We start from the raw sequence: 57671 nt of genomic DNA on the forward strand, positions 1-57671 counted from the left end.
TTCCTTTGGACATCCTGGGAAGAATGTCCTGGAGTATTTTGAAGATGTGGGTATTCCTGTTTACAGAAATGATCTACACGGAGCCATCACCATTTACTCTACTGGGAAGAAAATAAATAAAGTGGAGACAGTTATTAAATAGGATGGCAATAAGACCTGGAAATGAAATATGTATACTCAATACCTTGATTTTATCAATTCTATAAGCATGCCTATATTTTGGCGCACTAGCCTCTAGAAACAATAGGTAAAAATTATATTTAGTTAACCTTCGGTGGATAATATATATTAATAGATTAGATTTCTCCCATTTAGAAAGGGGATTAGGATGAATCTAGAATTTATTAAGAATAAAGCAGTACCAATTTTAAAACGGCATGGAATTAAAAAAGCTTCTGTATTTGGCTCCTTTGCTAGAGGAGAAGAAAAACATAATAGTGATATTTATATTTTAATAGAATACTTGCCGGAAACTAAAAAGTCTTTATTTAAGCGAATTGAATTGAAATATGATTTACAAGATGTCCTTAATGCTGATGTGGATTTAGTCACAGAAAATGCATTATCACCTTATATAAAGGATAAGGTGTTAAAAAAAAGAGGGACATTCTGTGAGCAAAGATGATACTGTTTATCTAAAACACATAATAGAGAGTATCTTGCAAATTAAAAAATATATCAGGGTATATCCAAGGAAGAATTTAAAGATGATATCAAAAGCCAAGATGCTGTTATAAGAAGATTTGAAATCATAGGAGAAGCTACCAAAAATATTTCTTCCGATGTAAAAAACAATTATCCTGATATTCCCTGGAAGCTTATGGCTGGGATGAGAGATGTTTTAATTCACGAGTATTTTGGGGTAGATCTGGATGAATTGTGGGACACTGCAGTTACTGATTTGCCATCTAAGGTAGAGTATTGGCTCCCAAAATTTTTTCAATTTCCTCCTTAGAATACCCCCGGTGTTTTAAACTCCTGAGTAATTTTAGGAAACTTTGAAGCATTATTCAAATCAATGGGCATGATCCCCCTGCCGTCAAAATCAGATCCCAGCCCCACATGATCAATACCTGCAAGATTCACCACGTAATCTATATGGTCTACTATAGTTCCAGCTTTTACATTATTCACCTCATCAGCTAGAAAAAGGCCATGAAATAGAATATGGACCACACCTCCTGTGGCAGCTACTGCAAGAACTTGTTCATCTGTTAGATTGCGGGGGTGGTATAATATAGGGCGTTTATGAGCGCTAATGTGTGGTCGAGAGTAAGCCCCGGAAAATACCTCTCTGGGGCCCAGATAGCAAAATATTTGACGTCTATATTTTTCCTCCAGATAAACTAGACGAGTCCCCTTAAAAAAGCATACTATATATGGATACTACCAAAGGATGCTTATCTAATGAGTTTCTTAAATTTTTTGATGGTATTAAAAGACTTTTGGCCTATGTTCCATAATCTATAAGCCGGCGATTTAAAGACCAGGTCATATTCTCCAACAAACTCTACTGCTGATCCACCAAGATGACTTTTGAATATCTTTAGACCACCAAGAGGATGATGCTCATCAGCTTCCGGAGCTATTCCTCCCATGTCATAAAACTTATAGCCGTTATGGATGGCCCAAGTAATTACCTCCCAGTTCAGCAGATAAGAGGCCCCTAAACCCCTGCTTGAAGCAGAATTTCCTGTGCAGATTCCCCATACTCCTTGGCCAAAACCCACAACTAGAATTGCAGAAACGGGCTGACCTTCATGGAAGGCTAAAACCATTTTTGGGGAGAGAGGAGCTAACTTAGTCCAAAGGTCATGATAATAACTTGAGCTTCTAAGCAGAAAATTACTGCGGTTAGAGGTTTCTTTTAACAGCCTGTAAAGTATAGGTATATCCTTGGCGGTGCCCTCTTTTATCTCAACTTTGTTTTTCAAAGCTTTATTTATCCATTTTCTTCCACTTTGTTTTAAGAGCTTCCATTGGTGATCTGGGGTATCGGATAAGGTTATACGCCAGACCCACTTAGGTTGTATGCCCCCAAATGGATTATTGACAGGTACCAAGCTGAAGCCAGCATTAGTCAGCAGCTCAGCGTATTTTGTACCAATAAGTTCTGGGTCAATTCGCCAAAAGACAGCTTTTTCTTTGTGGGACAGGTCGGTCACTCCCCTGCAGCAGTGTGAAATAATTTCAGCCTGATTATCGTAATCAAGTACAGGACCCCGGGGAGAATACAGCATGGTCATGCCGGCGTTTTTACGCTTGAGGAGGGTAACAGCACAGAAAATTTGTCCATTTTTCTCAACTATTAAACGTATGGGATGCCAGCCGGAACTCTTCTTAAGTTCACCCCATTCATAGGTTTGAAAAATATTCCCGGCGCTGCACGACTTCAAAAAGTCATTAAATTGTTTTTTTTTCCAAAGAGATATCTGCTGAACGTTGTACAATTTTTGTTCCTCCTCACATGACTACCTTCGAGTAAAGGTTTAATTCACCGTTTACAGGAGAGTTTTGGTCACTTAAAATTGGAACGTCTGTTACATCTATCGGTTCTTGGTAGAGCTTTTGGGCTTTTTCTACATAGCCTGGTATAGATACTTTGGTCTGACTAAGTATCTGCGCACGTTTAAATATGTCTTCAGGAGTCATATCCATGTCTTTTTGCAAGGCAAAGATGAAAATGTTTTGCATTACTTCTGGAGTGCTTTTTTTTGCAGCAAAAAGATATAGCCTGGGAAATACAAATGCTAAAGTTTGATACAGCGACCTAAAAAGATAGCTGTTAGATCCAGTTAATGCTCCATAGATATTAATTCCTAGCAGACCGTTTGGGTTTAAGCATCCATTTACCTCCTGATAGAATTCAATAGTAAAAAGATGGTAGGGTACAGTAGTTGCAAAAAAAGCATCTAATAATATTAAATCAAAAGTTTCTTTAGTCCTTTGAATGTATTTACGGCCATCACCTACTAATATTCTATGGCGAGAACTTTGTTTTAAGTGGAAATACTGATGAGCAACCTTTACCACTTCAGAATCGACTTCAATTGAAATAAACCGCATTTCTGGATAATCATTCAAGAAACGTTTGGGAACTATACCTCCACCAAGACCAACCATTAGGACTGTAATTATCTGGGGATTAAATATCAAAGCTAGTTGGAAATAATCTGCATAAGTCGCATTTGTATTTAATGGGTCGTTGATCACCATATAGCTTTGATAGGTGACTTCTGGTCTTTGCCTGTACATAGGCTGATTGGGGTCTTTGAACACCAGATAGCGTATACCGTTTTTATCAATAACTTCTATTAAATTATATGGTGTTATAGCTCTATAAATTACTTTTCCTCGCTCTAAATAACCTTTTAATATATATATGGGCTGTTTGAGGAAGCTCGGGATGTGCTTCCATATCCTCTTAACAAGCATTAATCGCATCCCCCCGACTGCATATAGCTGTAATAAAGACAAAGTTAACTATTAACATTATATACATATGTGAATTAAAGTGTGTGTAACAACTTTTTAACTACTTCACAATCGTTAAAGGGAATAACCTTATCGTGTAGTATTTGGGAAGTTTCATGACCCTTACCCGCTATAATGACAACATCGCCTGGATCTGCAAGTTTTAAGGCAGTTTGAATGGCTCCATGACGATCCAGTATTATTTGATACTGGGATATGTCCATACCACCCCCGAGCACGCCTTCTTCAACTTCCTTTGCTATTTCCAAAGGGTCCTCACGGTATACGTTATCAGTAGAGATTATGCAGTAATCTGAATGTATGGCTGCAATTTCACCCATCAGCTTGCGTTTTCCCTGATCTTTACCTCCTTCGCATCCAAAGACCAGTATTTTCTTAGCCCCAGAATTAGGATATGGAATGGTAGATAAAATTTGAAGTAATCCATCAGGATTGTGAGCAAAATCAACCATAATCACGAATTGTTGTCCACACTTGATAAATTCACATCTACCTGGTATTCCTTTAAAGCTGCTTAAAGCTTCTTGAATGACTTTTATGTCAATGTTAAAACAATGTCCTACAGCTATGGCTGCTATTGCATTATATATGTTATGCAGTCCGGGTAAAGGCAGAAGAAGGTGTAGTTCCGATTGTTAAGCTTTATTTTAATGAGACTTTCGTTAAGTCTAAGTTCGTAACCTACTACTCGCACATCGGCATTAGCATTAATTCCATAAGTAAGAATATTAGGAGCTTGAGCAATCTGCGAAATGTATCTGCCATGAGGGTCATCCAGATTGACTACTGCGTAACAGTCTTTATAAGGATCTTTACGCCATCGACGCTGGTTAGCGAACAGTTTTGACTTACATTGAAGATAATTCTCCATTGTTCCATGAAAATCAAAGTGGTCTCTGGTAAGATTAGTAAAGACTGTAACATCAAAATCACAACCTGTTACTCTATGGAGTTCTAAAGCATGTGAAGAGACCTCCATGACCGTTGCCTGTACTTTCTTTTCGACCAATTGCTGAAACATTTTTCCTAATTCTATGGTATCAGGGGTAGTAAGTCCTGCAGGCCAAACTTTCTCACCTATCTTGTAATTAACTGTTCCAATTAGCCCAGTCAGATACCCAGCCATTTGTAAGATTGCTTCAGTCAAAAATGCCACAGTTGTTTTTCCATTAGTACCTGTAATACCAACAAGTTTAAACTTAGATGTCGGATAATTATAAAAATGCTGGATACCTATAGCTTGAGCTAATCGAGAGTTTTCTACAATTAGCTGAACAATGGGGATATTGAGTCTTTTCTCTGATACCACAGCTACTGCTCCCCGTTTCACAGCGTCATTAACATATAAATGTCCATCTCGCTTGTAACCGGATATGCAAAAAAATAAACAATCTCGTTTTACATTTTTAGAGTTGTTTGCAATGTTTAGGATTTCCAAGTCCTGTCTGCCATCAATTGGTAAAGGTTTAATGACCTTTACCAACTCACTTAAAAGCATTCTTTCCACCACCATATAATCTGTTATATAAGCGTCTGGCGACCGTTTACATTATGTTATGAAATAGTTTTCCATAAAGTTCCTTTATTACTTAACTTGTAATTTGATAATGATTTCAGGTTTTGTAGTTTCTTGTTATTTTTGTATATTAATGGGGGGTTTAGAGGATTTGCTTGTTAATTGATATGGCATGCCCTTGCCGTGGAGGCCGTTATGCTGCGGATTTGGCATTCCCCAGAGTACTAGGGATGCATTTGATTTCTTGAGTGAAAATAAGGTTATAGATGAACTGCTTGCAGAAAGACTGAAAGGTATGGTAGGATTTCGCAACATTGCTATTCATGATTACCGAAAGATAAATCTGGAAATCGTGCAAAAGGTCATTGAGTATCAAGAGTTTATCTAGCCAAGGTGGTTATTCAATAGTTGAGCCTGTCTATTATCAATAGGCAGGCTCTGGATTTCAAGGAAAGTTTTGATGCCCCATAAGAGATATTCGTGTAAGAGCTTTTGTATTTTTGGTTATCTGGCCTGTCCCGAGGACTACACAATCCTCCGGATCAGGTGGAACTGTTACAGATAGCTCAACCTTGGAAGCTATATATTGATCAAGACTTTTTAAATTCGCACTACCCCCTGTCAAGACAATTCCTTTTTCAATTATATCGGATGCCAGCTGGGGAGGAGTGCTTTCAAAGACTTGACGAATCGCTAATATTAAATCCTTTAAGGTATCTTGTATTACTTTATTGATTTCTACTATAGATATTTCTTTTGCAATAGGTAAGCCTGTTTTCATATTAATACCACGTATATACGCTATATCATCTGGCGCGTTAAAGGCATCAGCATATTTAATTTTAAAGTTTTCTGCTGTTATTAAGCCTATTTCAATCCGATAGATTTTCTTTAAATGGTTATAAATTGCCATGTCAAGGGCATCCCCTGCCACCTTAAGGGATACGGCTGTTACTATCCCACCAAGAGAAATGACAGCAATTTCACTAGTCCCAGCACCAATGTTGACAATCATATGCCCTGAAGGTTCTTCTACGGATAACCCAGCGCCAATGGCCGCTGCTAGAGGTTCTTCAATCAGTAAGGTTTTTTTCGCACCTGACTGCTGAGCAGCTTCAATTACAGCCCTTTTTTCAATGTCTGTGATGCCATAGGGTATACTAATAATTACCCAAGGACTTCTAATGGAAAATTTGTTTAATACAGACCTCAGAAAATGTTTTATCATGGTACGTGTTATATCAAAGTCAGCTATTACACCATTACGAAGAGGCCGAATTACCCTGATATTTCCGGGGGTTTTCCCAACCATTGCTTTAGCTTCAGTACCTATTGCTACTAAAGAACCATTATTAGTATCAATTGAAACTACTGATGGCTCACGTAGAACTATTCCCTTATTATGTACGTATATAAGAGTATTGGCTGATCCCAAGTCTATTCCAACAGTGTTAACTCCACCAGTAACCATATAAAATTCACCTCACAGCTATTATTTCTTAATAGAACCTTTTAGATACTGGTAAGCTAGACCAAAAACCACTATAATAAAAAGATAAGCAATTTTTTCTTATAGCAATTTAAAATATAAATTGAAAGGCGGCATAACATGTGGCAGATCTTAATAGTGCCGTGAAAGAAGTAAAAAAAGGAAATGTTTTTCCTATCTATCTCTTGACAGGAGACAATGACTTCTTAAAGGACATTCTTATTGGAAACTTTAAAGAAGCTTTGCTACAGGGGGAGAATGGCGAATTTAATTTTCAAAAATATGACCACGTTGACACATTAAAGGCTATTATTGATGTTGCAAATTCTCTGCCTTTTTTTTCTAAATGGAGACTAATTGTGGTTAAGGATGAAAGTGTATTTAAGCCTGGTTCTTTTTCAGACAATGATTACAAATATGTTACTGAATATCTAACTAATCCAAACCCCACAACATGCTTAATATTTTTAGCAAGGAGTGATGTTGATAAAAGAGGCAAGCTATATAAAAAACTCTCTGAGAAAGGGAAAGTTTTAAATTGTGAAACTCCTAAAGGTGTCAGCATCATAAACTGGATAAATAGAGAGTTTTCAACTTACGAAAAGAACCCTGATAATGCTTTAGTAAATATATTAGCATCAGTTGCAAAGGGAGACTTATACTTTCTCACAAATGAGATAAAGAAAATTTGTTCTTATGTGGGCAATAAGCAGGCGATATATTATGAAGAAGTTCGAGAAGTCCTTGCAAAAACAATAGATACAGGTATATTTCAAATGATAGATCATCTTGCAGAAAAGGATCTTAATAAGGCACTTAAAGAATTAAACGATCTACTCGAACTTGGGGAAGCGCCAATTCTAATAAACAATATGCTTGCAAGGCATTATAGGCTTTTGTTACATTATTTGGTATATAAGAAAAAGGGTTATTCGGAAAAGCAATTAAGTCAAAAACTAGGTGTTCGCTTCTTTGTGGTTTCTAAGCTAAGCAGTCAATCAAAACACTATAATCAAAGAAAACTGATTGACACTTTGAATATTCTATATGAAAATGACTTAAAAATTAAGACTACATCTTCTGATAATAGAAGAATGCTAGAACTGACTTTAATTGAACTAGCTAATTAATAAAATAAAAAACTTGGCTGGCATTTCTGATATGCAACAAGAGACCTACTGTAATAATAAATTAGTAGGTCTCTTGTTTTATCTGAATTTACTTTTGTTGAGGTTGCATTTCCTTGGCTACTTCATAATTATCTTGATTGGGATATTGCTTTTCACGTTTTTTTGCCTTTTTGTTTTCAACTTTTTTAGCTGCCAAGTGTAAATTAACCTCCTTTCATAAAACATATGATTATTTTATCCCAAATAGAAATTATTATACAAAAATAATAAAGACCTCATTGAGGTCTTTTAGCTCATCATATCCTTTAAATTTTTACTAAGTCTGGATTTCTTTCTTGCAGCAGTATTTTTATGCAAAAACCCTTTAGAAACTGCCTTATCTAGTGTTTTTACTGTACTTTTGTATGCAGTTTGGGCTTGTTCATTTTCACCATTTGCTAAAGCATTCTCAAATCTTTTAACTGAAGTTTTGATTGCAGATTTAGCAGCAGTATTTCTTAAATTTTGACGAGAAGAAATACCAAGTCTCTTTTTCGCTGATTTAATATTAGGCACTATGTACACCTCCTTATTAGCCGATCCATATTGCTTAAATAATTTATACTATAACACGGAATATTTTATCATGTATATAAACAAAATGCAAGAAAACAAAATAGTCTAAAAGAATTGTGTAGAACAATTGTGCCAAAGAATAAAATGATTTAATATTTCAAGAGAAAGTGAGAATTTCAATGGAAATAAAAGAAAATCATATCTTTTTATGAAAATAACCGTTATAATAAAAATATATGGTAGTTCTTGACGAAATCTAAAACAAATGATTTTAGTATTAAGGCAAGGATTGAGTATAACGCCAGCAGATCATTTGATGGATCTAAATGATGACCCAGGTAGCCCTACAAAAAATCATACTGCAATTATGATGAAAGACTACCAATGCTAGTCTTTTTTGTAATTATTGTGGTGAAACTATCTATTAGTAAATAATAACATACAAGAGATTGCAAACAGAAAGGATATTCAAGAAATGAGAATGCTGAGAATTCCTGAATATAGAGATAGTACAAGAGTTATACCAGAAAATGAACGTTTAGAAAGTGCACCATTATTATATTTTGAATGGCCAGTATCTGTTCCTAAACCATTTGTTGGTCTGGTTAAATCAGAACGAGGGAATGACGCATATTGGCCAAAATTTGAACGGTTTCTTAATACTAACAAGATCCATTATAAAGAACTTGATATAAAAGCATCAAATTTTATATCTGAGTGTAAGAATTTGGACATCATTGTTTGGAGGACTTTATCAAATTATGTTGACCAGTGGGAGGCAGCTGATAAAGTTGAGTTTATCCAAGACAGCCTTGGAAAATTGATTTTACCACCGAGACAAGCCCTGTGGATGGATGAAGATAAAATTAGAGCACAATGGTTGTTTGAGTTAAACCATCTTCCTGTTATTAATACCTTTGTATCCTATTCAAAAGAGGAGACAAAAAAGCATATTGAAACTTGCCAATATCCTTTTATATCAAAAGATAAAACCTGCTCCAGGTCAAAAGGTGTTCATTTGATAGAAAATAAGAAGCAAGCAAGAACACTAATGGAAAAAGTATTTGATGGTGGACTGAAACTTAATAATTCATATGTTAAACAGAAAAATTATGTATATTTTCAGAAATTTGTACTGAATAAAGGTTTTGATCTTCGAGTCATTATGATAGGCAATTCATACTTCGGTTATTACAGGTTTCCTAAAAAGGGTGATTATAGAGCCTCCGGTTCTGGGATAGTTGCGAAAAAGGATATACCATTAGAGGTGTTGCTATTAGCTAAAAAAGTTCGTGATTGCTTACCAAAGTCATATTTATTAGCAGTTGATTTTTTACAGGCCACGCATGATGATAAGTATTTTATTATAGAGGCATCAATTTTCATTACTATGGAATCATGTGAACAACTAGTTGTAAACGGTGTAGCTGGACGATATCTTGAGCAAGATGACAAATTCACATTTGAGCCAGGTCGTTTTTGGATTCAAGAGCTTATGATGGAAGAGTTAATGAAAGATTGGGTTTTAAAAAATTCATAAACAAGAAGAGGGAAATAATGAAATCTATGGGATTCTTAATGAGTACCAAAGAAAATGAAAAACGAAGAGCTTTGCTGCCAGAACAAATAAGTGGAATTAAAAACAAGAACTATCTGTTTTTTGAAAGAGGTTATGGTAAAGCATTAGGATATACAGATGCTGAATATATTAAGCAAGGTGCTAATGTATCATCAAAAGAGGAGGTCATAACAAAAGATATAATTTGCGATCCCAAGATAGGAGATGCAGACTATCTTCTAGAGTTAAGAGAAAATCAAGCTATCTTTGGTTATGTACATGCAGTCCACAATAGAAATATCACAGATATAATAGTAGAAAAATCTTTAACCGCAATTGCATGGGAGGAAATGGCTGATAGTGGAAGAAACGTTTTTTGGAGAAACAATGAACTTGCAGGAGAAGCCGCTATCATGCATGCGTTCACAATATATGGCAAAATGCCTTATGAATGTAAAGTTGCAATAATAGGAAGGGGAAATATTGCACGTGGAGCATATAGGATACTATCTTCATTAGGTGCTGATATAGTAGTTTATGATAGGAAAATGGAAAGTTTATTAAGGAAAGAAATTGCTGATTATGATGTTATTGTAAATGGTGTTTTATGGAACACCAATGGGCAAGAGCACGTGATTTATCGTGAGGATCTAAAACGAATGAAAAAAAGTTCAATAATTATTGACATTAGCTGTGATAAGGCTGGTTTTGTTGAAACTAGTGTCCCGACAACCATTGAAGATCCAGTATATATTTCTGGAGGTATCTTACATTATGTGGTTGATCATACGCCAGCTATAATATTTCATACAGCATCAAGAGTATTTGGCAATGTACTTGTTAAATATATTGATGATATTATAGAGGACAATATTGAAAGCAACGATACAATAAAAAATGCAGTTATTATTAAGAATGGTATTATCATTGATAAGCAAATACTAAATCACCTCTAAAGTATAAAAACACTTATTTACGGGAATGAATAATTATAAATTCATGAAGAGGAGGTGAAGTAATGATTGGTTTTGTTATTAGATTTATTGTATCAGCTCTAGTACTTATGTTAGTAAGTTGGTTGTTGCCAGGAATACAAGTTGCAGGCTTCGTAGGTGCGATAATTGCAGCACTTGTAATAGCAGCTTTAGGCTATTTAGTAGAAAACTTTATAGGCGGAAAGAAAATATCTCCCCAAAACAGAGGCATTGTTGGATTTCTAACGGCTGCTATTGTTATTTATTTAGCAAGTTTTATTATACCTGCTTATCTAGATGTTACACTAATTGGTGCATTGTTAGCAGCGTTTGTTATTGGAATAATAGATGCTTTTGTTCCTACAGAATTACGCTAGTAATTTGTAACCTGCCCAGATCCATGGAGCTTTCCATGGATCTTTTTTTTATCCAATTCAGTTTTTAGTGGTAATATTTTTGAAGATAGAAGCATAAGCATTTATAGTCAGTCATTTGTGTATCTGTTTATAAGATTTATTTTGCTGTAGGTGGGGGGATTTTATGAGAAATTATAATAGGAGAAAAACACATTATCTATCATGGATAATTGCTACTTTTTTAGTAATAGGCTTCTTTGTGCTAGGAGTAGTTATTGGCCTTGGTAATGGTAGCACTAAACAAAGTGAAGACGTTGCATATTTTTCAAACTCCATTAACATTATGGGTGTTTTCACAGATTCACACAGAGGCATTTTAAATTTGGCAATACCCCTGCTTGGACTCCAAACTGGATATTCCCAAAATATTTATGGTTCAGGAGATAAATTAGTCCAAAAGGTGGTATCTAGTATTACTAGTATTACCAATCCTAAAAGCTTTCTAGGTTCAGAAATAGCCTTTATGAAGACTTCTGAAATGGAGGATGAAGATGCTATCATTAGTGAATCGCCTGTCATAACTGAAGAAGAGAAACAGTTTTTTGAAGAATTAGAAAGAAGAAGTCGAGAAGCTTATCTAAGCAATCCTGGAGAAGAAAGCTTAGCAAGTGGCGATAAACCTTTAGTTCTGATATATAATACACATAATTCCGAAACCTATAAACCTACAGATGGTGTGGATAAAATTGAAGGAAAAAATGCTGGAATAGAAAAGGTGGCAGCACATTTAGAGAAGATTCTTTTAGAAAAGCATGGTATAAATTCAGTACGATCCACAAATATTCATGACTATCCAAATTGGGAAAGCTCCTATGTTAACTCTGAAAAGACAGTAAAAGCTCTATTAAGAGAAAATCCTTCAGTTCAAATTGTACTGGATATTCATCGTGATGCTGGTTTACCTGAAAAAGGAGTTATTGCAACAACAACTGGTCAAAATATGGCAAAGTTACTATTAGTAGTTGGCAGCGATAATCGTTTATCCCACCCTAATTGGCAGCAAAATTGGCAGTTTTCTAAAATGATAGGATATAAAATGGATAAATTATATCCGGGTCTTTTAAAATCTGTAAGAGTACAAAGTGGAAGATATAATCAGCATTTACATGAAAGATCAATATTAGTGGAAGTTGGCTGTACTCAGAATACTTTAAAAGAGGCATTAATGTCTGCAGAAGCCTTAGCAGATGTCATAAAAGATGTTTTGATCGATTTAAGACAAGAAAATACTTTTTAACAACCGGTCATACCGGTATTTTTTTTTGAGTAAAAGGCAATTGTAGTATTAATAGAACTTATTGAGTAGGTGTTTTAATGATTATTAAGACCAGACATTTTTTATTGGTGATATTTTTATCTTTGTTTTTACTATTTGCTGGTATAAATAAGGTCTCATTTGAATTATATCAAGCATTAGACATTGATAAGAGATTAGCTTTTGAAGTAGTTTATACAGGGGGAAATATAGAAATGTATTTTTTAGATGATATTAAGATAATAGATCTTACATATATTGCTGAGGTTTCCCGAGAAAGACTACAAAACCTCTTATCGTGGAAGAATTAGAAAAGAATGTAGTTTTTGTTTAATAATAGAGAGGTATTTTATGACACAGGGAAATAGAGTTGCAAAGGCCGCAGGAATCATCATGATCTCAATGATGATTTCCAGGATTTTAGGTTATTTGCGAGATGTAGTAATTTATGCCCAGTTTGGGCAAAACAGAGTTACTGATGCTTACAATGCTGCTTTTTCAATACCAGATTTCTTATATATGATCTTAGTGGGTGGAGCTTTAAGCGCAGCATTCATACCGGTCTTTTCAAGCTATTTGGCCGAGGATAAAGAACAAGAAGCATGGCAAGTAGCAAGTATTCTTTTTAATTCAATAATGCTTTTATTAATTGTAGGGGTTACCTTAGGATTAATATATACTCCTTTTCTGATAAAAATCCTTGTTCCAGGTTTTGATAAAGAAACAACTGAACTCACAGTTATGCTTACTAGAATTATGTTTGCCCAGACATTTTTTATGGTACTTAGTGGAATTTCTATTGGGATTCTAAATTCATATCAGTATTTTTTGGCACCAGCAATAGGCTCTGTGCTATACAATTTATCTATTATTTTAGTTGGTTGGGTCTTGTCATTAAAGTATGGCATAGTGGGATTTTCAATTGGTGTGGTAGTTGGTGCCATGTTGAACTTTGCTGTTCAAGTGCCATTCATTCTAAAAAAGGGTTTTAAATATCATTTTAGCTTTAACTTAAGAAATCCAGGAGTTCAAAAAATTATTATCTTAATACTGCCTGTATTTATTGGGCTTTCTGTAAATCAAATAAATCTTTTTGTAAATCAATTTCTAGCATCTAGCTTAGAAGGTGGTTTAGTTGCAGCCTTAAGAACAGGTCAAAGATTAATGCAAATGCCAATTGCAGTTTTTGCAATTGCTATAGGAGTTGCTGTTTTCCCAACCCTTACCAATTATGCAGCCAAAGGGGATATGATAAACTTTAAAAGGGCTACTTCCATAGGATTACGTGCAGTATTTTTTATCACACTTCCATCGGCAGCAGGACTCATGGCGTTAAAGCTTCCATTGGTAAGATTTTTATTTGAGCAGGGCAAATTTTCATCCGAAGCAACCGTAGCAACAGCAGCAGCTGTTTTCTTTTACTCACTAGGTATATTCGCCTATTCAGGCATTCAAATCTTAAATAGAACATTTTATGCAATACAAGATACAAAAACACCGGTAACAGTAGGAATCTGTACAATAATAATTAATATAGCCCTAAATTTTGGATTAATAGGCCCCATGGGTCACGGAGGTCTTGCCCTTGCCTATTCAATGGCAGGTGGTTTTAATTTATTTCTTCTGATGTTAGTATTAAAATATAAGATTACTGGATATGGTGGTTGGAGAATTGTACATTCCTTCGGAAAAAGCTTAATTGCATCAATTGTAATGGGTATTTCCGTGTATTTTGGAGTAAACTATTTTGAATTCTTTGTAGATATATCTACTAAAACAATGCAGGGCTTACAAGTGATGATAGGTGTACTTCTAGGGACCTGTATATATAGTATCATAGCCTACATTTTTAAGATGGACGAATTGGAGTTAGTGTTAGATATATTGTTAAAGAAAATTCCATCTCGTATAATGAAAAAACACCGCAAAACCTCGAGAAAATAATAAGTAAACATTGCTACCAAGTACATGTCAATGATATAATATACTTTAGTCGGTTTAGCGGTTAAATGAACTTTATTCTTATATTTGCATTTTTAAAACTGACTTCTGCTACACAAGCTTAAACGGGGTGATAGTTTTGGATATACCACAGGAACGAATAAGAAATTTTTGTATTATAGCTCATATAGACCACGGTAAATCTACCCTTGCAGACCGTATACTTCAGTTTACAGGTGCAGTAAGTGAAAGAGATATGTCTGAGCAGCTTCTAGATAAGATGGATTTAGAAAGAGAAAGAGGTATTACAATAAAGCTGCAGGCTGTTAAAATGGTCTACAAAGCTAAAGACGGTAATGATTATTTACTTAATCTTATAGATACACCAGGGCATGTTGATTTCACCTATGAGGTTTCTAGAAGTCTTGCTGCCTGTGAGGGGGCATTACTTGTAGTTGACTCAGCTCAAGGAATAGAAGCACAGACTCTGGCAAATGTGTATTTAGCACTAGAACATGATCTAGAAATTATTCCTGTAATAAATAAAATTGATTTGCCAAGTGCAGAACCTGAAAGGGTTATGGAAGAGATTGAAGAGTTTATTGGCCTTGACACTACAGATGCCATATTAGCGTCTGCAAAAACAGGTCAGGGAACTGAAGAAATCTTAGAAGCAATTGTTAGGAAGATTCCACCACCTAAGGGTAATCTGGATAATCCTCTACAAGCATTAATCTTTGATTCTCTTTATGATTCATATAAAGGTGCAATTCCCTTTATAAGGGTCATGGAAGGGTCAATAAAAAAAGGCATGGAAATAAAAATGATGTATAGTAATAAAAAGTTTGAAGTAACTGAAGTTGGTGTGTTTACACCTCCTATGAGGATAGTTGATCAGTTAGGTCCAGGTGAGGTTGGATTTGTGACTGCAAGCATTAAAAATGTTAAGGATACTCAGGTAGGGGATACTATTACAAGTGCAATTAAACCAGCTCAGAGTCCTCTTCCAGGCTATAGAAAGGTTACAAGTATGGTGTATTGTGGTTTGTACCCTGTTGATAGTGCTGATTATGAAAATCTGAAGGATGCTTTAGATAAACTTCAACTTAATGATGCTTCTTTAAAATTTGAGCCAGAGACTTCCGTTGCCTTGGGATTTGGATTTAGATGTGGGTTTCTAGGATTGCTCCACATGGAGATTATTCAAGAAAGGCTTGAAAGAGAGTTCAATATCAGCCTTATTACAACAGCACCTAGCGTTATTTATGAAGTCCATAAAACAAACAAAACGATGATTACTATAGATAATCCTGCTAACCTTCCTCCGCTTAATGATATTGAAGAAATTAGGGAGCCTTTTGTTAAAGCTACTATACTGGTTCCTAATGATTATGTTGGGGCGGTCATGGAACTGTGTCAGGAAAAACGTGGGGAATATCAGGTCATGGAGTATCTATCGCCTAAGAGGGTTATGCTTACCTATCATCTCCCATTATCAGAGATTATCTATGACTTTTTTGATCAGCTTAAATCAAGGACTAGGGGATATGCTTCTCTAGATTATGAAATGCATTCATATATTCAAACAGATTTAGTAAAAATGGATGTACTAGTTAATGAAGTGATTGTGGACGCTCTTTCCTTCATAGTTCATAGAGATAAATCCTTTAATAGAGGCCAAAATATAGCGAGAAAGCTAAAGGAATTAATTCCAAGGCAGATGTTTGAAGTGCCGATTCAAGCTGCCATTGGTGCTAAAGTTGTGGCCAGGACGAATGTAAAAGCTTTAAGAAAAAATGTTATTGATAAGTGCTATGGTGGGGATATTACAAGAAAAAAGAAGCTTCTTGAAAAACAAAAAGCGGGGAAAAAGCGTATGAAGTCAGTAGGCAATGTTGAAATTCCCCAGGAAGCTTTTATGGCGGTGTTAAGCTTAGATGATGATTAAAGCTTTATATATCCATATACCATTTTGTCTAGCAAAGTGTAAGTACTGTGACTTTAATTCTTACCCACTACCCGTCTTTAAAGGACGGGTAGATGAATATTTAGGGGCTTTAAAAAAAGAATTGCTTATGCTATCCAAAGAAATTCCTTTGGGTGGAATAGAAACCATCTATATGGGTGGTGGCACTCCCACAATTCTTGACACAGGACAGCTACTTAACTTCATGAAGTGCTTAAAGGAAATTGTGGACTTCTCCAATGTTGATGAGATTACCATAGAAGCCAACCCTGGTACTATTACCCAGGAAAAACTGCTTGCTTTAAATAATGTGGGTTTTAATAGGATTTCAATTGGGGTACAGTCTCTTGATGATAATCTACTTAAACATATGGGAAGAGCTCATAATGCAGAAGAAGCTGTAGCAGCAGTTACCCTAGCCAGAGAAACAGGTTGGAGTAATATAAATGTAGACTTAATCTATGGGCTACCAAACCAATCAAATGCTATTTGGATGGATACACTTAAAAAGGTAATAGATTTAGGACCAGACCATATATCTGCTTATGGATTGAAGATTGAAGATAACACTCCATGGAGTAGTGACTACTATAATAACCTACTTGCTCTGCCAGAAGAAGATAGTGTACTGGAAATGTATGAAACTCTCCAAGCTATACTTGGAGACAATGGATATTTTCAATATGAAATTTCTAATTATTGTAAACCAAAGAAAGCAAGTAAGCATAATACTGTTTATTGGCATAATAATTATTATCTAGGAATAGGTAGTGGTGCTGCTTCCTTTTATAATAATCAAAGATTTTACAATATAAAAAATACAGGGCAATATTTAGATTGCCTGTCACAAGGACTTAGACCTATTGGGGAGCTACTAGAGCTCGCTCAAGAAGAACAGATCTCTGAAACCATGTTTATGAACCTCCGGCTTTTATCAGGAATTAAGATAGTGGATTTTAAAAAGAGGTTTGGAATATCACCAATTGATAAATACTATAATGAAATTAAAAAGTTAAGTGAAATGGAATTATTGGATGTTAATGAGGATACTATAAAGTTAACACATAAGGGAATTCCCCTTGCAAACTTAGTGTTTATGGAATTCGTTTAAAAAACTCTTGGGATATTATTCTGGCTTCTGTATTCTGAGTACTTGAGTATTAACTACTTCTGACTCCTGTATTTTTGTATTCCATTATAAAGATTTTGTGGAGATTGTTTTTTGTTCCATTCTATGTCTTGACAAGGATAGGTATTCGGTGGTATTTTTTAGGTATAGTTTAGCACTCATCAATCGAGAGTGCTAACAGAGAGGTGGTAATGATGGGAATGGATGAAAGAAAAAAGAATATACTACATGCAATCATCCAGGACTATGTAGCTACAGCCGAACCTGTGGGATCGCGTACCATTGCTCGAAAATATAGCTTGGGTGTTAGTTCTGCGACTATTAGAAACGAAATGGCGGATCTAGAGGATATGGGCTTTATAGAGCAGCCACATACCTCAAGTGGAAGGATTCCTTCTGATAAAGGCTATAGATTTTATGTTGATTTTTTAATGAAAAAAATAAATATTACACCTCCAGAGGAACAGTTTATTTATGGTCAATTAGTGGCAAATATTCAGCATATGGAAGATCTTTTTAAGAAAACAAGTGATACTCTTTCTCAGCTTACAAACTATATAGCTCTATCTGTAGGACCTCATGTATCAGAGACAAAAGTACAACAAATACAATTGTTACCGATGCAAAGTAACAAGGTTTTATTAATGATCATCTCAGATAAGGGTGTAGTGGATAATGGAATAATTAATTTTTCTGCAGATTTTGATCAAGAATCTCTAAGGGTAGTTTCTGAGATACTTACTTATAAACTACAAGGCTATAAACTAAGAGATATAAGTAAAACTGTTTTACAGGAGATTTATTTTGAACTAGCAGATTATAAGAAACTTGTTTCCCAAGTACTTAATTTTATGGATGATAAATTGAAAGTATCAGATAAATCTAAGGTACACATTGGAGGTATGCTTAATATTCTTAAGCAACCTGAATTCAAGGATGTAGAAACACTACGTAGCATATTAACATTAATGGAAGAACAAACAGTTCTACGACAAGTACTAGAAGAAACTAGGAGTGGATCAGGATTAACTATATCAATTGGTGGAGAGAATAAGTATCAAGGAATTCACAATTGTAGTATTATAACCGCAACATATAAAATGGATGGCAAGGTGATAGGCACAGTAGGTATCTTAGGACCTACAAGAATGGTCTATCCTAAAGCTACTACTATGCTTGAATTTGTGTCAAAATGTCTTTCAGATATTTTTGAAGGCTACAAATAAACATACACTCCAATTTAACAGGAGGAAAAAGAATGAGTATCAAGCAAGTGAGTAAGGATATCGAGGTAGATGAGCGACTAGCGGCTCTTTCTACCAATACCAATGCAATCAAGGCAATTGCCTCGGCAGTTGAAGGCACATTAGGGCCAAAAGGGCTAGACACCATGTTAGTGGATAAATTTGGAGATGTTGTCATTACAAATGATGGGGTAACTATCCTAGAGCTAATGGAAGTAAACCATCCAGCAGCAAGAATGATGATAAATACAGCTAAAGCTCAGCAGGACGAAATAGGAGACGGCACCACCACGGCATCAATTATGGCAGGATCGCTGGTTACAGAGGGCCTTGAACAGATTAACAGAGGTGTCCCAGTAACAAGGGTTATAGAAGGTATCAAAGCAGGTATAAAGATGGCTGTACAATATTTCAAGGATAGTGCAACAGTTATTGAGAGATTAGATGATTCTGTTTTAAAGGAGGTATCTTGGGTAGCAGGTAGAGGTAATGATGATATTGCAGAACTGGTATTTGATGCTGCTAATATGATTGGCAGAGAAAAACTTTTAGATAGTAATTTTAAATTGTCTGATTGTATCTTTGCCCAGCATGGGGCTGACAATCAATTAATTAAGGGATGCATTATTAATAAAGAAAGAGTATCCCAGGATATGCCAAGGGAGCTATCAAGTTGTTCTGTTCTATTTATCGATGATGCCTTAGAACCTGAACAACTAGATGAAGAAGCTTTAAGTAATGAAGCTGGATTTAACAGATTCATAAAGCTCCAGGAAGAATTTCAGGAGAATCTAAAAAAACTACTTAAGCTTAATGTGGGGTTAGTAGTAGTTGACAGAGGTATTCATGATTTGGCAGAAGAGTTTTTTATTGATGCAGGAATCATGGCTGTCCAAAGGGTGAGTCATAAGGAACTAAAAAAGGCAGCTGAGTTCACAGGGGCTAGAATGATTAAAAGAACAGGATTAAAAAAGACGGTAGATGAATTAAGAAATTACCTTGGGAAAACAGAAAAGGCTTATGAGGATGAACATCTTCAACAGATTAGAGTTTTAGATGGGTCTGGAAAACCAATGGCTACAATTTTAGTTGGTGCAGCTACTGAAGAAGTTGTAGGCGAGAGAGAGAGAATTGCCAAGGATGCTGCAGCGGCATTACAAGCTGCAATAAAGGGAGGAATAGTTCCAGGTGGAGGCTCAATAGAGTTAGCTGCTGCCTCTTTCTTGGAAAACAATAGAGAACAGGTAAGGGGTATGGCAGTCTATGGTATCAACTGTGTTGTAGAAGCACTAAAAAAACCTTTTTCACAAATTGTCTTTAATGCAGGTTTTAATCCCCTTGAAAAGCAAGGAGATGTATTAGCACTTCAAAAGCAAAAGGGTAATACCGGATATGCTATTGATTGTGATACTGGTCAGGCTATTGACATGAGAACTATTGGCATAGTAGATCCTGTATTGGTTAAAATTTATGCTCTTAAGGCAGCTGGAGAAATTGCTGAAGCAATACTAAGGATAGATACAATTATTAAAAAAAGAGCCGATAGATCTGCTGACAATAGAGCTAATGAAGAATTTGATTTTTGAAATGGGGTGAGATAGTTGATTATTAAGGAAGACAATTTTGATGACATGGAAAACCAAAATTCAGAAAATGAAAACTTGGGAAATACTAATGAGGATATTAAAGAAATGTCTAACGAGGAATTGTTTCTGGAATATACCAAAACCCAGGAGCTTCTAAAGGAAAAAGAAGAATCTGAAAAACAAATACAAGCCCAATTTCAAAGGCTACAGGCTGACTTTGAAAATTTCCGTAAAAGAACCATCAAGGAAAAAGAAGATATGAGAAGCTTGGCAGCAAGGGGTATTATGGAGGATTTGTTGCCTGTGCTTGATAATATTCATAGAGCTTTAGAAGCTGGGAAACAAAAAGGGGATTTGGAGAATTTTATTCAGGGAATTGAAATGATAAACTCTCAATTCTGGGATGTACTGCAGAGTAAGGGGCTAGAATGTATTGACTGCAAAGGTAAAGAATTTGACCCAGAGATTCATCAAGCAGTAATGCAAAAAGAAGTAACAGATTCAGAGGACAATATAGTTTTAGATGAGGTTCAAAAGGGATATTTACTTAATGGTAAAATGATTAGACCATCCATGGTCTCAGTATCAAAAAAATGTTAGGAGGCATATATTATGAGTAAAGTTATAGGTATTGATTTAGGAACAACAAATTCCTGCTTGGCCGTAATGGAAGGTGGGGAAGCTGTAGTTATACCAAATGCAGAGGGTAATAGAACTACACCATCGGTTGTTGGTATAACAAAGGATGGGGAAAGATTAGTTGGTGAGGTTGCTAAGAGACAAGCAATTACTAGTCCTGATAGGACAGTCCTATCAATTAAAAGACAGATGGGTACAGATTATAAAGTAGATATTGCGGATAAAAAATATACACCACAAGAAATTTCAGCTATGATCTTGCAGAAGCTTAAAACAGATGCAGAAAACTATCTTGGGGAAAAGGTGACTCAAGCAGTTATTACTGTTCCAGCTTATTTCTCAGATAGTCAGCGTCAAGCTACTAAAGATGCAGGTAAAATTGCAGGCCTAGAAGTGTTGAGGATTATCAATGAGCCAACTGCAGCTGCCCTAGCTTATGGCCTTGAAAAGGGTGAAGATCAGACAATACTAGTTTTTGACCTTGGAGGAGGAACTTTTGATGTTTCTATCCTTGAATTAGGAGAAGGAGTATTTGAGGTTAAGGCAACTAGTGGTAATAACCGTCTAGGTGGAGATGACTTTGATGATAAGGTTATTGAATATCTTGTTGCAGAATTTAAAAAGCAAACAGGCATTGACCTAAGCAAAGATAAAATGGCTGTACAGAGACTAAAAGAAGCAGCAGAAAAGGCTAAAAGGGAATTATCTAGTGTAACCCAAAGCAACATTAATCTACCATTTATAACAGCTACAGCTGAAGGACCACAACACCTAGATATCACCTTGACCCGTGCAAAGTTTGATGAGTTAACAGCTGATCTTGTAGAAAAGACTATAGGGCCAACTAAGCAAGCCCTATCTGATGCTGGGCTGTCAGCTAAAGATATTCATAGGGTAATTTTAGTGGGTGGTTCCACGAGGATTCCAGCAGTACAAGAAGCGATTAAAGGCATTCTTGGTAAAGATCCCCATAAGGGTGTTAATCCTGATGAATGTGTAGCATTAGGTGCAGCAATCCAAGCAGGAGTATTAGCAGGAGAGGTCAAGGATGTATTATTGCTAGATGTTACTCCCCTTTCGTTAGGCATAGAGACTTTAGGTGGAGTATTCACCAAGCTAATTGAAAGAAACACTACTATTCCTACTTCTAAGAGTCAAATTTTCTCAACTGCAGCAGATGGCCAGACAAGTGTAGATATTCATGTGCTTCAGGGTGAAAGGGAAATGGCAACATATAATAAAACCATGGGGAGGTTCCAATTGTCTGGAATTCCACCTGCTCCAAGGGGTGTGCCACAAATTGAAGTTAAATTTGACATAGATGCCAATGGAATAGTGCATGTTTCAGCTAAAGATTTAGGTACAGGTAAACAGCAGGAGATAACAATTAAAGCAACTGGCGGCTTGGCTGATGAAGACATTAACCAAATGGTAGAAGATGCAGAAAAACATGCTGAAGAAGATAAGAAATTGAAAGAAAAGGTAGAAGCTAAGAACCAAGCTGATTCTGCAATTTACCAAGCTGAAAAAACAATCAAAGAATCAGAAGGTAAAATTGACAAAGAAGATGTTGATAATATAGAAAAGGCTAAAAATGAGTTGCAAGAAGCAGTTAAATCAGATAATGTAGAAGATATAAAGAGTAAAACAGAAGCATTATCACAAGCCATATATACAGTATCAACAAAAATGTACGAAAAAGCTTCTCAGGAAAACCAGCAGGCAGAAAATCCTGAGGGTACACAAGAAGCAAAAGATGATGTTGTTGATGCAGATTATGAAGTTGTAAATGATGAAGATAAAGAAGATAAGTAAGATAAGAAAGATCAGGATAAGTAATATTTTTGAAAACTGAAACTCTAGGGGGCGCAAGTCTACAGCCCCCTGGATTTATTTCATTTTCAAATAGAAATTGTGCTAAGACAGTTGGTTAAATGTGAGGTAGGTTAGGGGGTTGACTTTAAAAAGTGAGCAAAAGAGACTATTACGAAGTATTGGGGTTATCACGTAATGCTTCAGAAGAGGAAATAAAAAAGGCTTATAGGAAGTTGGCAAGACAATACCATCCTGACGTTAATTCAGGAGATAGTGAAGCAGAAGCTAAATTCAAAGAAGTGTCCGAGGCTTACGAAGTATTAAAGGATTCTCAAGCTAGGGCTAGATATGATCAGTTTGGTCATGCTAGTACCCAAAATGGGGGATTCGGTGGTGGTGCCGGATATGGTGAAGCTGGCGGTTTCGAAGATATATTTGATATGTTCTTTGGTGGAGGCTTTGGGGGTCAAGGTGCAAGAAGAGGTCCACAAAAGGGTTCAGATCTAAGGCTTGATTTGGAGATTACCTTAAAAGAAGCAGCCTTTGGAGTAGAAAAGGAAATTGAGCTTCCAAAATTGCAAACCTGTTCAGAATGTGAAGGTACAGGGTCAGCAGCCGGAACTTTTCCGAGTAGCTGTAAGGTTTGTAAAGGTACAGGTCAAGTGAAATCAACTCAAAAGACCGTTCTTGGACATTTCCAAACTATCAAAACCTGTCATAATTGTCATGGTACTGGTAAGGTCGTAGAAACTCCATGTGATGCATGCTATGGACAAGGAAGGGTTAAACAGAAAAAGAAAATTGGATTAACTATTCCAGCTGGAATTGATACAGGGTCAAGGCTTAGGGTAACTGGTGAAGGAGAACCTGGAGCTAATGGAGGACCAGAAGGGGACTTATACGTATATATAACAGTTAAGCCCCATAAATTATTTGAACGTCAAGGTGATGATATATGGTGTAATTATCCCATTTCAATCATCCAGGCAATGCTTGGGGACGAAGTAAAAATTCCAACCTTGGATGGAGATATTAAGTTAAAAATACCTGAGGGAACTCAAACTGGGACATCATTTAGATTAAAAGGCAAGGGAGTACAAAAGCTAAGGGGCTATGGAAGAGGAGATCAGCATGTTAGGGTAAAGGTTTCAGTACCCAAAAATCTAAATGAAAAGCAAAAAGAGTTAATTAAGGAGTTTTCTAAAACTTTGACAAGTAATAATGATGCTGGTAGAGGTAAAGGTTTTTTTGAAAAGGTTAAAGATGCTTTCATGGGTTAAGTTTTCTTACGAAAAGGGGTATGTAAATGCATTGGCAGGAGATTTCTGTTACTACAACTGAGGTAATGGAGGAATCGGTGACTAATCTGTTTTATGAGGTAGGAGCTGGAGGGGTTGTAATTGAAGACCCAAACTTAATAAACCGATATGTACAAGAAGATATATGGGATGCCCATGAGTTTCCTATGGAGATTGTGGAGGCTGAACATGTGGTTGTCAAAGGTTACCTGCCAGTTGATGAGAAACTCCCCCTTCTTTTAGAACAATTTAATGGAGCATTGGCAGCTCTAAGTGGTTTTTTTGAAGACTTTTATGCCGATGTAAGCCTTAGTAGATTACAAGAAGAGGATTGGGCTAACTCATGGAAGGAATACTATAAGCCTCAAAAGATAAGTGAAAGGATAGTGGTTGTGCCAGGGTGGGAAGATTATACACCTGAAGAGGGGGAAATAATCGTAAAGCTAGACCCTGGCATGGCATTTGGTACAGGTAATCACCCAACTACTATGATGTGTATAAAAACTGTGGAAAAATATCTGCAACCTGGTTGGAGTATAGCGGATATTGGTACTGGTTCAGGAATAATAGCCATTTCAGCAGCAAAATTGGGTGCAGGTAGTGTAAATGCTGTGGATCTTGATACACTAGCAGTAAGGATTGCAAAAATTAATGTAAAAAGGAACCTGGTTCAGGATGTAGTTGAGGTAAGCCAGGGAAATCTACTTCAGACAATTCCTAATAAATTTCAGATGATAGTGGCAAATATAATAGCAGATGTAATAATTGAAATGGCAGAAGATGCTTATGATAAACTTGAAGCCTCCGGAATATTTATTGCTTCAGGTATTATTGAAGATAGGCAGGATGGAGTAATAAATAAGCTCCAAGGAGTAGGTTTTAAGTTAGTTGAAGTTATTACAGACAATGCTTGGAGAGGGATTGTCGCAACTAAAGGGTGATGATTATTTGTACCAGTTTCATATTCCCAAAGTATTAACAAGTGCAACTGATGACTTAAAGAACAATAAAATGGAAATATTAGGGGAAGAAGCTCATCATATTGCTAATGTACTGCGCCTTAAAGAAGGTGCTATTGTAGGTTTATTTGACGGAATTGGCAATAAAGCTACTGGTGTTCTAATTGATGTCGATCATGATAGAATACTGGTAGAATTACATAAAGAAAAAATGGCAAATACAGAACCACCAATAGAAGTCACCCTATATCAGTCTTTACCGAAGAAGGAGAAGCTTGAGCTAATTATCCAAAAAGCTACTGAGTTAGGTGTGAAAAACATTGTTCCTATTATAACCAGAAGAACAATTGTACATATTGATAACCAAAAGGTCAAGAAGAAAGTGGAGCGTTGGAATAAAATTGCCCAGGAGGCTTGCAAACAATCAGGCAGGGCATATATTCCGAAAGTTAGCGAACCGATAAGCTATAAAAGCATATTTTCTCAATTAAACTCACAGCTTATTCTAATACCTTATGAGGCAGAGGAAAAGAGAGGTTTGCGCCAGGTATTGAAGTCTTTCAAGACATCAATACCTAAAAGTGTTGGTTTTTTTATAGGGCCCGAAGGGGGCTGGGACAAAGATGAAATTCAAATGGCTCTGGATAATGGTGTTCATCCGGTTACTTTGGGACCGAGGATACTTAGAACTGAAACTGCCAGCCTTGCAGTTTTGACTATGATACTATATGAACTGGGTGATTTAGGAGGCTAAATTGTGGACAAAAAGGTTGCAGTACATGTTCTTGGGTGTAAGGTAAACCAGTACGAAGTAGAAGGTATTAAAGAATTATTTAAAGAAAAGGGTTATGAAATAGTTGATTTTGCTGAAAAGGCAGATGTTTATTTGATTCACACTTGTACAGTAACCCATCTAGGTGACAGAAAATCGCGACAGTTTATCAGAAAAGCAGTAAAAAATAATCCAAAGGCAATTGTTGCAGTAACAGGTTGTTATGCCCAGGTTTCTCCCAAGGAAGTGGAAGAAATAGAAGGTGTGGATATTGTATTAGGTACTAAAGATAGAAGAAAAATAGTGGAGATAGTAGAAAACGCTCAGAAAGGAAATCAATTAAAGTTCATAGCTGATAGTAACAGTAATAGAGAATTCGAAGAATTACCTATTTTCAAACCATCCAGGGCTAGGGCCTTTTTGAAAATTCAGGAAGGATGTGATAGGTTTTGTACTTATTGCATTGTACCCTATGCTAGGGGGCCAGTAAAAAGCAGAGATTTTAATAATACAATTGCAGAAATTCAGCAACTTGTGGCTAATGGATTTCAAGAAATTGTATTAACAGGAGTACATCTAGGTACTTATGGTAAGGATTTAACAGATAGTAAGAATTTATTTTATTTAATTAATGAACTTGTTAAGATCGATAAGCTAAAGAGGCTTAGAATAAGTTCACTTGATCCTGATGACATTAGTTTAGATTTACTGAACCTGATGACTCAAAATGAAAAGATTTGTTCCCATTACCACATTCCCCTACAGAGTGGAGATGAATTCATACTTAAAAAGATGGGAAGAAGATATACTTTGGATCATTACAGAAAACTAGTGAAAGACATTAGGGCTAAAAGACCAGATGCAGCATTTACAACGGATGTAATAGTGGGTTTTCCTGGAGAGACAGAAGATCATTTTACTAATTCTGCAGAATTTATTAAGGAAATAGGTTTTGCTGATCTGCATGTTTTCAAATATTCTCCTAGAAAAGGCACACCTGCTGCAGATTATTCTAACCAGGTGCCATCAGAGATTAAAACACTAAGAAGTAGCCATCTAATGAAATTATCCTATGAGTTGTGGAAACAATATGCAGGCAAATTTTTGGGTAAAGAAGGCCAAGTTCTAGTTGAAAATTTATCAAATAATAGCTGGGAAGGTCATACTGACAATTACTTAAAGACAAAGTTTGAAAAAAGTTTACAGCAGGATATAACTGGAGAAATTGTAACAGTTAAGCTAGAAAAAATTGGAGAAAACAAAGAAGTATATGCAAAGCTTATTTGAATTGGGTTCTAGAATTCAAACAAAGGGATTCTGCCTTCCGAATTGAATTCTGACTTCTGACAAGGGAGGTGATACTTGATGTCTGATTGTATATTTTGTAAAATTATAAATAAAGAGATACCAAGTACAATCGTATACGAAGATGAAGATGTTTTGGCTTTTAATGATGTAAACCCACAAGCACCAGTACATATACTAATTATTCCTAAAAAGCATATTTCTGATATGACTGAGGTTACAGAACAAGATCTTGGGATTATTGGAAAAATACATCTGGTTGCAATTAAACTTGCCAATGAAAAATGCTTTGCAGATCAAGGCTTTAGGTTGGTAAATAACTGTAAAGAAGATGGAGGGCAAGTGGTTTTTCATCTCCACTATCATTTAATGGCCGGCAAAAAACTTCCTGTGTGTACCTAGGGTTGACGTTGGCAAAAATAGTATAGTATAATTGCTATGTTAGTCTGCTTTGTCATTTTCTTTTTATTTACGTTAATGGTTAGTTGTGGAGGGAGGGATATGGAGATTGAGCGAAGTTAAAGTTGGTAAAAATGAAACTCTAGATAGTGCGCTCCGCCGTTTTAAAAGAAACTGCCAAAAAGCAGGAGTATTGTCTGAGGTGCGTAAAAGAGAGCACTTCGAAAAGCCAAGTGTGAAACGTAAGAAAAAATCCGAAGCTGCTAGAAAAAGAAAATTTAAATAGTAAATCTGTATGTTCTTCGACCCTCCTCGACATCTTAGCGATTGCTAAACGTATTGGACATGATTAATCGCAAGTAACGGGTAAGGGATGTATGTAAGTTTAAATCGGAATCAAGCTAATCATAATTCATGATGGTAAAGCAGGAAAATTTAATTCAGCAAAGTTAAGAAATAGCCTGGTAATAATTATACTGGGCTATTTTTTCAAAAAACCAGATCAGTTTTATTAAAAAATGTACATTTAATAACAGCTACAGGAAAATAATATTACCGGAGGGATAAAATATGAAAAATATATTCAAAGTTGGTTGGGTTCTTTGTGTTATTCTTATATTAATCTCTAGTTTTCCCATACTGGCACAAGAAACTTCTCCGGTATACATAGTGCCAGTTAAAGGGACTATAGATGGTGGAACCCAGACATTTATTAACAGAGCATATGATGAAGCTGCAGAGAATAATGCCGCTGTTGTCTTGCTGGAAATAGATACTCCAGGAGGACTTGTGTGGTCAGCAGTTGAAATAAGAAATACCATACATCGATCTCAAATACCCACCATAGCGTATGTTGAAGAAGGTGCAATTTCAGCTGGAGCTTTAATTGCATTGGTATCCGATACTCTTGTTATGGCTCCCGGTAGCACCATGGGAGCAGCAGAACCCCAAGTAGGTGGCGAATTAGCTGATGCTAAGACATTATCATACTGGGTTGGACAGTTAGAGGCAGCAGCAGAGGAAAATGGAAGAGATGAGCTTATTGCAAGGGCAATGGCAGATGCCGAATTGGAAATACCCGGTGTTGTAGAAAAAGGGGAATTACTAACATTGACTCCCCAAAGAGCCTTAGAACTTGGAATGATTGATGATATATTGCCTAGCCGTCAGGATGTTCTTGAGCAATATGGCTATGCAGATAATCCTACAGTAGAATTAGAACCTGAGTTTGCTGAATTGTTTGTTCGCTGGATTACCAATCCTTATTTTAGTACATTCTTATTAACTATTGGAATTGCAGGTCTTGTTTTGGAAATATTCACCGTAGGATTTGGAGTAGCAGGTACAATAGGATTGGCTTCATTAAGTTTATATTTCATGGGTCATATTTTAGCAGGAATAACAGGGTTTGAAGCAGTTCTCTTGTTTATTCTTGGGGTTATTCTTTTAGCTGTAGAAGCGTTAATTATTCCTGGCTTTGGTTTAGCTGGTATTGGAGGAGTTATAGCACTAATCGCAGGCATCATTATTGCTTCCCCTACAGTTAACCATGGAGTTACATCCCTTGTAGTAGCAATAATAGGAACAGGTATCTTACTAGCTATAAGTGTGAAATTCTTGCCGACTAGGAATGTATGGAAACGGTTAATACTAGGTGATAGACAGGTGAGCGAAGAAGGCTATAATGCACCTACCATTGAACTGAAAGATCTTATAGGTTTAGAAGGTGTAGCCTTGTCACCACTACGCCCATCAGGCGCTGTGAAAATTGGTGATAAAAGAGTAGATGTGGTTACTGAAGGTGGTTTTATTCCTTCGGGTTCAACGGTAAAGATAATCAGAGTAGAAGGAACCAGAGTTATTGTCGATAGACAGGATTCTTAGCGTCAGATGGAGGTTTCCATACATCTGCGGTTAGAAACCGTTATCCACGCTAGTAACACTTATGAACTTGTTCATTAGTGTTCAGTATGTGCATAGCTGGATGTACCGCCACTTAGTCAGATTTATGTCTTAGGGGCGGTAGTCATTGGGCAAACAGGATTCTTAAATTTAGGAGGTATATATTATGTTTGATTTTGTAGCTGTAAGTAGTTTAATATTTTTTGTATTAATTTTTGTTTTTGTTGCTTTTCTATTTACTTTTATTCCGATTGGGCTTTGGATCTCAGCTTTAGCTGCAGGTGTAAAGATAGGTATTATGACCCTAGTCGGGATGAGATTAAGAAGGGTTGTTCCAAGTAGAATAGTTGGGCCTCTTATCAAAGCTGAAAAAGCTGGCTTAGAAACTGGAGCTAACAAACTTGAAGCCCATTATCTAGCAGGAGGTAATGTTGACAGGGTGATTGATGCATTAATTGCTGCAGAAAGGGCAAACATTCCTTTGCCTTTTGAAAGAGCTGCAGCTATTGATTTGGCAGGTAGAAATGTACTGGAAGCGGTACAAATGAGTGTAAACCCAAAGGTTATTGAAACTCCTTCTATTTCGGCAGTTGCCAAGGATGGTATTGAAGTCAGGGTTAAAGCAAGAGTAACAGTTAGGGCCAACATTGAAAGACTTGTTGGTGGTGCAGGTGAAGAAACTATTATTGCTCGTGTTGGGGAAGGTATTGTTACTACTGTTGGTTCAGCCGCTAATCATAAGGCAGTCCTTGAGAACCCAGATTTAATTTCCCGTACGGTATTAGAAAAGGGACTTGATTCAGGTACAGCTTTTGAAATCCTATCAATTGATATTGCGGATGTAGACGTCGGTAGAAACATAGGTGCTACTTTACAAACAGATCAAGCTGAAGCTGACAAAAAAGTAGGTCAAGCAAAAGCTGAAGAGAGAAGAGCAATGGCGGTTGCCAAAGAGCAAGAACAAAGAGCAGCTGTTCAAGAAATGAGAGCTAAAGTTGTTGAAGCAGAAGCAGAAGTGCCAAAAGCAATGGCTCAGGCACTAAGAGAAGGAAACATGGGAGTAATGGATTATTTTAATATGAAAAATATTGTTTCTGATACAGATATGAGAGATGCCATTTCCAAAGGATCAAATAGTGATAGGAATAATAAAGATTTAACCAAATAATCCTAGGAGGTGACTCTTTGTGGATATTCTGTGGATTATAATATTCATTCTTTACATGGCGTATCGTGCCTTTTCAGAGTCACAGAAAAAACAGGCTCGGGCACAAAGAAGAAGAGTAGTAACTACTGAAGACCCTGGTACAAGGCACTATAGATATGAAGAGGTTAAGCCCCACCAGGAGGTTCCCTGGGATTTTGATCCAGACCAATATAAACAAGAAACGGTAAAATCCTACGAAGTTAAGCTGGAAGAAGTTCAACCAGCAAATGAGATGAACAGATACCAGAAGCAACTTCATAAGGTAGGATATAGAGGAGAAGATAAGTCAAAAAGAAAAGCGGATAAGTTGGAAAAGGCATCCATAGAAGACAGAGAAGAATCCTCATCTAATGGATGGAATTTTGACTTAGATAGCCGATCTCTTGTGAATGCTGTTATCATGTCAGAGGTCTTGCAACCTCCCAGATCAAAAAGACCCATAAGATAATTATTAAAAAAGTTGCCTTAACAGGCGACTTTTTTTGCTTCACTACTATATATAAAATATATAGTTATTTTTATAATTACTCTTCTTTTTACTGCATAGATTTAATAAGAGGAGGGGGTGCCCATTGAGTAAAAACGATAATTCTAAAAAACCAAGGAACAAATTGAGAGAAACATTAGCCGATACCTTGGATTTACCAAAGGAAATCATTATGGATATACCAAAACTAACTTTGATTGGCAACAATGAAATTACTATTGAAAGTCATAAAGGTGTAATTCAATATTCAAGTGAAAGAATACGTATAAGCATAACTGGTGGGGAGTTAATTATTGATGGTAGGGGATTAATAATTAATTCCATTTTACCTGAAGAAATAACTATTTACGGGGAAATCTCACAAGTATCATTTGAGGATTAAGATAACCAGTAACTAACCAAGGGTAATTAACCAAGGGGATGGTTTTCGTGCTTTTTGAGCAAAGGGGGGCGAATAATGCAGCTAAAAAAGCTTTTATTATTTATATTTGGTTATGTTGTAATTATGATAGAAGGACCTGTTGAAAGATTTATTAACTTAAGCATTAGCAAGGGCATAACTCTTAGAGATTTAAAAAGTTTTTCTGCAACAAAGATACAGTTTAAAATACCACTCCATGATTTTTGGGCCATACGGTCTATTGTTAGGCAAACTAGCTCTAAGATAAAAATATTAGACAAGAGGGGATTGCCTTTTTATTGGAGTAGAATAAAGAAGAGAAAATTATTAATCATAGGAAGTATGATATTTGTAGCAACCATGTATATATTATCTAGCTTTGTGTGGTTTCTTGATGTACATAGTCACGAAGAATTAGTTTTAATAGAAAAGGATCAGATAATAGAGATTGCTGATAAGTCAGGATTAAGGGCTGGTATTTATAAAAGAAGTATTGACGTGGAAGAAGTTGAAAGAAAAATAATTTCTCAAATCCCAGAAATATCATGGGTAGGATTAGAATTTCAAGGAACTAAAGTACGAATTGAAGTTGTGGAAAGAAAATTACCCAGGGAAGAATATCTGGATAAGGATCCTAAGCATTTAATAGCAACCAAGGATGGAATAATTCAAGAAATCCTAGTATTAATGGGTCAACCCCTTATTCAGGTTGGAGATACAGTAGAAAAGGGGCAAATGCTTATTTCTGGAGTAATAATTCCCCAAATTATAGATGAGCAAGAAGAAACTCAAGAAGAAATTATACCTCAAGAACTAAAAAAGGTAAGAGCAAAGGGCATAGTAAGGGCAAGAGTGTGGTATGAAGGACAGGGCAGCGCTAATTTAGAGGAAACAATAAAACATAGAACAGGTGCTACAGAAAGGGCTTATTATATAAATCTACCTGATAGAAAAATAGTGTTTAAAGGGTCATTAGATAGCAAGTTTAAGAACTTTGAGACTGAAACTAAAATCAAAAAGCCTCCTAAATTACCCTACTTTGAAATACCTGGTGAAATTGTAGTAGTTACATATCATGAAGTAGATATAGAAAAGAAAATTTATAAAAAGGAAGAGGCCATATCTCTGATCCAAAAAAAAGTGTTGGAAAACCTCAATATCTCAAAGGGAGCAAAAATAGTGGATCAAGAAATAGAGCTTTTACTGGAAACAGACCAAAAAGTTGTGGTAAAATTAGTAGTTGAGACAATAGAAGATATTGGCAAGCTGGTGCCTGTGGAATAACCATGGAAAAACATTGTTATTGAAGGTTAAAAATAAACCGTATATAATATAATATGATATATAAGATTATATATATCTTTGTATTGATTGAATATTATTTATTCTTATTAGGAGGATTTAGAGTATTGTCACAAACTACAGAAATCAGAATAACATTACCTGGAAACGGTGAGGAAATAAGTGTCCTAGGAAAAAATGATGAAAACCTTAGATTTATTGCAAAGCATTCTCCAGTAAAGATTGTAGCTAGAGGAAATGAATTGAGTATCTCAGGCCAGAAACAAGATGTTATTAAGGCTGAAAATCTATTTAACCAGTTAATCAAACTAGTGTCTAAGGGAAACCAGGTTAATATTCCAACTATAAATTACACAATGAAGCAATTAGCTACTATGAGCGAATCTGATAGGCAAATAAGTGATATTCTTGCTGAGGTAATTTCAATTACAGCAAGGGGTAAACAGGTTAAGGCTAAGACAATTGGTCAGTATGACTATATCAGGGCAATTAAAGACTATGATATGGTATTTGGAATTGGGCCGGCTGGGACTGGCAAGACTTATCTTGCGGTAGTTATGGCTGTGGAAGCCCTAAGAAATAAGCTTGTCCAGAGGATTGTCCTTGTTAGACCTGCTGTAGAGGCTGGGGAAAAGCTTGGCTTTTTGCCTGGGGATTTGCAGGACAAGGTTAATCCATATTTGCGACCACTCTATGATGGTTTATATGATATATTAGGGGTAGAAACCGCGTCTAAGTATATGGAAAAAGAAGTAATTGAGGTAGCACCTCTTGCTTATATGAGGGGAAGAACATTAGAGGATTCTTTTATCATCTTAGATGAGGCCCAAAACACTACTCCCGATCAGATGAAAATGTTTTTAACAAGGATTGGCTTCGGTTCCAAGGCAGTAATTACTGGAGATATAACTCAGGTTGATTTGCCAAAGGGAAATGTATCTGGTTTAATAAATGTACAAGGAGTCTTGAATAATGTAGAAGGTATAAGTTTTAAATACTTTACTGAACAAGACGTTGTCAGACATCCGCTTGTTCAAAAAATTATTTTAGCTTATGAAAGGGAACACAAAGAGGATTAAGTAGGTGGTTAAAATGCTAAAAGCTAAGGTAATAAAAGAATATATAAGGGATTTATATAATAAGGTATTCAAGAATATTTCACAGAAAAGAATTTTTTGGGGAGTAATATTTTCTTTTGCTCTAATGCTAGTCTTAGGAATGTCTGTTATGCCTGAACAGGTTAACGTTCAGGAAGGACAACCTAGTCCAAAGGATTTTGAGGCTCCAAGGAACATTACTTTTGAGAGTCAGGTTCTTACTTCTATAAAAAGACAAGAGGCAGCTGATAAAGTAGAGGATATTTATCGAACTGAGGAAAATGTTCTTCTGCAAATACAGGAAGATATAAATGCTCATTTTTCTATAGTACAGAATACTAGAAACAATGAAGATATTGAAATAGACGAGAAAAGAGAATTATTAAAATCTGAGCTAGGATTTGGTTTGGAGGATAAAGCATATAATGAAATTCTTTCTATGAGTGATTCACAACTGGAAAGAATCCAAAATGAAATAAATCAAATTGTTAGGCAATATATGCTTCCAGGCGTCCTTACTGCAGACATAGAGCTTACAAAAAAGAATATTCAAGGTGCGATTACTCTCTTAAATGTTGATCCAGCATCCAAGGGCTTTTTAACTGCTATCTTAGAATATACTGAATTCAGGGGAAATAGAATCTATGATCCTATATCAACTAACGAATTAAGAGAAAAGGCTGTTGAAAGAGTTGAACCTGTTATTGTTCAACTTACAAAAAATCAAAAAATAGTTGGTAAAGGCGAGATTATAACAACAGAGCATCTAGAGGCCTTAGAAAGGCTAGGAGTTCTCACATCATCTAGTACAGCACTACCCTTACTTGGGGTGGTTTTACTTGTTTCAATTTTTTGCGGATCAATTATCATGTATCTTTACCAGTATCGGCCTAATATACTTGAAAATGAATCATTGATAGTCCTTTTAGGTCTTTTGGTAATCAGTACCTTATTAATCTCCAATGCTGTTACATCCATTAATATAGGTATTAATGCTGAGTTTTCAACCTTAGTTGCCTATGCAGCGCCTGTAGCTGCAGGTTCAATGTTAATAGCAATTTTGTTCGACGGGAAGTTTTCAATGTTCATCACTACTCTATTAGCTATTCTCATTGGGATTATGAATGGCCTGGAGCTTCAGTTTGCCTTAGTAGCATTTGTTGGAGGGGCTACTGGAATTTATAGTGTGTCAAAATTAAGTCAGAGATCTGACTTGGTTAAGGCTAGCATCTATATTGTAGGAGCAAATGTAATAACCATTTTAGCTCTTGGCTTAATGTTGAATTATTCACTACCAATGGTTTCTATTTCAATACTTCTTGGTATAACAAATGGAATTCTTTCTTCTGTTCTTACCATTGGAACATTGCCCTTTTGGGAGACAGCATTTAAGATTACAACTTCCGTTAAACTTTTAGAACTATCAAATCCAAATCAACCGTTGCTAAGAAGACTTCTTCTTGAAGCCCCTGGCACTTATCACCATAGCGTAGTCGTAGGCAATATGGCCGAAGCTGCCGCAGATGCAGTTGGTGCTGATACGCTTCTGACAAGGGTAGGAGCAAACTATCATGATATTGGAAAAGTTAAAAGACCGTACTTTTTCATTGAAAATCAGCTTACAAGGGAAAACCCTCATGATAAACTAGCCCCAACTTTGAGCACTTTAATAATAACAGCTCACATTAAAGATGGGATTGAACTTGCCAAGGAGCATGGATTGCCTGAAAGTATAATAGAGATTATTTGTCAGCATCATGGCAAATCCGTAATTTCTTTTTTCTATCATAAGGCCAAGGAAGGTAGTCAAGGAGAAGTATGCCAAGAAGATGATTTTAGATATGACAACCCAAAACCAAGGACAAAAGAGGCAGCAATTGTGATGCTTGCCGATAGTATTGAAGCTGGAGTTAGGTCCATTCAGAAACCTACTCCCAACAAGATAGAAACCTTTGTCACAAAGGTAATCAAGGATAAACTGGAAGATGGCCAGCTTGGAGAATGTGATTTAACTTTTAAAGAGTTGGATATCATAGCGCAATCATTTGTAAAAATATTAACTGGTATTTTTCACTCAAGAATTGAATATCCAGAAAATGTATTGAAGGAAATGGAAAGGGGAAAAAACAATGGAGGCGTATGTAAACAATCAGCAGGATAAAATCACCGTTGAGCAATCTTTAATAATTGTTTTGGAGGATGTAATAAAATTTGTCCTTAATAAAGAGACAATAAAGGATTATGAGATTGGGGTTACACTTGTTGATGACACCTATATTCAAGAGCTAAATAGCAAATATAGAGGAAAAGAAATGCCAACTGACGTTCTTTCATTTCCCCTTACTGACGAAGATGAATTAGATGGTGATACATTTGTTGTGGGAGATGTAGTTATTTCTCTGGAGACTGCAGAGAGACAATCATCTGAATATGGACATTCACTATTGAGAGAAACAGTATACTTGCTGATACATGGTATCTATCATATTCTAGGATATACCCATGATGATGTCGAAAAGAAGAAGGCTATGAGAGCTAAAGAAGAAGATATATTAAAACATTTCAACGTTTTGAGGTAAAGTATGTTAAATAAACTTGCTCTGAGCTTTTATTTTGCCATATCTGGAATACGTTACGCAGTCAAAACCCAAAGAAATATGAAGATACACATCTTTGCACTAATTCTGGTTATAGGAGCGGGATTATGGTTAGATTTGTCTGCAATTGAGTGGTCAATAGTCTTGGTGATGGCTGGACTTGTAATCATTTCAGAAATGTTAAATACTGCCATAGAGGCCCTTGTAGATATGGAAACCCAAGAGTACCACCCCCTAGCAAAAACAGCCAAGGATGTGGCAGCAGGAGCTGTTTTAATTGCAAGTATTATTTCCATAATCATTGGGTTATTTATTTTTGGTTCCAAATTATTGGATAAAGTCGGTATTATATAGGAGAAAAGTAATTATGAGTAATATTAAAAAATATTTATTAACAGGGATATTAACTTTACTGCCAACTGCAGCATCAATCTATGTACTGTGGGCAGTAATCCAGTTTATGGATGGGATTTTCGCTGACCTTTTAGTTTTTGTAATAGGAAAGAAAATCCCGGGTTTAGGTATGATATTGACCCTTGCAGTAATTTTAATTGCAGGTTTTTTAGCAAGTAATTTCATTGGAAGAGCTTTATTAAGAATTAGTGACCTTATTATCAGTAAAATACCTATTGCAAGTAATATTTACAAAACTGTAAAACAGATAGTAGATGCCTTTTATTCTGGGGATAAGAAAAGTTTTAAACAGGTAGTTATGATCGAATACCCAAGAAAAGGATTATTTGTATTGGCTTTCTTAACTGGTGATTCTAAGGGTGAAGTGCAACACAAAACAGATCAGGATGTCGTTAATGTATTCTTGCCAACCACGCCAAATCCAACTTCGGGATTTCTACTTTTTGTACCCAAAAAGGATGTAGTTTTTTTGGATATGCCAGTTGAGGATGGCTTAAAAATGATAATTTCTGGTGGTGTAGTTGTTCCATCATATCCGGCAGTAAAAGAGTTCACGAGAGAAGGTGGCGCAGAGTGAAACAGCTTTTTAAGAAATTGGGAATAATTCATCTTCTGGGTGTAATTATATTAATAGTGTTATTATTTAATTCATTTCTGCTTGCCAGAACAATGGGCCATGTCCAGCTCCCTGGGGAAATGTCCAGTATTGATATTGCTCGAGAAGGTGCGAGGATGTCAATTAGTTTAAATGAACAATTAGCGAGAGATGTTGATGTTTTTGAAACAAGTGCAGTACGTGAGGTTATTGCTCAATTCAAATATGAAGTGGATAGAGCAAGTACTGTTGAAGATATTGTTACCTTAGTTACCGATTATAGTATAAAGGTACAAGGGGTCATAACAAGGGAACAGGAAAGCAAAAGACGTGATGCAGTTTTATCTCTTATCAGTCAAGACACTAAGCTACCAACCTATAGGGGTGAAGATGTTATTTCTGTCTGGAAGGGAGAAGATGGGGTTCGAATTGTGGACCCTACAACTTTGTTGACAGACGAAACAAAGGAAGAGCTGTTTGAACATCCTCTTTTACAAGGGCCAAGTTGGTCATTGATAGAGATTGCCGTTAAGGATGGTCAGGCAACTTTAATGACATCACGCAGCATGCTTGATAAGATTAGGATATTGGAAGATGATAAATCTAATTTAGAAAGAACCTTGAAACAGGTAAAAAGTCAGGCAGGTTACTCAGACATTAATGGAACTGGCATTATAGTGGAGATGTATGATTCTGAGGTAGGATTTAGCTCCATAGATATTGTTCATGATAGAGATGTGAGGGATGTAGTAAATGAACTATTTGCTGCGGGTGCTAGAGGAGTTAGTGTGGGTGGACAAAGGCTAATTACTACTTCTTCTATACGCTGTGCAGGTCCAATAATATTAGTTAATCAGAAACCTATTGCCGTAGATCCAATCGTTATTAAAGCAGTAGGTGATGCTGAAGTTTTACAAAGCAGTCTAGAGTTAATTAGAAGGGAATTAAAGGAGTTTGGAATTGGCATTGAGGTAACAATTGAAGAAAGTATTACCTTGCCAGCATATTCTGAGTGATTCAAGAAGAATTCAGAAGACAGAATACAGAATTCAGAAGATAGGACTAGTTCCTCAAGCTCTTATTCTGACTACTGACTACTGTATTCTGAATTCTAATGCTATTAGAAGGTGGTGTTAAAATGAATTTAGAAAAACTTCTTGAAGATGCTAAAAAAGCTAGAAATTATTCATATTCCCCGTATTCTAAATTCCCCGTAGGGGCAGCTGTGTTAACTAAAGATGGAACAGTATATACAGGATGTAACGTGGAAAATGCAGCCTATGGTATAACCATGTGTGCCGAGAAGGTCGCCATAGCAAAGGCTGTTTCTGAGGGAAATCAATATATTGCAGTAATAGCCATTGTTGGAGATACAGAAGGTCCTTGTAGGCCCTGTGGATCCTGTAGACAGTTTATTTTGGAATTTGGGGATGAAATTACTGTTGTTATGGGAAATTTAAAGGGTGAGACCGAAACCAAAAGCATAAATGATCTTATACCATTTAGTTTCAGCAAAAAAGATCTTTAAAAGATTACCCGTGTCTTTGTATAGAATATAAACAGGATTCTTAACTCAGGTGGAGTTTCCCACAGGATTAGTTCAACTAGAGTTCAGGGAAAGTCACCTGAACTAAGTTTCACTGAATGACTCCATCTGAGTTTTAGAAACCGTTATCCAGGGACGTAGCGCCACTTATCTCCCACTTGCGACTGTAGTTCTAGCATTGTGATTTTTGCAATGCGTAGAAATACTAGTGCAAGGCTAGAAGATAGGAGTCTTGGAGTGAAACTTGTCAACTTGTTGACATAGCTGAACCCATGCAAGGCTAATGGCGGTAGTCATCGGATAAATAGTTTTAAAAATTGAGAAGTGAAGTGACTTCTGAAATTGCGAGGTATAAATTACATGCAGGATAAAAAATTTAAGTCTGGATTTGTTGCCATAGTTGGTAGACCTAATGTTGGCAAATCTACCCTTATGAATAATTTGATAGGTAAAAAAATAGCTATCATGTCTGATAAACCACAAACTACAAGAAATAAGATTACAGGAGTATTTACAAGGCCTGAACTCCAGATAGTATTTATTGACACCCCTGGAATACATAAACCAAAAACAAAATTAGGTGAAGTGATGGTAGGGTTAACTGCAAGAAGTCTTAAAGAGGTAGACCTGATACTTTATCTTGTCGATTCTACAGCAAAAATAGGTAAGGGTGACGCACTTATTAATGAAACACTTAGCAACTCAAAGCTACCAATAATTATAGCATTAAATAAGATAGACAGTTTAGAGAAACAACAGATCCTGGAAAAACACCTGGAGTGGCAGGCAACAGGTGTTAGTGACACAATAATTCCTATTTCAGCGCTTGAAAATATTAACCTTGAAAAGGTCATTGAAGTAATAGGTGGTCATCTAGAGGAGGGACCACAGTATTATCCAGATGATATGATAACCGACCAACCTGAAAATATGGTTGTGGCTGAAATAATTAGAGAAAAGGTCCTGCATTTAACAAGAGATGAAATACCACATTCTACTGCAGTAGTTTTGGATGCAATGGAAGAGCGTCAAAACAACATGATGTACTTAGATGCGATAATCTACATTGAAAGAGATTCACAGAAGGGAATAATTATTGGTAAAGGTGGCAGTATGCTAAAAAACATAGGACAGACTGCTAGAGAGGAAATTGAAGGCCTTCTTAATACTAGGGTGTACTTGGACATCAGGGTAAAGGTGAAAAAGAACTGGCGAAAAGAGGCTAGTCATTTGAAGAATATGGGATATGATACAAGGTTTTTGAAAGATTGAGAATTAAGAGGTTTTCCATGGCAACTCCAATTCAAACTAAAGGAATTATAATTAAAGAGTATGACTTTGCTGAAGCAGATAAGATATTTGTTATTTTTACATCTAGCAAAGGCAAAATATCCTGTCTTGCCAAGGGTGTACGTAAAAGCAAAAGTAAAATGAGGGGTTTTTTACAGTTATTTACCTATTCAAACCTACACCTCCATAAAGGGAAGTCCATGTATACCATTATAGGGGGAGAAATTATAAATAGTTTTCCAAAAATAAAAAGCGATTTACTTTTATTTGGTTATGCTAACTATATAACCGAAGTCTTGGAAAGCATCTTGCCCTCAGAGGAAAAAAATGAAGCTATCTTTGTAAATACGGTTTCTTTATGCCACTTAATGGGAAGTATTCCAATAAGCCAGCTCACATCCCATTACCTGTTGAGACTCCTAAAATCAGCTGGCTTCTTACCCGAATTATTACAATGTGTCGTTTGCGGTAAAACAATAGAAGAAAATGCCCTGTTTAATAGTATTGAAGGTGGGTGTCTTTGTAGGCAATGTGGAAATGGCCTTAATAATCAAGTTGAGATACCTATAAACATAATTAGAATAATGGGGCAACTCTTAGCAATGGATATGACTAGAATTGGTCGCATAAAAATTCAGGATAAGCATCAGTACTTTATTGAAGACTTACTGTATGAATATCTAAAAACTGTTATAGAAAGACCGATTAACTCCATAAAGTTTATTAGGGAAATACGTGGAGTGTGAAGTAGATATTGACAAAACAATTTAGATTTGCTAAATTGAATAAGAAATAATATTAGATATAGCTATGAAGAAAAGTAGTAGGTTTAATTAGTCTTTTAAAGGGCCAGGTTAGTCAGGCGAAAAGAGAGCTGGGTTTGGTGGGAACCAGTAAAGACGTTAAGCTGAAGGCGTTTCTGAGCTAACAAGGTAAGGGGACACACCTCAATTACGGGTTAATCTGGGTGTCCGAGGAATGTCCCCGAACTTATGGGTACATAATGTCCCCGAACTTATGGGTACATAATGTCCCCTAATTATTAAGGTGGAGCACTAATGATGTGCTCAATCAGGGTGGAACCGCGGGCAATCCCGTCCCTGTAGTCTAAAAAGACTGCAGTGGATGGGTTTTTTAAGTTAGGGACATCCATCGGCGACATAAGTTAGGGACATTCCTCGCGACAACGCATAGCTTCAAGAGAGGTGTGTTACCGTACATTAACTAAGGAGGAGTTTAGATATGAATTTTCAAGAGATTATAATGTCTTTAAATGAATTTTGGGCAAAAAAGGGGTGTATTTTGATACAGCCTTATGATGTTGAAAAAGGAGCTGGAACCATGCAACCAGGTACCTTCTTAAAAGCACTTGGTCCAGAACCATGGAATGTAGCTTATGTGGAACCATCAAGAAGACCCACAGATGGTCGTTATGGGGAAAACCCTAACAGATTGCAACATTACTATCAATATCAGGTTCTTTTAAAACCATCACCAGATAATGTGCAAGATTTATATTTAGATAGCTTAAGAGCAATCGGTATAGACATTGAAAAACATGATATTAGGTTTGTGGAAGATAATTGGGAATCTCCTACCCTGGGAGCTTGGGGACTTGGTTGGGAGGTTTGGCTTGATGGTATGGAAGTAACTCAGTTTACTTATTTTCAGCAGTGCGGTGGTATAGACTGCCATCCAGTTAGTGCAGAGCTCACTTACGGTATTGAAAGACTGGCAATGTTTATACAGAAGAAAGATAGTGTATATGATATAAACTGGATTGGAGATATCTCCTATGGTGATATCCACCACCAAACAGAAATGGATTATTCATATTATAATTTTGAATATGCAGATACAAAAATGCTATTTGATATGTTTAATCAGTACGAAAAGGAGTGCTTCAAGATAATTGCTTTAGGTCTTGTACAGCCTGCATATGATTATACTTTAAAGTGTTCACACACTTTCAACCTACTAGATGCTCGGGGAGCTATTAGTGTTACTGAAAGAACAGGCTATATTCACAGGGTAAGAGATCTTGCTAAGGCAGTAGCCCATGGGTATGTAAAACAGCGTGAAAGGCTTGGATATCCACTAATTAAAGCTTCAGAGGTTCGTCAAGAATTAGGTCTTGAAGCATTAACCGATAAAAGTACTGCCGTAAGACCACTACCCCTTGAAGATGAAGTAGCAAGCACCGAAAAGGAGGGGAAATAAGTAATGACTAAAGATTTCTTGTTTGAAATAGGGACAGAAGAAATTCCTGCACGATTTATGGCAGGAGCTTTAGATGAATTAAAGACTAAAACAAAGAAACTGTTAGAAAAAGAGAGGATAGCATATAAAAGTATTAACACTTACGGAACCCCAAGAAGGCTTACTGTATATATAGAAGACCTTGTGGAGGTAGGAGAAGGATTAATTGAGGAGAAAAAAGGCCCTTCCATAAAGGTCGCATTTGATGAAAATGGAAATTACACAAAGGGAGCTCAGGGTTTTGCAAGAGGCCAAAAGATTTCTGTTGAAGATCTTGTGATAAAGGATACCTCAGGGGGCAAATATGTTTATGCAGTTGTTGAGAAAAAAGGTGAGAACATTAAGAACCTTTTTCCAAAGATTTTGCCAGAACTCATCTTAAGTTTGGATTTTCCAAAACCAATGCGATGGGGTTACCTAAATATTCGCTTTGTAAGGCCTATAAGGTGGCTAGTCTGCCTTTATGGTGAGGAGATTGTTCCCATTGAACTAGAAGGAGTAATGTCTGGTAGGATGACCCAAGGTCACCGTTTCCTTGGCAATCAGAATATAGAGTTACCAAATGCTACAACTTATTTCTCCAAGTTGGAAGAAAACTACGTTATAGTGGATCAGAATAAAAGACAGGATATTGTCTGGACACAAATTCAAGGACTAGCTAAGCAGGAGGGGGGAATTGTCAAGCCTGATTCCAAACTTTTAGAGGAAATAAACTACCTACTGGAGTATCCTACTGCCCTTTGCGGAAAGTTTGCTCAATCCTACCTGAAGCTACCTGAGGAAGGTTTAATAACTGTAATGAAAGAACATCAGAAGTATTTTCCGTTATGGGATGAGAATGATAAACTCTTAGCAAAATTTATTACTGTTCGTAATGGTGATGAAAGGAATCTTAATATAGTGACCCAGGGAAATGAAAAAGTTCTAGAAGCCAGACTAAATGATGGTAAATTCTTCTACGAGGAAGACGTTAAGGCTCCTCTTGATGGGGACGTGGAAAAATTAAAAGCTGTTGTTTTCCAGGAAAAACTAGGTACCATGTATCAGAAAGTTAATAGAAATCAGGAGGTTGCATCATATATTTCTGATAAACTAAACTTATCTCCTACTGCAGGGGTAAATGTATTAAGAGCCAATTATCTCGCAAAGGCAGACCTGGTTTCAAATATGGTTTACGAGTTTCCTGAACTTCAAGGTATAATGGGATATTACTATGCACTACATCATGGTGAAAAGGAAGAAGTCGCTGTTGCAATTAAAGAACACTATAAACCTAGATATGCAGGTGATTCTCTTCCTAGTACAACCGAAGCTAGTGTTGTAGCAATGGCAGATAAAATAGATACAATTTGTGGCTGCTTTGCGGCAGGTCTTAGACCAACTGGCTCAGGGGATCCTTATGCATTAAGAAGGCAGGCACAAGGAATTTGCTATATTATATTTGCAGGACAACTTGAGATTGACCTGTTTGCGTTGGCAGAAGCTTCTTTAGAAACCTATGAGAAGCAGGGGCTTGATATGGACAGACAGGAAACGCTAATAGCTATTAAAGAATTCTTCAAGCAAAGGGTAGCCAACCTGTTAGAGGATAAAGGAGCTAGCTATGATATAGTTAATTGCGTATTAGAAAGCAACTGGAACAATATCTTTGAGACAGTAAGTAAAGGGCAAGCCTTAATGCAGTTTAAGGATAACCCCCAGTATAGTGAGCTCATTACTGCATTTACAAGGGCGGGCAATCTGGCAAAGAACGCAGTAACTATAGAGGTTAAAGATGATTTATTTCAAGATGATTCTGAAAAAATCCTCTGGGATAAGTTCAATAAAATGCAAGAAACAGCTAAACCATTGTGGGGCAATCAAAATTACACAGAAGTTTTGGAGCATTTTTCATCTATTAAACCATATATTGATGATTTCTTTGAAAAGGTAATGGTTATGGATAAAGATGAAAACATTAAAAATAACAGACTAGCACTTCTTAAAACAATAGTAGATTATCTTAGCCCCCTAGGGGACCTTTCAAAATTATTATCATAATAAAAACTGACTATCTATCTAATTCAGTATAAACAGAATTCAGAATTCACAAGAAAACTGGCAGAACCCGATGTAAGTTTTGGTGAGACAAGGGCTTAGACTAGTAAACAAAGCCTTTGTCTCTTTTTAGTATATAGCATTCTTTTCCTGTACTATTTTACTCAACTACCAGCTAAATTAATAATTAAGCAGGAAAAATCATATAATTATCGTATATAATATAACATGTTTAAAAATAAGTATAGCACATTTCCGATTTTTCTGTATATTTTAGGTTCTAATAAGGGATGGTGATGAATTATTCAGTTAAATGAACGTCAGGAAAACATTCTTTCTATAGTTAAACGTTTCGAGCCTATAACTAGTGATCAAATTGCTGCATACCTTGGTTTAACTAGGGCTGCTTTGAGACCTGATTTGGCAATCCTAACAATGTCAGGAATATTAGATGCTAAACCAAGGGTAGGATATTTTTACAATGAAAAAGGTGGCAAAACCTTAAGAATTATTCAATTTGAAAATCTTCTTGTAAAAGACGTTAAATCAGTTCCAGTAGTTGTCAGGGAAGATGATGCAATTTATGATGCTATAGTGTCTATGTTTATTAATAATGATGTGGGAACATTAATAGTTGTAAGTGAGGGGGGAAAGCTAGAAGGAGTAGTATCACAGAAAGATTTGCTGAAATCTATCCTAGGAAAACCTGATTTGAACAAAATACCCGTTAGTGTGGTAATGACTAGATTACCTAATGTTGTTACTGTGGAAGGTACTGATACAGTTTTAACTGCTGCAAGGAAGATGCTAGAACATGAAGTTGACTGTATTCCGGTAATAAAAATAATTGAAGAAGAAGGAAAAGAAAGGATTTTAGAAGTGATCGGTAGAATTACTAAATCAAACATTACTCGAGTTTTCATAGAAATGATTGAAGGAAAGTAAGGGGGGAGTAGTAATTTTAAATAAGAATAATCCAAAGGTTTTTGTGGTGTCGGATTCACTAGGTGAAACAGCAGAAATAGTGGCTAAGGCAGTAGCCAGTCAGTTTAATTTAAGTGATATTGAAATACGACGATTTCCTTACGTAAATAATAAGCAGCAAGTAAAGGAGATAATTGCTCAATCTGAGGGATATAACTGTCTAATCGCATATACACTAGTCATTCCTGAACTAAAGGAATACCTTGAAGAATTAGTTAATGAAATGGGACTAGGGGCAGTTGATATTTTAAGTCCCATGCTAACTTCCATGGAAAAACTGCTCAAGAGGCCCCCAAAGTTAGAACCTGGGTTATTGCGAAAACTAGATGAACAATATTTCAAAAGGGTAGAGGCAATAGAATTTGCTGTAAAGTATGATGATGGAAAGGATCCTAAGGGATTAATAGCAGCAGATATAGTGTTAGTTGGTGTTTCCAGAACTTCAAAAACACCCTTAAGCATGTATCTAGCCCATAAACGAATTAAATGCGCCAATGTTCCATTAGTACCTGAGGTATCACCACCGGAAGAGCTTTATAAGGTAACAAATAAAGTGGTTGGTTTGATAATTGATCCAAATCACCTATATGAAATTAGAAAAGAAAGGCTGAAAAGCCTTGGCTTAACTTCAAATGCAAACTATGCCGCTGTTGAAAGAATAATTAAGGAACTTGAATACTCGGATACTGTTATGAAAAAAATTGGTTGTCCTGTTATAAATGTAACTAATAAAGCAGTTGAAGAAACAGCTGGTACTATTATGGAAATATTTTATGGGGGGAGATTCAATGAGTAAAAAGTATCTATATAAATTTCATGAAGGTGACAAGGAAATGAAATCTATCCTTGGGGGTAAGGGTGCTAACCTAGCTGAAATGACAAAGATAGGATTACCAGTTCCTCCAGGGGTTATTCTTAGTACTCAAGCTTGTAAAGACTATTATAAAAAAGGTCAAGAATTTCCAGAGGGCATGCAAGATCAAATAGTGGAACATATAAGATACTTAGAAACTGTTACTGGAAAAGGGTTTGGTAGCAACGAAAATCCCCTTTTAGTATCTGTTCGTTCTGGAGCGGCAGTATCCATGCCTGGAATGATGGATACCATACTAAATTTGGGTTTAAATGATGAGACAGTTAAGGGTTTAGCAAGTATAACTGGAGACAAAAAATTTGCCCTTGATTGCTATAGAAGGTTTATTACAATGTACTCAGATGTAGTAATGGGTATAGAACACGTAAACTTTGAATCTATCTTGAGATCATATAAGAAAAAACTAGGTATTGAATACGATCATGAGTTTTCTTATGAAAACCTTCAAGACTTAATAGAAAAGTTTAAATCCATGCTGAGATTAAAGCACGGCAATGAGTTTCCTCAGGATCCAATGGAACAACTATTAAAAGCCATAGAAGCGGTTTTTAATTCATGGCAAAACAGTCGGGCAATACTATATAGGAAGTTACATAAAATTCCTGATTCATTAGGTACGGCTGTAAATATTCAATCAATGGTCTTTGGAAATATGGGCATCAATAGTGGAACTGGGGTTGCTTTTACCAGAAATCCTTCAACAGGTGCAAGAGAATTATATGGTGAATACTTGGTAAATGCCCAAGGGGAAGATGTGGTTGCAGGTACAAGAACCCCCCAACCCATTGAAAAACTGAAGGAAGATATGCCTGCTGTATATAAACAGTTTACTGATACATGTAAGCTCTTAGAAAGGCATTACAAAGATATGCAGGATATAGAGTTTACAATTGAAAACAACAGTTTGTATATCCTGCAAACTAGAAATGGCAAAAAAACTGCAGCTTCTGCTATTAGAATTGCAGTTGATATGGTAAAAGAAGATCTAATAATTAAAGAAGAGGCTGTTAGTCGAATTGATATTACTCAACTTGACCATTTATTGCATCCAACAATTGATACAAGCAATAACTTTGAAGTAATCACTAATGGACTTCCTGCATCTCCAGGAGCTGCGGTAGGTAAAATAGTATTTGACGCCGATGAAGCAGAAAATATGGGTAATGAGGGTATAAAAGTAATATTGGTTAGAAATGAAACTACTCCCGATGACCTTAATGGCATAGTTGGAGCTCAAGGAATTCTTACATTGCATGGTGGAATGACAAGTCATGCTGCTGTTGTTGCCAGGGGAATGGGTAAACCATGTGTTTGTGGATGTGATGGGCTTGATATTGATATGGATGCTCAAAAGCTAATAATAGGTAGTAAGACTTTCTACAAAGGAGATATAATTACAATTGATGGTTCTACAGGTAAAGTAATAGAAGGGGAGGTACCTCTTCTTGTTCCAACATTAAGTAGAGAATTTAAAACTATACTTGAATGGGCAGATGAAATACGAATTTTAGGTGTCAGAGCCAATGCAGATACCCCTGAAGATGCAGCAAAGGCTAGAGAATTTGGTGCTAAAGGAATAGGCCTTTGTAGAACTGAGCATATGTTTATGGGACCGGAAAGACTGCCAATTGTGCAGAAAATGATCTTGTCCTCAAATATTGAAGAAAGAAAGGCAACATTAGAAAGGTTATTGCCAATTCAGCAGGAAGATTTTTATGGAATATTTAAAGTAATGCAAGGATATCCTGTTACTATTCGTTTGTTAGATCCGCCTTTACACGAGTTTTTACCAAACAGAGAAGAACTAATAGAAGATATAACTAAAATGAAGTGCCTTGGTGGTTCAGAAGAGGAGCTCAAGAAAAAAGAGAATTTACTTGTAAAGGTTAAGTCATTATCAGAAGCTAATCCCATGCTAGGACACAGAGGATGTAGATTAGGAATTACCTTCCCAGAGATATATGCAACACAAATTGAGGCCATTTTTAGAGCTGCTGTTCAACTCGCGAAAGAAGGAGTCAAGGCTATTCCTGAAATAGAAATACCCCTTGTCATGCATGTTAATGAACTCTCAATATTAAAAGAACTCGTTGATGCAGTAGCAAATATGGTATTTGCAGATGAGGGAGTTAAAGTTGAGTATACAGTTGGCACTATGATAGAGGTTCCTAGGGCATGTGCAACTGCTGGGGAAATAGCTCAAGTTGCTGATTTCTTCTCTTTTGGAACGAATGATCTGACTCAGACATGTTTTGGATTTAGTCGCGATGATGCTGAAGGTAAATTTCTTCAACCATATCTTGAGAAAAAAATCATCCAAGATAATCCTTTTGTAGTTATAGACAGGGCAGGTGTCGGCCGCTTGATGGAAATGGCAGTTACCAAAGGGAGAGCCAGTAGAGAAGACTTATTAATAGGGATATGTGGTGAGCACGGAGGAGATCCAAACTCTATTGAATATTGTCATCAGATTGGCCTTGATTTTGTAAGCTGTTCACCTTATAGGGTACCAGTAGCAAGGTTAGCAGCAGCACAAGCCCAATTAAAGGCATAAAAATAAGAAATCATTCAGGGTCAGAGGGTAATTCCTCTGGCCTTATCTATTTGTGTCATGCATAATACATATTTATTCACTACAAGATAAAACTCTTTGCCATTTGCTGATTTTTAAATTACAATATATCTGAAGTACCGTGTTCAGATTATAAGTATTTTGTGACCAAAAGGGGGCAAATTTATGTCAGATATGTCAATGTCACTAATAGACCATTTAGAAGACCTGCGAAAGATTATAATTAGACTCATACTGGCAATCTTACTGGGAACAATTGTAAGCTTTGTGTTTTTTGAAGAAGTGATTTCGCAGGTGATCAATGCCCCTATAATTGGGAAAGAAATTCAACTAGTACAGTTGACTGTAACAGAGGCATTTCTTACTAAGATAAAGATAAGCCTTTTATCGGGTGTTATGATTACAATCCCATTTACTGCTTGGCAGTTATGGAGTTTTATACTTCCAGCCTTATATGCTCATGAAAAAAAATATGTTTATATAATTACTCCTATGTCAGCTATTTTATTTACCGCAGGGGTAGTTTTTGGCTATTATGTGGTTCTCCCCCTTGCTCTAATTTTTTTCATTGGGCAGGGAGCCAATCTGGTACCTATGCTTTCCTTTGCTAGATATGTATCTTTTGTCTTAGGATTTTTAATACCATTTGGTCTAGTTTTTCAATTACCACTAGCTGTTGTATTCCTAGTAAAAATCGGGGTTACAGATTATAAGTTTTTTGTAGCAAAAAGAAAATATGCCGTATTAATCATTTTTGTAATTTCTGCACTTTTAACTCCAGCAGATGTTGTTTCTCAATTACTAATGGCTGGTCCTGTAATGTTACTATATGAAATTAGTATCCTGATTAGTTGGTTAATAAGAAAAAAAGTAAAAGAAGAGGATGAGGAGAATAATGTCTCTTAGGGAAATGTTTGAAAAGAGGGAAGAAACTTGGCTTTCCACTTTTGCAACAAAATCCATTGATTCACAGGGGAGACAAGTTGCTGAAGAACCATGTGATGTACGTACAAGCTTTCAACGGGACAGAGACAGAATTATACATTCAAAAGCTTTTAGGAGACTAAAACATAAGACGCAAGTATTCATATCACCTGAAAGTGATCATTTCCGTACGAGGCTTACCCATACTTTAGAAGTAAGTCAGATAGCAAGAACAGTAGCTAGAGCATTGAGATTAAATGAAGACTTAGTAGAGGCTATCTCTTTAGGACACGATTTAGGACATACTCCATTTGGTCATGCAGGTGAAACAGCTCTTGATAGGGTTAGCCCTGAAGGTTTTAAGCATAATATACAAAGCTTAAGGGTCGTAGATAAGATTGAACAAGGTAAGGGTCTTAACCTTACTTGGAAGGTAAGAGACGGAATACTAAACCATACTGGGGATGGAACTCCGAGTTCATTAGAAGGTCAGATAGTAAAAACTGCTGATAGAATAGCATACATAAATCATGACATTGATGATGCTATAAGGGGGAAAATAATTTCACTTGAAAGTTTACCAAAAGAATGCCTTAAGGTTCTTGGTTTTAAGCATAGCGAAAGAATAAATAAAATGGTCAGAGATATGATTGAGGCTAGTTGGGATAAGCCTTATATTACTATGAGTAAGGAAATAATTTGTGCGATGAATGAATTACGCCAGTTCTTATTTTACAATGTTTATATAGGCTCTTTAGCAAAAACTGAGGAAAAAAAAGCCATGAGATTAGTGGAGGAAATTTATCACTACTACAGTAATTATCCACAAGAAATTCCAATAGAGTACCGGAGACATTCTGATTTTGAAAATAACTATCAAGATAATAGCAAAGATATTTTAGCAGTAGATTATATAGCTGGAATGACCGATAGATATGCCATATCTAGTTATAAAAAATTGTTTGTACCATTAGGGTTTCAGACTCCAATTATTTAAAAAACTAAAAACATTTCACTATTCTAATACATTATTATAATATAACTATTTATAATTAATTGTTGCAAAAACTAATGTATATTTAAAATCAAACAGGTTAATAATAGATTTGAGGAGCAAAGCATTCTGTTAGGTATCTAGTCAATGCCTAAATAGTCTGACTGACGAAGAGATGCTTGGCTCCTTTTTTTTATACTATCAGCAAGTATAAGTTCAAACAAGGTAGATAGTATTCACAAAAACTAAGGCTTCCGCCAGTAGTTCTAGCATTGATTTTGCAATGCGTAGAAATACCAGTGCAAAGCCGCCTGCGTCTAAGGACTTGGCGCAAGTCAAGTTTTGTTTTATAAGAAAACAGTAAAGAAGCAGAAAAAAGGACCTCCAGAATGGGAGGTCTTAAAAATATCATCCAGGGACCTATCACTACTGATAGTTACTGGACATTAATAAAAAATGAAAGGGGAAAATAATAAGATATGAAGGGATGATACTTTTCATTAATTAATATATCATATGATATATACTATAGCATCAGGAAAGTATTGGTGTATTGCTCTATCTTTTATATAAATAATGCAATGTTTATACATTTTTCTATTCTTTATCTAAATTTACTACATAATTTCTTTAAGTAGAAGGAAAACAGCTAAATGTATAGAATAAGTATAAATTGTCCAATACCACTTATAACACAATACCACATAGGTATTGGAATGGGAGGATTACGATTCGGTTGTTATGTGATCCAATTATATAGGAGGACTTAAGAGATTTATGACGAAATAAGATATAAACAAATTAGCTAGGTGATTTAGGTGATTAATTTTATTCCTGAGGAAAAAGTTCAAGAGATTCTAGAAAGAGTTTCTATAGAACAAATTGTATCACGTTATGTATCTTTAAAGCAGCAAGGAAAGAATTTAGTTGCCATATGTCCTTTTCATAGTGAGGATACACCATCCTTTAATGTTAATCCTACCAAGGGCCTTTTTTATTGCTTTGGTTGTGGTGCTGGGGGCAATGTGTTTACCTTTATCATGAAGGCTGAAAATTATACTTTTGTTGAAGCTGCAGAATTTTTAGCATCTCAAGCAGGAATTTTGCTAGAGGATAACAAATTAATTAAGAAGGTAGATAAAGAAAAAAATTCCCTTATTGAAATAAATTCGCTAGCCCAAAAGTTTTTTAATTATATGCTTATTGATAGTACTAAAGGTGAAAAAGCCCTTGAATATTTAAAAAAACGTGGGGTTTCAAATGAAATTATAGCAGAATTTGGACTTGGCTACTCCTTAGACGAGTGGGATTCATTGTCTAAGTTTATGACCAAAAGAAAGGTTTCTGTATCAGATTTGGAAAAAGTCGGCCTGATTAGTCCAAGACAGGGAAATGCTTCAGGATATTACGATCGTTTCAGGGGAAGAATTATTTTCCCAATATACAATCTAAATGGTTTAGTGATTGGTTTTGGTGGGCGTATTATAGATGATTCTATAAAAGGGCCTAAATACCTTAATAGTCCTGAAACAAAAATATTTCAAAAGAGCAAGTTGCTTTATGGAATGAATTTGGCAAGAGATGAAATAAGGAGAAAAGATTTAGTCATATTAGTAGAAGGTTACATGGACGTTATTGCCACTCACCAAAATGGAGTGAAAAATACAGTAGCATCATTAGGAACGGCTTTTACAGCCGAACAAGCAAAAATACTAAAAAGATATACAGATAATGTTGTAATTGCTTACGATGCTGATGAAGCAGGCCAGGAAGCATCATTAAGAGGGTTGTCTGTTTTAAACGAAAATGGATGCAAGGTTAACATTCTTACATTGCCAGAAAAATCTGATCCAGATGACTATATAAGAAAGTACGGGGCAGAAGGTTTCATGGATTGTGTTAAAAACAAAGCTATCCCATTAATTGAGTATAAACTTAAAATTGCTAGCCAAAAAAATAGATTAGACACAATTGAAGGTAAGAAAAAGGTATTGGATTTCATAATAAATGACTTAACAAAGGTTAACAGTTTAGTAGAAAGAGAATACTATATAAGGTTAATTTCAAATAAAATTGGAGTAACTGAACAAGTAATAGCTGCAGAGATGGGCAAGCACTCAAGAAGCCTGCAAAATATTGGTACTAATAGGGATAAAAAGGTAATAGTAAGGAATAATAGCAAGGAAAAGTATCTCATGGGAAATAGTGCACAAGTTAAAGTAGAAAGATTTTTGGTGAGATATGTAATGGAGAATCCCCAAAATATAGAGTGGTTTCAAGAAAATGTGGGAGTACACTCATTACAATATTCAAAATCCAAGTTATTGATAAGAGACTTAATTAAGTATGTAGAAGATAGTGGAGGTAGTGACAAGTTTTGCTTTAAAAATTTTCTTATCACACTTCCAGAGGATTTACAGGGTTATTTATCAGAAATAATGACCGTTGATACAGAAACTTACTCAATCAATGATTGTGTATATATAATCAAGAACAATTGGTATAAGTTACAAGTAGAAAACCTTAAAAAAGAGATATCAGCAGCAGAAGAAAGTGAACAAAAGGATATAGTCGACTCATTGGTATCAAATTTAGTAGAGTTTCAAAGAGATTGGAAACAAATTAAGTCATAATTGTAAGTATGATGACCCTAATGGAAGGGGGGACAATGGTGAAAGAAGATAACAAGAAGACAGAAAGTGTGAAGCAGCTCATAGAGCTAGGTAAAAAAAGAGGAATATTAACGTATAAGGAAATTATGGATACTTTACAAGGTATAGAATTAACCCCAGATCAAATTGATGAAATATATGAACATTTGGCTAGTATGGGAATAGAAGTTATACCTGAAAGTGGTAAATTAGAAGAAGACGATGACGACGAAGAAGATAAGGAAGACGTTGAGATAGATTTGTCAATTCCTGAAGGAATAGGAATTGATGATCCTGTGAGGATGTACCTGAAAGAAATAGGAAGAGTTCCTTTACTGTCAGCCGATGAAGAGATAGAATTAGCAATAAAAATAGAACAGGGAGACATGGAAGCAAAACGTAAACTGGCTGAAGCAAACCTCCGATTAGTTGTCAGTATAGCTAAGCGTTATGTTGGAAGAGGTATGTTGTTCCTTGATTTAATACAGGAGGGGAATCTAGGACTAATTAAAGCGGTTGAGAAATTTGATTATCGTAAGGGATTTAAGTTTAGTACCTATGCTACATGGTGGATACGTCAGGCAATAACAAGATCAATTGCTGACCAGGCAAGAACAATTAGAATTCCTGTGCATATGGTTGAGACCATTAATAAGCTAATTAGAGTATCTAGGCAACTTCTACAAGAACTAGGCCGAGAGCCTATGCCTGAAGAAATAGCGTTAGAAATGGACATCCCGGAGGAAAGAGTTAGAGAGATTATAAAAATTGCTCAAGAACCTGTTTCCTTGGAAACTCCCATTGGAGAAGAAGAAGATAGTCATTTAGGTGACTTTATTGAAGATCAGGATGCACTAGCACCTGCAGAAGCGGCTTCTTTTACTCTACTTAGGGAACAATTAGAGGATGTACTAGATACATTAACTCCTAGAGAAGAAAAGGTATTAAGACTTCGTTTTGGTTTGGATGATGGCAGAACTAGAACACTAGAAGAGGTAGGGCAAGAATTTGGAGTTACCAGAGAAAGAATTAGACAGATAGAAGCAAAAGCATTACGTAAGCTTAGGCACCCAAGCAGGAGTAAAAAATTAAAAGATTATCTTGAATAGTAGGTAAAAATTGCTATTGACAAGTGATTTGGAATGTTTTATACTGTATTTTGTCAGTATCGAGGGTGTTCCCTGGTAGCTCAATGGTAGAGCACTCGGCTGTTAACCGAGTTGTTGCTGGTTCGAGTCCAGCCCGGGGAGCCATTTTATTGGGCCCATAGCTCAGCGGTAGAGCCACCGGCTCATAACCGGTCGGTCCCTGGTTCGATCCCAGGTGGGCCCACCATTTTCATTCGGCCCGTTGGTCAAGGGGTCTAAGACACCGCCCTTTCACGGCGGTAACATGGGTTCGAATCCCATACGGGTCACCAATAAAGAAGCAAGAAACCTGCACCTTGATATGGGTGATTAGCTCAGTTGGGAGAGCGCCTGCCTTACAAGCAGGATGTCGGCGGTTCAAGCCCGTCATCGCCCACCATATTAACAGATGAGCCTTGTGAATAGCAAGGCTTTTTTATTTAGGTAAATTTTGCATATTTTTTAATATAATTAGATATTATTAAGAAGAGAAAATATTTTTGTAAAAAATGCAGGGAAACCTCAAAGTTTTGGTGAATTAACTACTAATAAAATTATTTTTGTATAATGGGAGGCAATCTATGCTAAATGTAAGGCTTGCCACAATTGCAAAATATATAACACCCAACTCTCTTGTAGTAGATGTTGGAACAGATCATGCTTTATTACCTATTTTTTTAATACAGAATAATTTGGCATGTAAAATTATTGGAGTTGAAATAAACCAAGGTCCATTCTTAAAAGCCAGAAAAAATGTTAGTACCCTTGGTTTAGAAAAAGATATTGAATTGCGTCAGGGTGATGGTTTGGAACCTGTACTAAACGAACAGGTAGATGTTGTAGTCATAGCTGGCATGGGTGGAAAGTCTATCGTTGAAATATTGAAAAGAGGGGCTAGCCTACTCAAAGATGTTAAAAAGATAATTTTACAACCAATGAATGGATGTGAATTGGTAAGAAATTATCTTTTTTATACTAAAGGATTAAAAATAAGTGATGAAGATTTAGTTAAGGAAAATAATAGGCTGTATGAAATTATTATTGCAGAGCCTGGCCAATCCCAGGAATTTGATGATATACTTATAGAGATAGGGCCAATGTTATATTCTAAAAGACATCCGCTATTTCCAGTATTATTAGAACGAAAGATCCAAAGATACAGAAAGATAGCAAATAACATGGATAAAAGTAATAAGATTACTGCTAAGGATAAGATGAAGTACTATGATGCCAAGGCAAATTGTTTGGAGAAGGTGTTAGTATCATGTCTGTAAAGGTAGCTACTATAATGCAGATAATTGAGGAGCTTGCTCCTAAAAACCTAGCTTATGATTGGGATAACATTGGGCTGATAGTTGGTAGCCCAAAGGAGGAATTAGAAAGAATCTTGGTTTCTCTTGATGTAAATGAGCAGGTGGTAGATGAGGCTATTGCAAATGGTGTTGGTATGATTATATGCCATCATCCTTTAATATTTAAGCCTATTAGCAATATACGTTGGGATAACAACTTAGGAGTAATACTTAAAAAGCTGGTACAAAACGAGATTAATCTATATGCTGCCCATACTAATTTGGACTTATGTAAAAATGGAGTCAATCAAATTCTTTTTGAAAAGTTGGGTTTAGAGGATGGGCAAATTCTTAAAGTAGAAAAAGCAGAAAAACTTTTAAAACTAGTAGTGTTTGTACCAATGTCCCATGTGGAACATGTAAAGATGTCCATGGGTAATGCGGGAGCAGGTTGGATAGGGGGCTATTCACATTGTGTTTTTGGTACCCAAGGAATAGGCTCTTTTAAACCTCTTGAGGGTACTAATCCATATTTGGGTTCGACTGGAGAGATTGAAGACGTTGAGGAAATGCGCCTGGAAACAATTGTACCTGAAAAAATCCTAAAGACAGTTCTTAAATCTGTGCTTAAGGAACACCCTTATGAAGAGGTTGCCTATGATATTTATCCACTAGCCAATTCTGGAGATAAATATGGTTTAGGTTTAGCAGGGAGATATGATATCCCCATTGCGAAAAATGAATTTTTAGAAATGGTAAAAGAAAGACTACAGGCCCCTGTCCTAAAAGTTGCTGGTATTATCCCAGAAAAAATTCAAAAAGTTGGGGTTTGTGGGGGATCAGGAGGTTCCATAATTAGCAATGCAGCATTTACAGGAATTCAAGTATTTATAACGGGAGATATAAGCTATCATCAAGCACAGGAGGCAGAAAGCTTAGGTATCTGTGTTATTGATGCAGGTCATGGAACCACAGAAAAATTGGTTGTACCATATTTTGCGAATAATCTTAAAAGTAAATTAGATGTCCAAAAACGTAAAGTAGAAGTTATGATTTCTAAAGTAAATAGTGAGCCATGGACTTTTTTATAGGATAGGGTTTCCCCTATCTTTCATTATTTTATGGAGGTGTATTTTATGAACTTTAAAAAACTGTATAAGTATCAAAATCTAAGAGATGAATATTTCAAACTCAAGGGTAAAGTAAACAATATTACTAAGAAAGAAAAATTACTTGAATGGAAGAAAAGGATTGAACAAATTAATAGAGAAAAGGAAGAGTTGAAAGTACTATTAGAAGAAAAGGCTAAGGTTGTAAAGAGAATTAATACCTTAATAGAAGATATAGAAGCAAAAGAAAAAGATGTGGAAAAACAGCTTTATGAAGGAAATGTTACAAATCCAAAAGAATTATTATCCATGCAGAAAAAGCTAGATGAGTTGACCGATCATAAAAAACAAACAGAAGACACATATATTAAGGAAAACGATGAATTTACTTCCTTACAGCAGGATTTGGCGAACAAAAAAGAAGAATTAATGACAGAATATAAACCTTATCAAGATGAGACTAATAAATACAAACAAGATAGAGAAATTGATAAAGTAAACTTAAATGAATTAGTTAAACAAATAAAAGAAATGGAGAAAAAAATAGATAATAGTTTACTAAATATCTAT

General features: G+C 36.0%; 53 protein-coding genes, 4 tRNA genes and 2 pseudogenes (1 of these 59 running past the window's edge). 52 read left to right on the plus strand and 7 right to left on the minus strand.

Going from position 1 to position 57671, the window contains the following annotated elements; genetic code table 11:
- The first annotated feature begins 328 nt into the window (after nt 1-328).
- Both APF76_13610 and APF76_13615 read left to right on the plus strand, forming a co-directional pair.
- A complete protein-coding gene (locus APF76_13610; protein ID KUO51404.1) occupies nt 329-625 on the plus strand; it encodes a hypothetical protein in 297 nt (98 codons plus the stop codon).
- Nucleotides 612-955, plus strand: a pseudogene (locus APF76_13615) (hypothetical protein). Before APF76_13610 ends, APF76_13615 begins: the two are co-directional and overlap by 14 nt.
- Here the strand turns inward: APF76_13615 and APF76_13620 are convergent.
- From APF76_13620 to APF76_13640, 5 genes are all read right to left on the minus strand, one after another.
- The gene (locus APF76_13620) at nt 952-1176 is read right to left on the minus strand and encodes a hypothetical protein (GenBank protein ID KUO51405.1); all 225 of its coding nucleotides are present in this window, start codon (nt 1174-1176) and stop codon (nt 952-954) included. The pseudogene APF76_13615 and the gene APF76_13620 sit on opposite strands and share 4 nt — an antisense overlap.
- 224 nt (nt 1177-1400) lie before the next feature.
- Nucleotides 1401-2450 (minus strand): hypothetical protein, encoded by a 1050-nt coding sequence (locus APF76_13625; protein KUO51406.1) that lies wholly within the window; start codon nt 2448-2450, stop codon nt 1401-1403.
- A 13-nt stretch (nt 2451-2463) separates the two neighbouring features.
- Complete coding sequence (locus APF76_13630) at nt 2464-3435, minus strand: hypothetical protein (protein ID KUO51407.1); 972 nt, start codon at nt 3433-3435, stop codon at nt 2464-2466.
- A 74-nt stretch (nt 3436-3509) separates the two neighbouring features.
- Entirely contained in the window at nt 3510-3953 is a 444-nt protein-coding gene (locus APF76_13635) for a hypothetical protein (GenBank protein ID KUO51408.1), read from the minus strand.
- Between the two features lie 116 nt (nt 3954-4069).
- Nucleotides 4070-4993 carry a hypothetical protein gene (locus APF76_13640; GenBank protein KUO51409.1) on the minus strand — a complete coding sequence of 308 codons (924 nt, stop codon included), beginning with the start codon at nt 4991-4993 and terminating at the stop codon, nt 4070-4072.
- A 190-nt stretch (nt 4994-5183) separates the two neighbouring features.
- On the opposite strand from APF76_13640, the gene APF76_13645 reads away from it, so the two are divergent.
- Complete coding sequence (locus APF76_13645) at nt 5184-5399, plus strand: hypothetical protein (protein KUO51410.1); 216 nt, start codon at nt 5184-5186, stop codon at nt 5397-5399.
- A 57-nt stretch (nt 5400-5456) separates the two neighbouring features.
- Here the strand turns inward: APF76_13645 and APF76_13650 are convergent, their stop codons facing one another.
- Entirely contained in the window at nt 5457-6482 is a 1026-nt protein-coding gene (locus APF76_13650; protein KUO51411.1) for a rod shape-determining protein MreB, read from the minus strand.
- Between the two features lie 140 nt (nt 6483-6622).
- Here APF76_13650 and APF76_13655 point away from each other — a divergent pair, with 140 nt between their 5' ends.
- Nucleotides 6623-7630 carry a hypothetical protein gene (locus APF76_13655; protein KUO51412.1) on the plus strand — a complete coding sequence of 336 codons (1008 nt, stop codon included), beginning with the start codon at nt 6623-6625 and terminating at the stop codon, nt 7628-7630.
- A gap of 288 nt (nt 7631-7918) precedes the next feature.
- Here the strand turns inward: APF76_13655 and APF76_13660 are convergent, their stop codons facing one another.
- Entirely contained in the window at nt 7919-8185 is a 267-nt protein-coding gene (locus APF76_13660; protein ID KUO51413.1) for a 30S ribosomal protein S20, read from the minus strand.
- Between the two features lie 439 nt (nt 8186-8624).
- On the opposite strand from APF76_13660, the gene APF76_13665 reads away from it, so the two are divergent.
- The 48 genes and pseudogenes from APF76_13665 to APF76_13900 form a co-directional block, all read left to right on the plus strand.
- Nucleotides 8625-9725 carry a hypothetical protein gene (locus APF76_13665; protein KUO51414.1) on the plus strand — a complete coding sequence of 367 codons (1101 nt, stop codon included), beginning with the start codon at nt 8625-8627 and terminating at the stop codon, nt 9723-9725.
- Between the two features lie 17 nt (nt 9726-9742).
- Complete coding sequence (locus APF76_13670) at nt 9743-10699, plus strand: N(5)-(carboxyethyl)ornithine synthase (GenBank protein ID KUO51479.1); 957 nt, start codon at nt 9743-9745, stop codon at nt 10697-10699.
- A 62-nt stretch (nt 10700-10761) separates the two neighbouring features.
- A complete protein-coding gene (locus APF76_13675; protein ID KUO51415.1) occupies nt 10762-11094 on the plus strand; it encodes a hypothetical protein in 333 nt (110 codons plus the stop codon).
- Between the two features lie 163 nt (nt 11095-11257).
- Nucleotides 11258-12370, plus strand: coding sequence for a hypothetical protein (locus APF76_13680; protein ID KUO51416.1), 1113 nt, complete (start codon nt 11258-11260; stop codon nt 12368-12370).
- Nucleotides 12371-12447: 77 nt separating this feature from the next.
- Nucleotides 12448-12699, plus strand: coding sequence for a hypothetical protein (locus tag APF76_13685; protein KUO51417.1), 252 nt, complete (start codon nt 12448-12450; stop codon nt 12697-12699).
- A gap of 40 nt (nt 12700-12739) precedes the next feature.
- Nucleotides 12740-14332 carry a murein biosynthesis protein MurJ gene (locus APF76_13690; GenBank protein ID KUO51418.1) on the plus strand — a complete coding sequence of 531 codons (1593 nt, stop codon included), beginning with the start codon at nt 12740-12742 and terminating at the stop codon, nt 14330-14332.
- Between the two features lie 136 nt (nt 14333-14468).
- Nucleotides 14469-16277, plus strand: coding sequence for an elongation factor 4 (locus APF76_13695; protein ID KUO51419.1), 1809 nt, complete (start codon nt 14469-14471; stop codon nt 16275-16277).
- On the plus strand, nt 16267-17406 hold the full coding sequence (locus APF76_13700; GenBank protein KUO51420.1) for a hypothetical protein: 1140 nt from the start codon (nt 16267-16269) through the stop codon (nt 17404-17406). Before APF76_13695 ends, APF76_13700 begins: the two co-directional genes overlap by 11 nt.
- A gap of 212 nt (nt 17407-17618) precedes the next feature.
- Entirely contained in the window at nt 17619-18650 is a 1032-nt protein-coding gene (locus APF76_13705; GenBank protein KUO51421.1) for a hypothetical protein, read from the plus strand.
- 32 nt (nt 18651-18682) lie between these two features.
- A complete protein-coding gene (locus APF76_13710) occupies nt 18683-20254 on the plus strand; it encodes a chaperonin (protein KUO51422.1) in 1572 nt (523 codons plus the stop codon).
- Between the two features lie 15 nt (nt 20255-20269).
- Nucleotides 20270-20854, plus strand: a complete 585-nt coding sequence (locus tag APF76_13715; protein KUO51423.1) for a hypothetical protein — start codon at nt 20270-20272, stop codon at nt 20852-20854.
- Nucleotides 20855-20866: 12 nt separating this feature from the next.
- Complete coding sequence (gene dnaK, locus APF76_13720) at nt 20867-22708, plus strand: molecular chaperone DnaK (protein KUO51424.1); 1842 nt, start codon at nt 20867-20869, stop codon at nt 22706-22708.
- 152 nt (nt 22709-22860) lie between these two features.
- Complete coding sequence (locus APF76_13725) at nt 22861-23988, plus strand: molecular chaperone DnaJ (GenBank protein KUO51425.1); 1128 nt, start codon at nt 22861-22863, stop codon at nt 23986-23988.
- A gap of 26 nt (nt 23989-24014) precedes the next feature.
- Nucleotides 24015-24947, plus strand: a complete 933-nt coding sequence (locus APF76_13730; GenBank protein KUO51426.1) for a hypothetical protein — start codon at nt 24015-24017, stop codon at nt 24945-24947.
- 7 nt (nt 24948-24954) lie between these two features.
- Complete coding sequence (locus APF76_13735) at nt 24955-25719, plus strand: hypothetical protein (GenBank protein KUO51480.1); 765 nt, start codon at nt 24955-24957, stop codon at nt 25717-25719.
- Between the two features lie 3 nt (nt 25720-25722).
- Nucleotides 25723-27024, plus strand: coding sequence for a tRNA (N(6)-L-threonylcarbamoyladenosine(37)-C(2))-methylthiotransferase MtaB (locus APF76_13740; GenBank protein KUO51427.1), 1302 nt, complete (start codon nt 25723-25725; stop codon nt 27022-27024).
- Between the two features lie 78 nt (nt 27025-27102).
- Nucleotides 27103-27444, plus strand: a complete 342-nt coding sequence (locus APF76_13745; protein ID KUO51428.1) for a histidine triad nucleotide-binding protein — start codon at nt 27103-27105, stop codon at nt 27442-27444.
- A gap of 106 nt (nt 27445-27550) precedes the next feature.
- A complete protein-coding gene (locus APF76_13750) occupies nt 27551-27727 on the plus strand; it encodes a 30S ribosomal protein S21 (GenBank protein ID KUO51429.1) in 177 nt (58 codons plus the stop codon).
- Nucleotides 27728-28011: 284 nt separating this feature from the next.
- Nucleotides 28012-29325 carry a hypothetical protein gene (locus APF76_13755; protein KUO51430.1) on the plus strand — a complete coding sequence of 438 codons (1314 nt, stop codon included), beginning with the start codon at nt 28012-28014 and terminating at the stop codon, nt 29323-29325.
- 184 nt (nt 29326-29509) lie between these two features.
- Nucleotides 29510-30511, plus strand: coding sequence for a hypothetical protein (locus tag APF76_13760; protein ID KUO51431.1), 1002 nt, complete (start codon nt 29510-29512; stop codon nt 30509-30511).
- Nucleotides 30512-30530: 19 nt separating this feature from the next.
- Entirely contained in the window at nt 30531-30998 is a 468-nt protein-coding gene (locus tag APF76_13765) for a hypothetical protein (GenBank protein KUO51432.1), read from the plus strand.
- A 124-nt stretch (nt 30999-31122) separates the two neighbouring features.
- Entirely contained in the window at nt 31123-31419 is a 297-nt protein-coding gene (locus APF76_13770) for a hypothetical protein (GenBank protein KUO51433.1), read from the plus strand.
- 75 nt (nt 31420-31494) lie between these two features.
- Nucleotides 31495-32721, plus strand: a complete 1227-nt coding sequence (locus APF76_13775; GenBank protein ID KUO51434.1) for a hypothetical protein — start codon at nt 31495-31497, stop codon at nt 32719-32721.
- Nucleotides 32722-32846: 125 nt separating this feature from the next.
- On the plus strand, nt 32847-33818 hold the full coding sequence (locus tag APF76_13780; GenBank protein KUO51435.1) for a phosphate starvation-inducible protein PhoH: 972 nt from the start codon (nt 32847-32849) through the stop codon (nt 33816-33818).
- 4 nt (nt 33819-33822) lie between these two features.
- Nucleotides 33823-35997, plus strand: coding sequence for a hypothetical protein (locus APF76_13785; protein ID KUO51436.1), 2175 nt, complete (start codon nt 33823-33825; stop codon nt 35995-35997).
- Nucleotides 35966-36415, plus strand: coding sequence for a hypothetical protein (locus tag APF76_13790; protein KUO51437.1), 450 nt, complete (start codon nt 35966-35968; stop codon nt 36413-36415). The genes APF76_13785 and APF76_13790 overlap by 32 nt, the downstream gene beginning before the upstream one ends.
- A 3-nt stretch (nt 36416-36418) precedes the next feature.
- The gene (locus tag APF76_13795; protein ID KUO51481.1) at nt 36419-36787 is read left to right on the plus strand and encodes a diacylglycerol kinase; all 369 of its coding nucleotides are present in this window, start codon (nt 36419-36421) and stop codon (nt 36785-36787) included.
- Nucleotides 36788-36797: 10 nt separating this feature from the next.
- The gene (locus APF76_13800; protein KUO51482.1) at nt 36798-37424 is read left to right on the plus strand and encodes a hypothetical protein; all 627 of its coding nucleotides are present in this window, start codon (nt 36798-36800) and stop codon (nt 37422-37424) included.
- Complete coding sequence (locus APF76_13805) at nt 37421-38458, plus strand: hypothetical protein (GenBank protein ID KUO51438.1); 1038 nt, start codon at nt 37421-37423, stop codon at nt 38456-38458. Before APF76_13800 ends, APF76_13805 begins: the two co-directional genes overlap by 4 nt.
- Before the next feature lie 122 nt (nt 38459-38580).
- A complete protein-coding gene (locus tag APF76_13810) occupies nt 38581-38970 on the plus strand; it encodes a cytidine deaminase (protein ID KUO51439.1) in 390 nt (129 codons plus the stop codon).
- Nucleotides 38971-39348: 378 nt separating this feature from the next.
- Nucleotides 39349-40260, plus strand: a complete 912-nt coding sequence (gene era, locus APF76_13815) for a GTPase Era (protein ID KUO51440.1) — start codon at nt 39349-39351, stop codon at nt 40258-40260.
- A gap of 17 nt (nt 40261-40277) precedes the next feature.
- A complete protein-coding gene (locus APF76_13820) occupies nt 40278-41024 on the plus strand; it encodes a hypothetical protein (GenBank protein KUO51441.1) in 747 nt (248 codons plus the stop codon).
- A gap of 496 nt (nt 41025-41520) precedes the next feature.
- Nucleotides 41521-42384 (plus strand): annotated as a pseudogene (locus APF76_13825).
- Between the two features lie 117 nt (nt 42385-42501).
- Nucleotides 42502-44577 carry a hypothetical protein gene (locus APF76_13830; protein KUO51442.1) on the plus strand — a complete coding sequence of 692 codons (2076 nt, stop codon included), beginning with the start codon at nt 42502-42504 and terminating at the stop codon, nt 44575-44577.
- 300 nt (nt 44578-44877) lie between these two features.
- Entirely contained in the window at nt 44878-45519 is a 642-nt protein-coding gene (locus tag APF76_13835; GenBank protein ID KUO51443.1) for a transcriptional regulator, read from the plus strand.
- Nucleotides 45506-46354 carry a phosphoenolpyruvate synthase regulatory protein gene (locus tag APF76_13840; GenBank protein ID KUO51444.1) on the plus strand — a complete coding sequence of 283 codons (849 nt, stop codon included), beginning with the start codon at nt 45506-45508 and terminating at the stop codon, nt 46352-46354. Before APF76_13835 ends, APF76_13840 begins: the two co-directional genes overlap by 14 nt.
- Complete coding sequence (locus tag APF76_13845) at nt 46347-48986, plus strand: pyruvate, phosphate dikinase (GenBank protein KUO51445.1); 2640 nt, start codon at nt 46347-46349, stop codon at nt 48984-48986. The genes APF76_13840 and APF76_13845 overlap by 8 nt, the downstream gene beginning before the upstream one ends.
- A gap of 183 nt (nt 48987-49169) precedes the next feature.
- The gene (locus APF76_13850) at nt 49170-49910 is read left to right on the plus strand and encodes a hypothetical protein (protein KUO51446.1); all 741 of its coding nucleotides are present in this window, start codon (nt 49170-49172) and stop codon (nt 49908-49910) included.
- Entirely contained in the window at nt 49900-50925 is a 1026-nt protein-coding gene (locus APF76_13855) for a deoxyguanosinetriphosphate triphosphohydrolase (protein ID KUO51447.1), read from the plus strand. Before APF76_13850 ends, APF76_13855 begins: the two co-directional genes overlap by 11 nt.
- 815 nt (nt 50926-51740) lie before the next feature.
- Nucleotides 51741-53555 carry a hypothetical protein gene (locus APF76_13860; GenBank protein KUO51448.1) on the plus strand — a complete coding sequence of 605 codons (1815 nt, stop codon included), beginning with the start codon at nt 51741-51743 and terminating at the stop codon, nt 53553-53555.
- A gap of 8 nt (nt 53556-53563) precedes the next feature.
- Nucleotides 53564-54682 (plus strand): RNA polymerase subunit sigma, encoded by a 1119-nt coding sequence (locus APF76_13865; protein ID KUO51449.1) that lies wholly within the window; start codon nt 53564-53566, stop codon nt 54680-54682.
- 69 nt (nt 54683-54751) lie between these two features.
- Nucleotides 54752-54826, plus strand: a tRNA-Asn gene (locus tag APF76_13870).
- A 7-nt stretch (nt 54827-54833) separates the two neighbouring features.
- Nucleotides 54834-54908 (plus strand) — tRNA-Met (locus APF76_13875).
- A gap of 9 nt (nt 54909-54917) precedes the next feature.
- Nucleotides 54918-54993, plus strand: a tRNA-Glu gene (locus tag APF76_13880).
- A gap of 31 nt (nt 54994-55024) precedes the next feature.
- A tRNA-Val gene (locus APF76_13885) sits at nt 55025-55100 on the plus strand.
- A 181-nt stretch (nt 55101-55281) separates the two neighbouring features.
- Nucleotides 55282-55974, plus strand: coding sequence for a hypothetical protein (locus tag APF76_13890; GenBank protein ID KUO51450.1), 693 nt, complete (start codon nt 55282-55284; stop codon nt 55972-55974).
- Entirely contained in the window at nt 55965-57083 is a 1119-nt protein-coding gene (locus tag APF76_13895; GenBank protein ID KUO51451.1) for an NGG1p interacting factor NIF3, read from the plus strand. The genes APF76_13890 and APF76_13895 overlap by 10 nt, the downstream gene beginning before the upstream one ends.
- Before the next feature lie 45 nt (nt 57084-57128).
- A protein-coding gene (locus APF76_13900; GenBank protein KUO51452.1) for a hypothetical protein crosses the window boundary here: on the plus strand, nt 57129-57671 show its 5' portion. It continues 168 nt past the right edge of the window; only the first 543 of its 711 coding nucleotides appear in the window; its start codon is at nt 57129-57131; its stop codon lies off the right edge, out of view.

The organism is Desulfitibacter sp. BRH_c19 (genome assembly GCA_001515945.1).
In the GTDB taxonomy this organism is placed as follows: Bacteria; Bacillota; DSM-16504; order Desulfitibacterales; family Desulfitibacteraceae; genus Desulfitibacter.

What these genes read in the sequence shown, in the direction of transcription:
- APF76_13890 (KUO51450.1), top strand. Translation starts at nt 55,282, where the DNA reads ATGCTAAATGTAAGGCTTGCCACAATTGCAAAATATATAACACCCAAC.
- APF76_13795 (KUO51481.1), top strand. Translation starts at nt 36,419, where the DNA reads ATGTTAAATAAACTTGCTCTGAGCTTTTATTTTGCCATATCTGGAATA.
- APF76_13855 (KUO51447.1), top strand. Translation starts at nt 49,900, where the DNA reads ATGTCTCTTAGGGAAATGTTTGAAAAGAGGGAAGAAACTTGGCTTTCC.
- APF76_13680 (KUO51416.1), top strand. Translation starts at nt 11,258, where the DNA reads ATGAGAAATTATAATAGGAGAAAAACACATTATCTATCATGGATAATT.
- APF76_13685 (KUO51417.1), top strand. Translation starts at nt 12,448, where the DNA reads ATGATTATTAAGACCAGACATTTTTTATTGGTGATATTTTTATCTTTG.
- dnaK (KUO51424.1), top strand. Translation starts at nt 20,867, where the DNA reads ATGAGTAAAGTTATAGGTATTGATTTAGGAACAACAAATTCCTGCTTG.
- APF76_13755 (KUO51430.1), top strand. Translation starts at nt 28,012, where the DNA reads ATGAAAAATATATTCAAAGTTGGTTGGGTTCTTTGTGTTATTCTTATA.
- APF76_13865 (KUO51449.1), top strand. Translation starts at nt 53,564, where the DNA reads ATGATGACCCTAATGGAAGGGGGGACAATGGTGAAAGAAGATAACAAG.
- APF76_13700 (KUO51420.1), top strand. Translation starts at nt 16,267, where the DNA reads ATGATGATTAAAGCTTTATATATCCATATACCATTTTGTCTAGCAAAG.
- APF76_13645 (KUO51410.1), top strand. Translation starts at nt 5,184, where the DNA reads ATGCCCTTGCCGTGGAGGCCGTTATGCTGCGGATTTGGCATTCCCCAG.
- era (KUO51440.1), top strand. Translation starts at nt 39,349, where the DNA reads ATGCAGGATAAAAAATTTAAGTCTGGATTTGTTGCCATAGTTGGTAGA.
- APF76_13630 (KUO51407.1), bottom strand. Translation starts at nt 3,435, where the DNA reads ATGCTTGTTAAGAGGATATGGAAGCACATCCCGAGCTTCCTCAAACAG.
- APF76_13640 (KUO51409.1), bottom strand. Translation starts at nt 4,993, where the DNA reads ATGCTTTTAAGTGAGTTGGTAAAGGTCATTAAACCTTTACCAATTGAT.
- APF76_13690 (KUO51418.1), top strand. Translation starts at nt 12,740, where the DNA reads ATGACACAGGGAAATAGAGTTGCAAAGGCCGCAGGAATCATCATGATC.
- APF76_13710 (KUO51422.1), top strand. Translation starts at nt 18,683, where the DNA reads ATGAGTATCAAGCAAGTGAGTAAGGATATCGAGGTAGATGAGCGACTA.
- APF76_13610 (KUO51404.1), top strand. Translation starts at nt 329, where the DNA reads ATGAATCTAGAATTTATTAAGAATAAAGCAGTACCAATTTTAAAACGG.
- APF76_13760 (KUO51431.1), top strand. Translation starts at nt 29,510, where the DNA reads ATGTTTGATTTTGTAGCTGTAAGTAGTTTAATATTTTTTGTATTAATT.
- APF76_13830 (KUO51442.1), top strand. Translation starts at nt 42,502, where the DNA reads ATGACTAAAGATTTCTTGTTTGAAATAGGGACAGAAGAAATTCCTGCA.
- APF76_13790 (KUO51437.1), top strand. Translation starts at nt 35,966, where the DNA reads ATGGAGGCGTATGTAAACAATCAGCAGGATAAAATCACCGTTGAGCAA.
- APF76_13820 (KUO51441.1), top strand. Translation starts at nt 40,278, where the DNA reads ATGGCAACTCCAATTCAAACTAAAGGAATTATAATTAAAGAGTATGAC.
- APF76_13775 (KUO51434.1), top strand. Translation starts at nt 31,495, where the DNA reads ATGCAGCTAAAAAAGCTTTTATTATTTATATTTGGTTATGTTGTAATT.
- APF76_13650 (KUO51411.1), bottom strand. Translation starts at nt 6,482, where the DNA reads ATGGTTACTGGTGGAGTTAACACTGTTGGAATAGACTTGGGATCAGCC.
- APF76_13705 (KUO51421.1), top strand. Translation starts at nt 17,619, where the DNA reads ATGGGAATGGATGAAAGAAAAAAGAATATACTACATGCAATCATCCAG.
- APF76_13730 (KUO51426.1), top strand. Translation starts at nt 24,015, where the DNA reads ATGCATTGGCAGGAGATTTCTGTTACTACAACTGAGGTAATGGAGGAA.
- APF76_13850 (KUO51446.1), top strand. Translation starts at nt 49,170, where the DNA reads ATGTCAGATATGTCAATGTCACTAATAGACCATTTAGAAGACCTGCGA.
- APF76_13845 (KUO51445.1), top strand. Translation starts at nt 46,347, where the DNA reads ATGAGTAAAAAGTATCTATATAAATTTCATGAAGGTGACAAGGAAATG.
- APF76_13675 (KUO51415.1), top strand. Translation starts at nt 10,762, where the DNA reads ATGATTGGTTTTGTTATTAGATTTATTGTATCAGCTCTAGTACTTATG.
- APF76_13895 (KUO51451.1), top strand. Translation starts at nt 55,965, where the DNA reads ATGTCTGTAAAGGTAGCTACTATAATGCAGATAATTGAGGAGCTTGCT.
- APF76_13745 (KUO51428.1), top strand. Translation starts at nt 27,103, where the DNA reads ATGTCTGATTGTATATTTTGTAAAATTATAAATAAAGAGATACCAAGT.
- APF76_13810 (KUO51439.1), top strand. Translation starts at nt 38,581, where the DNA reads ATGAATTTAGAAAAACTTCTTGAAGATGCTAAAAAAGCTAGAAATTAT.
- APF76_13670 (KUO51479.1), top strand. Translation starts at nt 9,743, where the DNA reads ATGAAATCTATGGGATTCTTAATGAGTACCAAAGAAAATGAAAAACGA.